Consider the following 43,593-nt stretch of genomic DNA (forward strand, 5'->3'; position numbering starts at 1 on the left):
TATTGGGAGATTGCGACTATACTCGGCATATCCGAGCGAACCGTGCGCTTCTTCATGACCAATGCCCGCCGCAAACTGAATGTGGTGTCCAATACTCAAGCTGTAGCCCATGCTGTTCGACACGCGCTGATTCCCACCGTCTGAGGGGTTGCCGGTCCGGCACAAGCCCGGCACCAGCAGATTCCCCAAAAATCTATTGGGAAAAAATGTAGAAATAAACTGTCACTATAGACAGTTACATGTGTCGTGAGAGCCTGACAGCATCGCTGCATCGCGTAATAACGCATGGAGCGAAAAATGATCAGGATAGTAAACGGAAACGGTCGCAGCCAACATCCCCAGGCCATCGACGAGATGTTCCGGCTGCGTAAGCGCGTGTTCCACGACTTCTTGAAATGGGACGTAAAAACCGAAGGGGATTGGGAAATCGATCACTACGACAAAGCCAATCCGCTCTATGTGATGTCGTACTCGCCGGAAACCGGCAAGATCCGGGGCTCCCTCAGGCTCCTTCCGACACTCGGACCGAATATGCTGGATGACACCTTCCCTATCCTTCTCGGGGACAATCCGGAAATCCGTAGTGCGTCGGTGTGGGAGTCGAGCCGCTTCTGCATCGACCCTGAAATCTCCCAGGACCGGGCATCGAATCAGGTCACGGTGGCCGCCGCCGAGTTGATGTGCGGCGTCGGCGAAATGGGCCTTGCCTCGGGCATCAGCCATATCGTCACCGTCACCGACGTGTTCCTCGAGCGGATGTTCCGCCGCATGGGCTGCCCCGGAGAACGCATCGCCGACCCGCACAGGATCGGCTCCGTCTACGCGGTTGCCATTGCCTGGGAGGTCAGCAGGACCCTGCTCGATACGATGAAGGCGGTAGCGGCCATCGAGGGCACCGTCCTCGAGCAACCGATGTCGCTCGAAACGGCGCGTGCCGCTTAGCGAATTTCCGGGCCGTGCAGTTCGCACGGCCAACAGCTTCATTCAGGGGTCTTGCGCATAGATCGGGTGAGGAATGTTGTGTAACGCAAACGTCCTCTCCCGTTGCACCATCTCGTTAACATCCTATGATGGAGGGGACAGGCGGACATATCGGCAACGCTCCGCCGCAATGCAGGAAGAATTACGTGTCCTCGTCCCTCCAGGTGGCGTTCAATGCCCGGCCAATCGCGGCGGTTCTCGTAACTCTGGCGCTGGCGACAGCCAGCCCGGCCTCCGCATCCGGCGTCTGCGAGCGCCTGGGCGCCCGTCTCGCCGGCCTTCAGACTGAATTCACGACGACCGCCAGCCTGCGCGATTTTACCGGCGCGGTCTCCCGCCAGAATATCGAATTGCGCCGCGCCAAGAACGAACGCCGCCGAATGGACTGCAGCAGCGACAGCGTCATCGTCATCGGCGGCAATGACGAGGCCGCTTGCGGCGACCTCGAAACCACGATCGCGCGGATGGAGGAAAATCTGCGGAACCTCAAGGCGCAGCGGAGGCATCTGATCGGCGGAGGAGGCGACGAAATCCGCCGGCGCATTCTCGCCGCCATGGAACTCAACGGCTGCTCCGGAATGCCGTCCGACGGTTGGAACGGGCAATACGGCGATAGCGGTTTTGCCAACGCGTCCGCGTCGGAGGAGACCGAGGTTCGCCGGAACATTCTCCGGGACCTGCCGCCGGACAGCGATGCCTATCCGCTTCTGCTCGACGGCCCCGGCGAAGACGTTCCGCTCATCGAACACGATTTCGCCGGGAGCCTGAGGACCATGTGCGTAAGAACGTGCGATGGCGCCTTCTTTCCCATCTCCTCGCATGCCACACCGGCAAATTTCGGCCGCGACGCCGATCTATGCCGCGCGCGCTGCCCCGGCGCGGAGACGGAGCTTTACTACCATGTCCTCGAGACGGAAGAAGCCGATCGGATGGTTTCTGCATCGACCGGCCGGCCCTATACGGAGCTTCCAACCGCCTTCGCCTACCGCGCACGTGGCGCCGGTTCACCCGGCATCTGTGGCTGTCAGGTGCCGGACCCCACAGCAACTGCCGTTGATCAAAAGTCCGGCTCCGCCGGCCGGCTCACCGTTGTCAGCCCCTCCGTCGTAACGATCGGCCCCAAAAAGGAAGCGCCGGCAAAGCCGATCGAAGAGAGACCCTACGACCCGGCAAAAAGCAAGGTGCGCGTCGTGGGGCCAACCTTCCTCCCGCAACAGGAGAGTGCGATCGATCTCGAGCATCCGCTTGGGCCGACCTATCAGCCGCTGCAGGAAAATTGAAAGGGAATGCTCTAGAGCAATACCGGGAAAAGTGCGCAGCGGATTTCCGTCCGGAATCGCGTACACGCGAAAGGTCAGAGCAATTTCGCAATTCGGAAAAAAGCTCCCACCGAATCAAAAAGTACTGCTGGCGACACCCCAACCCTCCTCGAAGACAAGATCCTTGAGTGGCAGGCGCTCCCGCCACCCCTTGGCGGCAAGTTCCGGCTCGCGGTAGAGCTTGTCCACAAAGCCCAGGCAGAGCCAGGCGACAATTTGGATATGCTCCGGTATTCCGAGGATCGCCTTGATCTCGCTCTCATGAAAGATGCTGACCCACCCGACCCCCACTCCCTCGGCCCGTGCGGCAAGCCAGAGGTTCTGGACAGCGCAAACCGTCGAGTAGACGTCCATCTGCGGGTTATGGGTGCGGCCCAGGACGACAGCTCCGCCGCGCGTCCGGTCGCAGGTTACGCAAATGCTGAGCGGTGCCTTTCGAATGCCTTCCAGTTTCAGCGAACGATACTTCGCCTGCCTTTCGCCGGAAAACATCTGCGCGGCCTCTTCGTTGGCACGCTGGAAGGCATGCCAGATTTTATCCCGCGCCTCGTCGCGTCGCACGAGCACGAAGTTCCAGGGTTGCATAAATCCGACAGAGGGCGCCTGATGCGCCGCAGCGAGCAGCCGCGCAATCAGTTCTTCCGGCAATGGCGCGGGCAGGAATTCATCACGAACGTCCCGGCGGGTTTCAATGGCGCGATAGACGGCGGCGCGTTCATCCGGCGAAAAAGCTTGGGCTGCCGCAAGGCAGCTGTTCTGGTCAGGCAGCATCGTTCGATCCCCAACAATGCGAAAACCTCCCGCCGTCCGCGCGGGGCCGGTCTATCTCGCCAGGCCGGTCTTCTGACTTCGGATCATCCGCTCCCGCCGCCTTCCCAAATCACTTTAAAATTCAGTGGCAAAGCTCTGAAAAGATTCAGAGCCTGTTTTTGGCGAGAACGTCCCCTTCACAGCGTTGGGCACGTGCCGGAACTGCACCGGCTTCCCGATTCTCCCACATAAAAGCGGGCACCTGACGGCTGTCATATGGCCACAGGTACCAGCGAAACGCAAGGCGGCGGGCAAGGCCTCAGAGCGGCGCTTGCGGATGAGGCGAGGCGTCATAGGCGCCCCAGATCGACTGATCGAAGCAGATGACGGAACCCGTCATGAGTCCGGATTCCGCCGATGAAAGATAGGCGCTTGCGCGTGCGACTTCGGCGGGATCGACGAGGCGACCAAAGGGTTGGCTCGACGCCGCTGCCTCCAGCCAATTCGCCGGCGCACCGTGATATTCGCGCTGGATCCGATCCTCGCCTTCGGATGCCATCCAGCCTATGTTCAGACCGTTGACGCGGATCCGGTTGCGCAGGACCGCGTAGGCCGTGTTTTTGGTCAGGGTTTCCAGCGCACCCTTGGATGCACAATAGGCGGCTATGAAAGGTTGGCCCGCCTTCGCCGACATCGAACCGATGTTGACGATCGTGCCCTCGGTTTTCTCGCGCCGCATTACTTTAACCGCCTCCTGCATGAGGAAGAACGGCGCCCGCACATTGACCGCGAACATCCGGTCGAACAGCTCCGGGCTGGTGTCGAGGATCGTACCCCGATCCGTGATTGCTGCGGCGTTGACCAGCGCATCGACACGGCCGAAGCTGCGATCGCAGGCCGCAACGACGGCACGGGCATCGTCCACTCGCTCGAGATCCGCCGGTACGTAAATGACCTTCGCACCCGTCGAAGCCGCGATCTCGGCAGCTTTCGCCTCGCCCTTCGCCGCGTTACGTCCGCAAATGACGACCCCTTCGGCGCCACGCTCTGCTAAGAGTGCGGCAATCGTGGCACCGAGCCCTTGCGTTCCGCCGGTCACAATTGCGATTTTCCCGTCCAGACGGGCGTGGTCCGTGCTCATGGTAAATCCCTCCTCCCTCTTCAATTCCGGCTTCCGAACGGGCGGCGACACGCCCTTCCCGTAGCTTTGCGTCGTCGCCAACCGTTAGGCAAGAGCGTCCGCTGGACGTTCAGCTTCTGGAAGGCAAACAAGGCTGGTTGCGTCACCGTCGTGCAGCCGCCGTGCTGGCCAGCAAATCCAGGATTTCCTTGTCTCCCGATTCGCGGGCCAGGTCCCGGATTGATGGGCCGCCGGGATCGCGCCGCGCGAGATTTGCCCCTCGCCCCATCAGCAGCTTGACCACATTCTTGCGGCTGCCTGCGACCGCGAAGGCAAGCGGTGTCATCCAGTCGCGCCGCGGGTCAGGGCTGCCGCCACCGCGAAACTCGCCGAACGTCATCTCCAGCTGTTCCGGCTGCGCATCGAGCATTGCCCCCACCCGCTCGGCATTGCCGAAAGCCGCAGCAGCGAAGACATCAAGCGGCTGGGTTATGAGATAGCGCACCATCTCCTCCTTGCCGTTATACTCAGCCCACCCGATAGGCGGCGCCTGATGATACGGGTCACGGAGCGTCGGGTCGGCACCGTTTTCGATCAGGCGCTTCGCCATCGCGAGGTCTCCGTGCAGTGCCGCTTCATGAAGAGGCGTGCGGGACGTCATCCGGTTGACGTTGAATCCAAGCGCCAGCATCAGCGAAACCTGGCCATGCCGACCGTCACCCGCCGCCTCATGCAGCAGTGAGGGATGTGCCTCTTCCACGTGCACTACAAGATCCGGTCTCGCGCACACCAACTCCATGGCCTCATCGTGCCGCTCAGCGCCAATCGCCCGAATCAGCCGATCGATGTAAGACAGCTCCACGCGCCGTGCACCGCGCGACGCAAGGAAGTCGGCGAGAGCATCATCGCCGCCGAGCTTCGCCCATTCATAGGGGCTTCGGCCCCGAACGATCCGGTTCCCATCGGCTCCGTGTTCCACCAGAAGTCGGACACGCTCCGGCATTCTCTTCTCCAGCGCCCAGGCCAGCTGATAGTCAAAGACCCTTTCGCTATTGGCGACGAGGCGACCATCCTCGCGCAGGAGCCAGTTGTTTCGATCACTCGGCTTCAAGCCGTACTCGAGCAGCAGCGAGAGGCAGGTGTTGTCCGGTTCGAACATGCAGTTGTAAAGCGCCTGGCTGTCGTTCGGTTCGGCGCCCGCATCCAGAAGCAGCCGGGCGAAGGCACGGCGGTCGGGATGCTCCGGCTGCCGTTCCTTTCCCGCCTCGCCCTGTCCAAACACCCCTGTCAGCGCAGTGAAGCGGTACTGCCCATCATCGAGCCAGAAAGCGTTCGGATCTGCGCCGCGCCCGATCAGAAGGCGCGCTGCTTCGAACGACGATCTGCCGGGTATTCGGGCATAGGCTGCATAGAGCAATGGCTCCCAATCGTAGGGCCCGCCTTTGTATCCGATCAGCTGCGGTTCGCTGTCGAGCCAACGGCCGACAGCGGCGGCATCGCCGAGAGCCGCAGCGACATGAATGCTCTCATCGGCGATTTCCGGATGCGCATGCAATAGTTCCAGAGCTTCGCCGAAGCGCTCGGGATCGGCCGGAACTTCGCCGAAGTAGGACAGTGTAGCGAGCGAAAGAAACCTTTTGGCCAACCGTTCAGCCGAGTGTTCGCCCCCGCGGGTCCCCGTCAGGTGTGCCCTCAGCTTAGTCCAACCGGAGAAACCGAATTCACGCGCCAGCACAAGCTGAACCTCCTGCAACCCTATGGCATGCGGATCTGCGAAATAGGGTTTGACGCGTTGAAAAGTGGCGCCGTCTCCCGCCTTGAACGCTTTGAGAAGGGCCTTTGCCTGCTTGCGGATCGATTCGAGACTGGCGTTGGCTGGAAGATCACGCGTGATCATGAAAACCTCCTTTCATTCACGTCCGGTATCCGCGCCCACAGACAGAAAGAAGGTGAGAAAATTATCGAGGTAGACAGGTGGGCCTTGCCCTTCCCGCGGATCGGATGCGCCCTGCGAACGTCGAATCCGCTAGCATGGCTCCGCAGCCTTGTCCAGCTGTGCTATCGCTCCGGTTGATAACGCACGAAGGCGAAGGCCTCGCCGGAGGGAGACCAGTTCGGTACGTTCATCGTCCCCTGCCCGCCGAAGAGCTCGAGCAGGATGCGCGCATTGCCGCCGTCCGGATCCATCAGGCGGAGACGCACGTCCAGGTCGCGCGGATGATCGAAGACATCGCCGTCATAAGAGAGCACGAGCAGGTGCCTGCCGTCCGGGGACGGATGCGGAAACCAGTCGCCATAGGGGTTATTGGTGACCCGCTCGACATCGCTGCCATCCGGCCTCACCCGCCAGATCTGCATGCGGCCGCTGCGGCTCGAGTTGAAGTAGATCCATTCTCCGTCCGGAGACCAGTCCGGCCCATCATTGCGGCCCTCGCCCTGCGTGAGCCGTCGCTCATCACCGCCCTCGACCGAGACCGTGTAAATGTCAAAAACCTGGTCCCGGATGCCGCAATAGGTCAGTGTCCGGCCGTCGGGCGACCAGCCGTGCCAGTAGGATGGAAGATTGCTTGTGACGAGCCTTGGTGCGCCGCCGCCAAGGGGGAGCAGGTAAATCGCCGACTTGCCGAATTCCGTCTTGTCGCTGATTGCAAGCGTGCTTCCGTCGGGCGAGATGCCGTGATCATTGTTGCATTCTCGGGCAAAACCCGTGTCAATCGCCACCGGCTCGGAGCCATCGAAGCGCAACCGATAGAGCCTGCCATCTCCGTTGATGATGAGGAACTTGCCGTCCGGCGACCAGTTCGGTGCCTCGACCAGCCGTTCCGTCTGCCAAACGACACGCGCCTCGCCCGTCGCCACGTCGAAGACCTCCACCGAGCTGCGCATGATTATCCCCTGTCGCGGAACCGGTTGGTAATGGGATAGCGCCGATCGCGGCCGAAGTTCTTCCTGGTGATCTTCACACCTGGGGCCGATTGCCGACGCTTGTATTCCGCAATGTAGAGCAGATGCTCGATCCTGTGGACCGTCGCCTCCTCATGTCCCCGTGCGACGACATCCTCCGTGCTCATCTCCTTCTCGACCAGGCATTCGAGAATGTCGTCGAGCACCGGATAAGGCGGCAGCGAGTCCTGGTCCGTCTGGTCGGGGCGGAGTTCGGCTGACGGCGCCTTGTCGATGATGTTCTGCGGGATGACTTCACCCGAAGGCCCCAGCGCTCCCGGCGGCACCGTGCCATTGCGCCAGCGTGCCAGCGCATAAACCTGCATCTTGTACAGATCCTTGATCGGGTTGAAACCGCCGTTCATGTCCCCGTAAAGCGTGGCGTAGCCGACCGACATCTCGGATTTGTTACCCGTCGTCACCACCATGGAGCCGAACTTGTTGGATATCGCCATCAGGATCGTCCCGCGCGTGCGGCTCTGAAGGTTCTCCTCGGTAATGCCCGCTTCGGTACCCTCGAACATATCGGAGAGCGCGCTGAGAAAGCCCTCGACGGGCTCCTCGATAGCAACGATGTCGTAGCGGCAGCCGAGGGCCCTGGCGCATGCCTCGGCATCCTGCAACGACTCGCGCGAGGTGTAGCGGTATGGCAGCATGACAGTGCGGACCCGCTCCTCGCCCAACGCATCCACCGCAAGTGCAGTGCAGATTGCCGAATCGATCCCGCCGGAAAGGCCAAGCACAACATTACGAAAACCGTTCTTGTTGACGTAATCCCGGAAGCCCAGCATGCAGGCGCGATAATCCGCTTCCTCTCCTTCCGGTACGCGTGACTTCAATCCGTTGCCGGAGACCCAGCCATCCGCACCCCTTCTCCATTCGGATACGGCGACGGCCTCCTCGAACTGGCTCATCTGGAAGGCCAGTGACTTGTCCGCGTTGAAGGCAAAGCTCGCGCCGTCGAAAACCAGTTCGTCCTGACCGCCGAGCTGGTTGGCATAGATCATCGGCAGCCCGGTTTCGATCACTTGCCTCAGGACCACCTGATGACGCACGTCCAGCTTGCCGCGATAATAGGGCGAGCCGTTCGGTGAAAGAAGAATCTCTGCGCCACTCTCCGCAAGGGTCTCGCAAACGCCGAGATCGCCCCATATGTCCTCGCATACGGGTATACCGATGCGCACGCCGCGGAAGTTCACCGGCCCGGGCATTTCGCCCGCATCGAAGACGCGTTTCTCGTCAAACTCGCCGTAGTTCGGCAAGTCCACCTTGTCGCGGACGGCGATGATCTTGCCGCCATCGAGCACCGCCACGGAATTGTGCCGGAGGGCGGCCGCCTGTCTCGGGAAGCCGATAACGATGCCCGGCCCACCATCTGCCGTCTCTGCGGCGAGCTTCTCTACGGCCTGTTCGCAAGCGCTCAGGAAGGCGGGCTTCAGAACAAGGTCTTCGGGCGGGTAGCCGGACAGGAAGAGCTCGGTAAAGAGCAGCAGGTCGGCGCCCTCGCGCGCCGCCGCCGCCCGCGCCTCGCGCGCCTTTGTCATATTGCCGGCAATGTCTCCGACTGTTGGATTGAGCTGTGCTACGGCGATCCGTAGCGTTGAGGGAGCGGCTTTCTGTGCAGTCATGAATGGGCCCGTCGTCTCTCGTCAGCGAATGCATGTGTCGTTCGCGTTGTTCTTACCGCATCCCGCGGCAAAAAACCCAGACTCAATCCATTTCAGAAGGAAAAATCCGAAAAGATCCGCGATTTCGGACCCTTACGGAAATCTTTCACGGCTCCGGGAACCCGGCGACGACGGCGCCGTTTCCGCCATTCATCCTCTGTTCAAGATGACACCCGTATGACGGTAGAGTGAAATATTTATGAAATTGGAGACGCCGTTGGCCCGTATCGATTCCGCCGTGAGCAGCTCTGACGTCTACGCCAATGGGCAAGTCTCTTCCGCAAGATACGCCAGAACCCTGTCGAGCGCCCGCAGCGCCCTATTCACGCTTCTGCTCGCGATCTCGGTCGTCTTCACCATCGAACTTATCGTGCGCTGGTCGTGGCCCGACACCGTCGCCTATTTTACCGATCCCATGCGGCCGGCCTGGACCACGGTTGCCGTCTTCTTCCTCGCAATGCTCGGCGTCGATGCCCTGTTCGGCCGGGAACACAAGGCAGCACTGCTCGTTGCGCCGCTTGCCGTGGTACCCGCCTTCATCAGTCAGCAGAAGCAGGTCTTCCTGTCCGATCCACTCTACCCGACCGATTTCCTCTTTGGCCGGCAGATCATGGAACTGATGCCGGTTCTCGTAAAGGATAGGCCCTGGACTGCCGTCGGCGTCGTGGCCGGAATCATAATCGCGATCGTCGTTTCCGTCCTCCTTCTGCGATTTGCCTGGCGGAACTTCCCCAAGCTGACCCGCCGTGAACGTATGGCGCGCATCGCATTTGCCTTGCCGTTGCTGGTAGCGTTCTGGAACATCATGGACTACAACCAGTTCTCCTGGATTCGTGACCGGCTGCGGGTCATCCCCATCATGTGGGACCAGACCGAGAACTATCGCCACAACGGCTTTGCCCTGGCTTTCGCCATCAACCTCCCCATGGCCAATGTAAGCGCGCCGGCTGGCTACATGGCGGATGCGATCGAGCGGATTCCGGTCAAGCCGCTTCCCGCCGGTACGAGCCATCGCGGCAAGCCGGACGTGATCGTGCTCATGAGCGAATCCTTCTGGGACCCCACCCGTCTTCCCAAGGTGAAGCTGACACCCGATCCCATGCCGACGATCCGCGAACTGCAGGGCGGCAACGTATTTTCTCCGGAGTTCGGTGGCATGACAGCCAATGTCGAATTCGAGGCGGTGACGGGTTTTTCCAACGCGTTCCTTCCCTATGGCAGCATTCCCTACCAGCAATATATACGAAATCCGATCCCCTCGCTTGCCACCTTCTTCCGCAGTGAAGGTTACGTCTCACGCGCCATTCATCCTTTTCAGGGATGGTTCTGGAACCGCAATGCCGTCTACAAAGCCTTCGGTTTCGATATGTTCAAGTCGGAGGAGAACATGCCGCCGATGGCCAAGCGTGGCATCTTCGCCTCTGACGAGTCGTTGACGAAGGAGATCATCCGCCAGGCAGACGAGCTGGAAGACCCTTTCTTCTTCTTCGCCGTAACCCTGCAGGGCCATGGTCCCTATGAGGCCAACCGATACGCGAAGAACACGATCAAGGTCGAAGGCGAGCTCTCCGACGCCGATCGTCAGGTACTTGCGACCTATGCTCAAGGCGTGAAGGAAGCCGATGACAGCCTCAAGATGCTGATGGACTGGGCGAAAGAACGGGACCGGGAGACGATCATCGTTCTCTTCGGCGATCACCTGCCGCCGCTGAACACCGTCTATTCCAGCACCGGCTACATGAAGGGAATCACGGCCGAGCGGAAGGGACCGAAGGATCAGATGAAGGCCGAGCACGAAACACCGCTCGTCGTCTGGTCGAACAAGACAGGTCCGAAAAAGAAGATCGGCACGATCAGCCCGGCTTTTCTTTCCTATCAGATTCTGAAGCAGGCCGGATATGAGCACCCCTACTACACCGGTTTCCTTGGAAAGGTTTATGATCACTACCGCGTCCTCGACCGTTACATGCTGATCCGCAAGAACGGCAAGGATGTCGCCGACTGGCTCCGCCAACGGAAGATACCGGCATCGTTGCGTGACTACCGCTTCCTGCAGCACGACATGATGTTCGGCAAGCGCTACAGCACCGAGCGCTTCTTCCAGTCCCACGCCGATCTCTACAGCGCCGGTTTGTAAACGATCCGTCGAATCCGACAGCTTGTTCCGTGTAGATACAAGGAGGGATCTGAGATGGCGCAGCGATATCCTTTCGCCTGTATCTGAGCTCCCGTGCCGGCAAATTGGCGGCTCCGCGCCATCGGCAAACATATGATCGCGATCGATTCCGCTGCAGGCCCGCGGGGCATCGCCTCTGTGAAGATCAGGCTGGCGACTGGGCGAGCCGCCGGTGAAACACCAGTCACCGCCTGATACGGCGGGCACAGCCGTAAGTACGGCGCGAACGCACCTCGCGACCGAAGTGAATATCGATGGTCTCACACGTGTTGATCTCAATTTCGTGTGAAACAAAACCGGGGCCTTGCGCATTGATCAGAACGCGTGAATGGTAAATGTGGGGCCAAGGGACCATTGCGGTGCCCCCAGCGCAGGAGTGGGGGCGCGCGCAGCAGATGCAGCGGGTCGCGGAGAAGAACAGCTCTGAGCAGCAGGTACCGACCGGATTGACGGTAAGCGACTTGCTGCAAAATCCGGATTTCCCACAAGTATTGCAGGCAGGCGCACGAACGCTGATAGCGGTCAATGACCTCTACCCGCGCGTAGCGCGCCTGGTGGCGTCACATCAGAAATGGATGCTGACACAAGCAGCCTATTCACTTCACCACGAGCGGGACGTCAGCAATCCGGAATCGGGGATCACTGCCGCGCGCTTGCTCAAGCTCATGCGCGAGACCGGCGGCGCCAGTCGCAACACGGCTGCTGCCTTCCTTGCGGAGCTGGTCGCCTACAAGCTGCTTCAGCCGGCCTCCGGCGGACGAACCAGGAGAGCACGTCCCCTCGAACCGGCGGAAATCAGCGAGACGGCGATGCGGCTCTGGTTCAAGAGTCAGATGAGCACCCTCGATCTCCTCGACAATGGCAGGAGGGTCGAACGGACGGAAGCGGACGGGTCGATCTTCCAGCGTGCCCAGCCGCTTGCGGCACGGCGCCTACTCTCCGACAGCAGGTGGACGGCCCCGCCGAAGGGTGTCGCCATTTTCGTGTGGTCGGAATCAGGCGGCGTGATCCTCGACGATCTCATGACCCGGGTGTCCGACTTCGCGGCGGTGGAGGGAAAGGTTTGGGTCGATGTCAGCCTGGCGAAGTTTGCCGAACACTACCTGATTTCGAATACCCATGTCCGCCGCATCTTCGCCAAAGCAGAGGCAGCCGGGTTTCTTGGCAAAGCCCCTGACGGCAGACGCGGACGGCTCTGGCTGAGCGCGCAGCTGATCGAAGAGTATCTCTCCTGGCAGGCGGTCAAGATCGAGGCGTTGGCGAGCGCCTTCGATCAGGCCACCGAGCTGTCGCTCTAGGGCCGGATGAGGAAAAGTGTGCGCGGCTTCCCGCCCGCATCCCGCTCTACTTTATTGAATCACGTTCATGACGGCTGCGGCCTCGCCCCCGGGAAGCGCGGCAGGTCGTCGCAAATATCGTAGTAATCCCCCTTGTCCGCACAGTAGATGTGATAGCCGGGCTCCAGAGCTCCCGCCCCATCGAAGGTACCGGCAAGAATGGACGTGTAGTCCAGGCCGTCCGCTTTCCAGAACAGGGCCGAACCGCAATTCCGGCAAAAACCGCGCTTGGCATCGTCGCTGGACCGGTACCAGGTCACCTCGTCGGAGCCGTTCACTTCAATGTCGCTGTCGAGAACATTGGTGGCTGCGTAATAGAGTCCGGTTTGCTTCCGGCACTGCGAGCAGTGGCAGAAGATCACTTCGCGCAGCCTGCCGCGCGTTTTGAACCGCACCGCACCGCAAAGGCAGCCGCCCTCGTTTGTTTTCGTCATCTGCCCTCTCCACTCACCATGCATATGTCTTTCGTTCACGTTTAGGACGAGCCGGCGGCGATCGGTTGTCGACCGCGACATCCAGGCGTCAGCCCGAACGTGAAAAGGCCGGACCAGCTTTCAAGCTGGTCCGGCCTTTGTCAAATTCAGACGATGCGCCGCAGGTTCAGAAATATTGAACGACGGTTCGTTGGAGCGATCAGCCGTTCACCACCATCTTCTTCTCGTCGCGGCCGCCCTTCATGCGCTCGGCGAGCAGGAAGGCAAGCTCGAGTGCCTGATCGGCATTGAGGCGCGGATCGCAATGCGTGTGGTAGCGGTCGGCAAGGTCGTCGCCGGAAAGCGCGCGTGCACCGCCGGTGCATTCCGTCACGTCGTTGCCGGTCATTTCGATATGGATGCCGCCGGGATGCGAGCCCTCGGCGCGATGAATCTGAAAGAAGCTCTCGACTTCCGACAGGATACGCTCGAACGGCCGGGTCTTGTAATTGTTGAGCGTGATCGTGTTGCCGTGCATCGGATCGCAGGACCACACCACCTTCTTGCCCTCCCGCTCGACGGCGCGGATGAGGCGCGGCAGATGCTCGGCGACCTTGTCGTGCCCGAAGCGGCAGATCAGCGTAAGCCGTCCCGCCTCGTTCGCCGGATTGAGGATGTCGATAAGTTCGAGAAGTCCGTCCGCCGTCAGCGACGGACCGCACTTCAGGCCGAGCGGATTCTTGATGCCACGGCAATACTCGATATGCGCATGATCCGGCTGGCGCGTGCGATCTCCGATCCAGATCATATGGCCCGACGTCGCGTACCAGTCGCCTGAGGTGGAATCGACGCGCGTGAGCGCCTGCTCGTACCCAAGCAGCAACGCCTCGTGGCTGGTGAAGAAATCCGTTTCGCGCAGGCTCGGATGGTTTTCGGCGGTAATGCCGATCGCCTTCATGAAATCCATCGTCTCGGAGATCCGGTCGGCAAGCTTGCGATAACGCTCCGCCTGCGGGCTGTCCTTGACGAAACCGAGCATCCATTGATGGACGTTTTCCAGGTTGGCGTAACCACCCATGGCAAAGGCACGAAGCAGGTTGAGCGTAGCCGCGGACTGGCGATAGGCCATGACCTGGCGCTCCGGATTGGGCACGCGTGCCTCCTCCGTGAACTCGATCCCGTTGATGATGTCGCCGCGGTAGCTCGGCAGCGATACGTCACCCTGCTTCTCGATACCCGAGGAGCGCGGCTTGGCGAATTGGCCGGCAATACGGCCGACCTTGACGACCGGTTGCTGCGCCCCGAAGGTCAGGACGACGGCCATCTGCAGGAAGGCGCGGAAGAAGTCCCGGATCGTATCGGCGCCGTGTTCGGCAAAGCTCTCGGCGCAATCGCCCCCCTGCAGCAGAAAACCACGGCCGTCGGCGACATTGGCAAGCGCACTCTTCAGACGGCGCGCCTCTCCTGCAAAGACAAGCGGCGGATATTTGGCAAGACGCGCTTCCACGCTGTCGAGCGCTGCGAGGTCCGGATAATCCGGCACCTGCTGAATGGGTTTTTGCCGCCAGCTGTTCGGAGTCCAAGTCTGTGCCATTTCCATCACCTGTTGTCTGACGCGGATCGGCCCGCGTCCCGCCCCTGCGACTGTCCCGCCGCCCGGCATCCGGATTTGCATGCGTCCGCGCCGCCAGCCCCGCCGATACCTGCAAAATGCCACCACACCCAGCTGGGCCATTGCCGCGGATGCGGGCTTATAAACGTTAACAGGAAGCTTGGAAAGCCATCCTACCAGAAAACGTGGACGGCCACAGCACCGGCGGAAAGACCTTAGACGATCGTCTCTCCGCCCCGCACGCGGTAGCTCGGCCGGTACATCGTGACGAGTTCCTCCGCAGCAGTCGGGTGAACCGCCATGGTGCGGTCGAAATCATCCTTCGTGCAGCCCGCCTTCAGCGAGATTCCCAAAAGCTGGGCCATTTCCCCGGCGTCGTGGCCGAGAATATGGACGCCGACCACCTTGCGGTCCGCGGCATTGACGATCAGCTTCATGATGGTCTTTTCCTTCCGGCCGGAGAGCGTTGCTTTCATCGGCCGGAACTCGGCGCGATAGACCTCGATCTCTTCGAACTTCCGCGCTGCTTCTTCTTCCGAGATGCCGACCGTGCCGATTTCGGGCTGAGAGAACACCGCAGTCGCGATCAGGTCGTGATCCGGCGACGTAGGGTTGTTCCTGTATTCGGTTTCGATGAAGCACATGGCCTCATGGATCGCAACCGGTGTCAGTTGCACGCGATCGGTCACATCGCCGATGGCGTAGATCCCCGGCGTGCTCGTACGCGAGAAGGCATCGACGATGATAGCACCCCGTTCATCGGTCTTGACGCCGGCGGCCTCCAACCCGAGGTCTTTCGTATTCGGCACGCGTCCAAGCGCAAGCATCACCTGGTCCACGACAATATCCCCATGCTTCATCGTCGTCGCCACACGGCGTCCGTCCGAGTTCGCCGACACGGCCTGGATGATGTCCTCGCAGAGGATGCGGATTCCCTTCTCCTCCATTGCGGCGTGAAGACCGCGCCGCATATCCTGATCGAAACGGGAGAGAATTTCCTTTCCGCGGTAGATCAGCGTCGTATTCACACCCAAGCCGTGGAAAATGTTCGCAAATTCCACGGCGATGTAACCGCCGCCGGCAATAAGGATCGCTTCCGGCAGTGCCGCGAGATCGAAGGCTTCGTTCGACGTGATGCACAACTCGTTGCCCGGCAGAGCGTCATGCGGGCTCGGATGCCCCCCGACCGCGACGACGATACGCTCCGCCGTCACCGTCTTGCCGCTTGCAAGCAGCTTCACGGCGTTGGGGCCGACGAGCTCGGCCCGTGTATCGAGGATTTCGGCGCCGGCATTCGCAAGGCCTTTGCGATAAAGGCCCTCCAGTCTGGCGATTTCCTGTTCCTTGGCGGCAACGAGCTTAGCCCAGTCGAAGCGGCTTTCGCCGACGCTCCAGCCGAATCCCGCCGCATCTTCGAAATGCTCCGAAAACTGCGAGGCATAAACATAAAGCTTCTTGGGAACGCAGCCACGGATGACGCATGTCCCTCCATAGCGGAACTCCTCGGCAATCGCCACCTTTTTGCCGAGCGCCGCGGCCAACCGCCCGCTGCGCACACCGCCCGAACCGCCGCCGATCACGAAGAGGTCATAGTCGAAAGCGGTCATGGGAACTCCTGCAAGAAACGAAATGTCGAAGGGGTTGCCGGCGGAGGCCCGCCGGCTCGGAAATGCGAGCGAAGTCGCCTTTCGCCCCTGATATAGTATTGCAACGCAAAAAAAGGAAAGCCCGGATCGCTCCGGGCTCTGCCTTTAGGTCGATGCGGTTCGCGCGGCTAAACCGCTGTTACTGCGCAGGCGCCGTAGTACCGGCATTTGCCGCCGCCGCATTGCCGATCTTCTCATCGAGGGATTTTGTTGCTTCGTTTGTCAGATCGCGCGAAACGCCGGCCGCCCAGATGTCGGCAGCCTTCAACATTTCGCGAGAAGCGATCGGACCATCGTTCAGAAGCTTCTTGCCGGCCGTGGAGTTGTAGAAGTCGGCGATGGCCTTCAGCTCATCGACGGTAAAGGTCTTCGCGTAGATCGCAGCGGCTTCGCGCTCGAGATCCGAGCGTCGTCCGGCGAGGCTGAGCGCCTTCTCGTCCACAGTCGCGGTGATCAGTTCCTGGTGGTTCGGCGACGCCTGAATCAGGGTATTCTTCAGTCGCTCGGCGAGGTTCGGCAGAATATTGTCAAAGCTGTTGGTCACACCGAGCGCCGCGATCGTCGCACGCGCAGCCTTGATCTGATCCTCCGTCACGTCCTGTGCCTGCACCGCCGGAACTGACACCGAAACGAGGATCGCAACGGAAGCGAAAGTGCGGGCAAGACCTGCGAATTTGTTCATATGTATCCATGCTCCTGTGTTGGCACATGTCGCCCGGCCGATAGCCGCCTCCAGGCTGACCTGTGCAAAGTCTGTCTCTCGATTCGCCCCGTGCCGCTCAACCGGAGCGGCTCAAGACGCCTTAAGCGTGCGCGCTCCCTCAGGACCGGCAATGATCGCCATCGACGCCATTTCTATGAAAAGCCCGTGCTCAACGACCCCCGGGATGGCATTCAGCTCTACCGCGAGCGCATCTGCATCAGGAATACGGCCAAAAGATGCATCGAGAATCAGGTGTCCGCCATCGGTCATGAAGGGTCCGTCGCCCGATGCGCGCACGACGATGTCCCCCGTCAAACCCAGACGCGAAGCAACCTTCTCGATTGCGAGCCGCGTGGCGAGCTGGCCGAAAGGATTGACCTCTATCGGCAGCTTGAAGGCGCCAAGGACGTCCACGACCTTTGTTTCGTCGGCGATGACGATCATCCGCGCCGAAGCGCTCGCGACAATCTTCTCCCTCAGCAACGCACCACCGCCGCCCTTGATCAGGCGCAGTTTTCCGTCGACTTCGTCGGCTCCGTCGATGGTCAGGTCCAGTTCCGGCAGTTCGTCGAGCGACTTGAGAGGCACACCGAGCTCGAGGCAGAGGCGCGCCGTCCGCTCGGACGTCGGGACGCCGGAGATCTGAAAGCCGGAGGCCACCTTCTCCGCCAGGACCCTGACAAACTCTTCTGCAGTCGAGCCAGTGCCGATTCCGAGCCGCATACCGTTTTCGACATGTTCAAGCGCCGCTTCGGCAGCCTTGATCTTCATTTGGCGGGCGTCCATGCGCCATTCGCTCCTTCTCGACCACGTCGGGCGGGGCGCCGGCCTCAGCCGTCACCTTCCCATTCCGCTGAGACACTTACACGCCCGCTGCGGCAAACAAAAGTCAAAATACACGGCCTGCATTGGATTCCGGCAGCCCTACGACCTAGGTCGCCATTGCATTCCGCGCCCGGTTCGCCTACCCGAACGGAGATGTTTTTCGCAGAATGAGGTTGCCGGTGTCCTTGCCCCTAGTCGTCTTCGATCTCGACGGTACGCTCGTCGACACAGCGCCCGACCTCGTCGCCAGCTTGAACCATGCCGTGACGCAGGTTGGCCTCGAGCCAGTGACCTACGCGGATCTCACGCATCTGGTCGGCCACGGCGCACGGGCGATGATCGAAAGGACTTTCGCACTCCGCGGCAGGACGATCGCCGAAGACGAACTGACCCGGCAGATGAACGTGTTCGTCGAGTTCTATCATGGATCGATGCCGGGCGAATCCCTGCCCTACCCCGGTCTCGTCGAGGCCCTCGACCGCCTGCAGGATGCGGGCATGAAACTTGCCGTCTGCACCAACAAGCCGGAAATGCTGGCAAAACGCCTTCTGGAGGGGCTTGGACTCCTCGACCGCTTTGCGGCGATATCCGGTGGCGATACCTTCTCCGTTCGCAAACCGCATGCCGACCACCTGTTGTCGACGGTCGCGAATGCCCGTGGCCTGCCCGAGCGGGCGGTGATGGTGGGCGACAGCCTCAACGACATCCTGGTCGCCCGAAATGCCGCAGTTCCTTCGATCGTCGTGCCGTTCGGCTATTCCGACGTGCCGATCGAAAGCCTCCTTCCCGACCGCATCATCGGTCATTTCGACGAACTGACGCCGGATCTGGTCGAGGCAGTGCTCTCGCGCAAGCCGAAATGATACGTGCCCGCAGTTTAGAAGGGCCCGCTTTCCTCACCCTTCCGCGTGCCGCGCCTTGCGCGTCGCCTCGAAGGCGCGGTTCACGTACATGTCGCGCTCGTAAACGTCATTGAAATACTCGACGGTTCCGTCCTTGTTCGGCCAGGCGGTGAAGTAGGAGACATAGACCGGGACCTTGGCGGATACCGGGAGTGCCTTGTTGCGACCGCCGGATATCTCTTCGCCGACCTCGTCGACGCTCACGCCAAGTACGGCCGCCGCCATGCGGCGCGGGTCGGCGAGGCGCACGCAGCCATGGCTGAGAGCCCGCTGATCGCGCTTGAAAAAGCTCTTCGACGGCGTATCGTGCATGTAGATCGCGTGGGCGTTGGGGAATAGAATCTTGAGTTCACCCAATGCATTGTCGCTACTCGGCGGTTGGCGCACCGCGATGGAGTTCGTCGAGCCGTACCAGTTCACAGCGGTCGAAGAAACGACCCGGCCACCGACTTCCACCTGGTAGCCCATGCGGTCAAGGTAACCGGGGTCGCTTCTGAGCTTCGGCAGCATCTCATTGACGATGATCGACTGCGGAACGCCCCAATATGGATTGACTTCGACCGTCTGAATCTCGTCCTGGAAGAAGTAGGTCTGATTGGCCTTGGAGCCGACGACGACACGCATGGAGAACTGCTCGGCGCCCTGCTCCGTATAGGAGGCGGTGAAGGCCGGCTGGTTGATGAAGACATAGCGGTCGCCGAGCCCGTCGGGCAACCAGCGCGCCTGCTCCATCGCGATTTCGATTTTTCTGATCTTCTCCCCGATCGTGTCACCGCCGGTGATAGCGCGTATCGACGCCTGGCCGACAATGCCGTCCGCCTTGAGGCCATGTTCCTTCTGGAAGGCTTCGACGACAGGCACAAGCTCGGGCGTGTAATCCGGCGTCCCGCCATAGGCGGCGAGCACGACTGCATGCTCCGTCTTCAGCGCATCCGAGGCTTTAAGCTTGATCCCGGCGATCACATTGGCGAGTTCCGGATTGCTCTCGCCGGGCTTCAACAGCGTCCCCGGTGCGATCTCGACCCGAGGCGTCGCTTCGACCTGGGTCCGAAGTCGTTCGAGTTCCTGCCTCAATGCCTCGAACTGAGCGCTCTTGGGATTCCGGCTTTCGATGAGCGCGGCAACGTCACCGGATGCCTCGATCTTCTCCAGAAAGGCAAGAAGATCGACGCTCTTCCGTTTGAAGTCGTGATAGCCGGAAATCCGGTTCGGATCGATCCGGCCGCGCACCGTGTCCTGAACATAGGTGAGCATGGCTGCGGACAACGCGATCTCGAACCGCACCAGATCCTTTTCGCGGGCGATCATGTCGCCGCGATCGAAATCCTCCGGCGGGACAGCGACGGCATAATCGCGCGGGTCCAGGCCGACCTTCGCGGCGGCGGACAGGGCAGCAAGCGCCGCCTTGGCGCGGCCGTTGACGCCCACGCCATCGATCCAGAGGAAATCAGTTCGTGTGCCGTAGAAGGTCTCGATCGCTTTTGCGACCTCGCCCGGGGCGCGCACATCGATCTGCGGCAGAAACTGGCGCACCTCGGAAAGCGGCGTACGCACCATCGGCGGCAGCGCTCCGTTGGCCACCGAGCCGGTGACCACGGGATCGAGCAACCGGTCCGTTGCAATCCGGCGGAGCGCATCCGCCTTATAGGTGTAGTACCGAGGACCGGTGATGCGCGGCGGCTTTGCTGCCCTCTGCTCCAATTGTTGCGGAGCAAACATATCCACGCCCGGACGCTGCTGGCGGGGCTGCACCTGTTCCTGCACGTCGCGCTTCTTGCCTCCGCGGATGAAGTCCATGAAGGTGAGCGCGGACGCCGGCTGCACATCCATGGCTGCAACCGCACACCCGCTCATGAGCGCGACAACCGCCGCCGACTTGATAACTCTCATAAATACAAACGTCCCCGTATTGCTTGCCGCCGAATGCAGCCGCCGCCAGATTCTCGCCACGCCCTCGTGCACCGAGAGTTATAGAAAAGGATGGTGAATGAAAAGGAAACGAAACCTCCCGAATCGCCATCCCCTGCGTCGCCGCGTCCCGTTTTCGGCCGGTCCCCTGCGTCTAAAAATCTGATTTGCATCTACTTTGGCCTCTCGAATGCAGCGCAGATGTTTCCTGCGGCACAAGGAGGATTCGCAAGGGAAGATTGTGAATGTGACGGAAAGGTCACATCTTCGGAAGCCGGAAACCCAAAGCAGCCATAGCGAGAGGCCGCTGACCGCGCTGGCAATTCAAACGATTGTAGAGGCATCCAAGCGCCCGCGGCCTCTTTACAAGGCGTCATGGCCGGGGCAGAGAAATTCCCGGCAGCGGGGAGGAAAACCGGCCATGGAACCGGCTCCCCGCCTCGGCTTCATGAACCGCATGATGAAAGCAGGTATCACGATGACATCGACCCGCACGGAAACTGATACGTTCGGCCCCATCGAGGTGGCGAGCGATCGTTATTGGGGCGCCCAGGCTCAGCGATCCCTTGGCAATTTCAAAATCGGCTGGGAGAAACAGCCCCTGGCAGTCGTGCGTGCCCTCGGCATCGTCAAACAGGCGGCTGCTCGCGCCAATATGGCGCTCGGTCGCCTCGATCCAACGATCGGCGACGCTATCGTCAAGGCCGCACAGGAAGTCATCGACGGCAAACTCGACGACCATTTCCCCCTCGTCGTCTGGCAGACGGGCTCCGGCACCCAATCGAACATGAATGCGAACGAGGTCATCTCCAATCGGGCCATTGAGCTGCTCGGCGGGGTCATGGGCTCGAAAAAGCCGGTTCATCCGAACGACCACGTCAATATGAGCCAGTCCTCGAACGACACCTATCCGACGGCTATGCACATCGCCTGCGCGGAGCGCGTGATTCACGATCTGCTGCCCGCCCTCAAGCATCTGCATAAGGCGCTCGAAGAAAAGGTGAAGGCCTTCCAGTCCATCATCAAAATCGGACGTACCCACACGCAGGACGCGACGCCTCTAACGCTCGGGCAGGAGTTTTCCGGCTATGCGGCACAGGTCGCCTCCTCGATCAAGCGGATCGAGATGACGCTTCCCGGCCTTTGCGAACTCGCCCAAGGCGGCACGGCCGTCGGCACAGGGCTTAACGCACCCGTCGGCTTTGCAGAGAAGGTTGCGGAGCAAATCGCCAGCATCACCGGCATCGGCTTCACCTCCGCACCGAACAAGTTCGAAGCGCTGGCCGCTCACGACTCGATGGTCTTCAGCCACGGCGCCATCAATGCCACTGCCGCCGCGCTCTTCAAAATAGCCAACGACATCCGCTTTCTCGGCTCCGGCCCCCGCTCCGGTCTCGGCGAGCTCTCGCTTCCGGAAAACGAGCCGGGTTCGTCGATCATGCCGGGCAAAGTGAACCCCACGCAATGCGAGGCGTTGACGCAGGTCTGCGTCCAGGTCTTCGGTAACCACGCGTCCCTCACCTTCGCCGGCAGCCAGGGCCATTTCGAACTCAACGTCTATAATCCTCTGATGGCCTACAATTATCTGCAATCGGTGCAGCTGCTCGCGGATGCGGCCGTGTCCTTCACCGACAATTGCGTCGTCGGGATCGAGGCGCGCGAAGACAACATCAAGGCGGCACTCGACCGTTCGCTCATGCTGGTGACTGCGCTCGCACCGAAGATCGGCTACGACAACGCGGCCAAGATCGCCAAGACCGCGCACAAGAACGGCACGACATTGCGCCAGGAGGCAGTCGGCGGTGGGTACGTCACGGACGAGGAATTCGATGCCGTGGTGCGTCCGGAAACCATGATCGGACCGGCCTGACAGACCACAGGCGGCCGCGGCTGGGCATATGGCCGCCGCGGCCGCCTACCACATCGTCTTCACCGCGCGGCCGGCCCACTCCCGATCGTAGCTTTCCTTGTCGAAATCCGCCTTGGCAGCCTTCAGCAGCGCGCCCGGCGTCGGAAGCGAAGCGGAGCCGACGAACCGCTCCGCATTCCAGAGCTGCGACCGGATCAGAGCCCGCGCACACTGGAAATAGACCTCTCCGATCGTCACCACGACGACGCTGCGCGGGTGCTTGCCGTCAACCTCGAAAGAATCGGTCAAGGCCTGGTCGATGCTCACGACGGCCGTGCCGTTGATGCGGATGGTCGTATTCGATCCGGGCACGAGAAACAGCAATGCCACCCTCGGATCCCGTACGATATTGGCAAGGGAATCGACCCGATTGTTGCCTCGCCAATCCGGCATCAGCACGGTCTTGTCGTCGGCGACACGGACGACGCATCGGTCATCGCCGCGCGGCGAACAATCCAAACCCTCCGGGCCGACCGTCGCGAGCGCCGCAAAGGGCGACGCTTCGATCATCTGCCGGTATTCGGCCGTCAGCGAATCCGTCACCTTGACGATCGAGGCCTCGCTCGTCCCGCCATAAAGTGCCTGCAATTCCTCGACCGTTGCGATAATCGTCATTTTCATCCCTCCTGCCAATGACGCCGCCGCTACGCCCAAGCGTCATTTCTACGCGCACGTGTCGAGGAATAGCATGACGGTCTGATGACGCCATCAGGCGATTTTTGACATGGGAATCGCTTTCCCCTCCTCCCGGAGAAAATCGGCGACCCTCTCGACAACCGCAGCGGCGGAGACAATGCGGCGATGCCCCAGACCGTTCGCCCAGTGCAGTTCCACGTTGGAGCCTGCGGCCGCATAGCGGCGCGCATGATCGGCAGGAACTTCCTTATCCTCCTCGGCATGGATGACCAGGACCGGCTTGCGGACCGCCGCGAGAATGCGTGCTGCATCAAATCCGTCGATGCGCCGTCCGGAGAGCCGCTCCACCATGCCCTCGAAAGCCGCCTGAGCCTTCGGCTTGAGCCCGAGTGCCCGGCCGAAACCCTTGAAGAGCCAAGTCATTTCGCTCGGAGCGCCGATTAGCACCAGCTTCCCCGAAACGCGCGCAGGCACATCGCAAAGAACCGCCCCTGCCGCGCAGGCAAGGCTTGCGCCGCCGAATGAATGACCGATAGCGGCATCGAAGCCGTCGAAGTGGCGCCAGGCCGCATCGATTGCCCGGACCGCCTGCGGCATGGTCAATGTTCGGCCGGGCGACGCTCCATGGCCGGGCAGGTCGAGCGCGACGACCTCCGCGCCCGAGGAGAGCAGGCGATCGATCAAGGTCGCCAGATATTCGCTTCGCGAACCCCAACCATGCACGAGCAGTATCCGCTGATGGCGGGGACCCGAACGTCGTTCGAAATGGCGAGCGGCGACCCAGCCGCCTCCAAAGGACAAAGTCACCTTCCGCGATCCCTGCATGACGGGCGCTGCCGCCTCGAGCAGAGCCGTCTCCTTGGCGCTTTTCGGCTTACGGCCCGGGGTGCGGCAGAATATCCAGAATGCGGCCTCGCCCGCCTTTTCAGCCGAGACCGCGGCGACGGCCTTTAACGATAGACGGATGACCTTGATCGCAAAGGATGCCATAGTGGGGCCCTCTAATGTTCAACACTGAACATATTTGTACAACGATGAACAAAATGCAAGTGCCCATCGAAAACCACCACTTCCCCTGGGATCATCCGCGTTTTCGCAGTTGGATCGCCGTCGCCCGCGCCTGCCAGCTGATGCAGCAGTCGTTGTCGCGGCGGCTGACGCATCTCGACATCAAGCCGCCTCACCTCGATATTCTGGTCAATCTCTATCGGTTCGACGGCATCACGCAGCAGGAACTTGCGCGCAAGCTGCTTGTCGGCCGCTCCAATATGAGCATGCTGCTGCCGCAGCTCGAAAAGCGTGGCCTCATCGAGCGACGGGGTGATGCCAGGGACAAGCGCGTGCTGCGTCTGTCGCTCACGCCCACGGGAAGGACCTTGACGGAGGAGGCGATGGAGATTCAAACGGCGCTCATCGAAAGTTCGCACGGCGGCACGCCGATCGAGGACTGCGTCAAGGTCGCAGAGGCGATGGAGCAAATCATCGCCACCCTGCTCAAAGAGGACGACTTGCCGGCCGGAGGCTGAACTGGGGCTCCGGACCAGCCGTTCAGCCGGCGTGTGGAAGCGTCAGCGCGGCTTCTCGGCCTTGTCGCGCGACATGCCCTTCTCAGCGAGCTCCTGCTCATAGGCCTTGAAAAGCTCGCCGCCCCTCTCGCCGAGCTCACGCAGATAGGTCCAGGTGAAAATGCCGGTGTCGTGCGTATCGTCAAAGCCTATGCGCACCGCATAGTTCCCCGTTGGTTGGACCGAGATGATCTGGACGTTGCGCTTTCCCGGGACGGTGAGCCGTTGACCAGGACCGTGCCCCTGCACCTCGGCCGAGGGCGAGAGGACGCGCAGGAGTTCCGCGGAAAGGTCGAATGAAGCGCCATCGTCGAAGCTGACGGACAGGCGTTGCCGATCCTTTGATACCCGCAGTTCGGTCGGCCAGAATTCGCTCATCGTTTTGCTCCATATTCGTCACCGCCCAAGTAAAGCAGAATTGAACGGGCGGAAATCGTCAAAGGACATGTTTCCAGATATTTGAAACAGTTTGCGACAGTCTGCGCCTTGACGCGACCCTTTTTGGCCACGACATTAAGAACGCAGGGAGACATGACTTGAACACTGCCGCCATAGACCAGACGAACGCCAGATCCCTCGACAGCACGACGGCTTCGATGGTCGATCCTTTCGGCCGCGCAGTCACTTATCTGCGTGTCTCGGTCACGGATCGCTGCGACTTCCGCTGCACCTATTGCATGGCAGAGCATATGACCTTCCTGCCGAAGAAGGATCTGCTGACGCTGGAAGAGCTCCACCGCCTCTGTTCGGCCTTCATCGCCAAGGGCGTGCGTAAGCTGCGGCTGACCGGTGGCGAGCCGCTGGTGCGCAAGAATATCATGTTCCTCATTCGCGAACTCGGCAAAGAGATCGAAGCTGGCCGGCTGGACGAACTGACACTCACCACCAACGGTTCGCAGCTGTCGAAATTCGCAGCCGAACTGGTCGATTGCGGCGTGCGGCGGATCAATGTCTCGCTCGACACGCTTGATCCCGACAAGTTCCGCCAGATCACCCGCTGGGGCGAACTGACAAAGGTGCTCGAAGGTATAGATGCGGCGCTGGCGGCGGGATTGAAGGTAAAGATCAACGCGGTCGCCCTCAAGGACTTCAACGATGCCGAGATACCGGAACTGATGCGGTGGGCGCACGGTCGAGGCATGGACCTGACGCTCATCGAGACCATGCCGATGGGCGAAGTGGACGAGGACAGAACCGACCATTACCTGCCGCTCTCGGAAATGCGCAAACGGCTTGAAGCCGACTTCACGCTCAAGGACATCCCTTACCGTACCGGCGGCCCTGCCCGCTATGTGGACGTTCTGGAGACCGGCGGCAGGCTTGGGCTCATCACGCCGATGACGCACAACTTCTGCGAAAGCTGCAATCGGGTTCGCCTCACCTGCACCGGCACGCTTTACATGTGTCTCGGCCAGAACGACGCTGCCGATCTACGTTCGGCATTGCGCGCCACCGAAGACGACGCCTATCTCGCACAGGTTATCGACGACGCGATCAGCCGCAAGCCGAAGGGCCATGATTTCATCATCGACCGCGAACACAACCGCCCCGCCGTCGCCCGCCACATGAGCGTCACCGGGGGTTAACGGCGGCAGTTTTTGCCCTCATCCGCCTCCCGGCATCATTTCCCCGCAGGCGGTGCGAGGAACGAGCGGCATGCTGCGCAGCGCGGCATGCGTGTTAATTCGACGCGCAAGGATCGCTGTAGATCTTTGATCTGCTGCATGTTTCTCGTTAAATCAGATAGGATTCAACGACCATGCAATAGAGATTCGCCAACGCCGGGAGGCCCTGCCGCTCGGCCAGAACATCACCAGGAAAAAGAATGGGCTCGTCAGCCAACTTCCGCGGCATCGTCTTCATGTGCCTCGCGATGATCGGGTTCGCCTGCAACGACGCGCTGGTAAAATCGGTCACCGGCGCCATGAACACCGGTCAGATAATGTTCATGCGCGGCTTGCTGACGACGCTGATGGTTGTCGTCATTGCATACCGTCTCGGTGCATTTCGGCCGATACGGACCATCCTCCGGCCAGCTATCCTGCTGCGCATCGCAATGGAGGCGCTGGCATCGGTGACCTATATCTCCGCACTCGGCCAGATTCCGCTCGCCAACGCATCGGCGATCATGCAGGCGCTACCGCTGGCGGTGACGCTCGGTGCCGCGCTGTTTCTCGGCGAGCCCGTCGGCTGGCGTCGGTGGGCGGCGATCGTGGTCGGCTTCGCCGGCGTCCTCATCGTGTTGCGTCCTGGTCCTGAGGGTTTCACCGTGGCGGCCCTTACAGTCGTTGCCTGCGTCTTTTGCACCGCGACGCGCGATCTCTGCACGCGCCGTATCGGCACCGACGTGCCTTCGCTGTACATCACCGTGACGACCTCATTCGTAACGACGCTGGTAGGCGCGGCCCTCATCGTGCCGCTCGGCGGCTGGCAACCAATGTCGGCGACGTCGCTCAGCCATATCGCCGGGGCCAGCGTGCTTCTGATGCTCGGCTATCAGACGATCGTGCTCGCGATGCGCGAAGGCGAGATTTCGGTGATTGCCCCATTTCGCTATATGAGCCTTCTGTGGTCCGTCACGCTCGGGGTCGTCTTCTTCGCAGAGACACCGGACCGCTGGATGCTGGCGGGCGTCGCCATCATCATCGGCTCGGGCCTTTATACTTTCTACCGCGAGAGCAAGCGCGGCCGGCGAGCGGTCGCTCAGCGTGCACTCACCGGCCCTCTGGAATAGTGGAGGACGCTAGATGACAGGCGGCCCTTCTCATGCCTCCTCCCGGCCGCCAGCAGTCATCCTCGCCGGCGGACGGTCTTCGCGCATGGGGCATCCGAAAGCCGAGGTCCTACTCGGGGGCAGGAGCATGCTTATGCGCGTCATCGAACGCCTTCGGCCGCAGGTTGGCGAAACGGCCGTCAACCTGAACTCCGATCCGGCTCTTGTCCCGGCGACGGATCTTGAGATCCTGCCGGACACGTTGCCGGGGTTTCTCGGCCCGCTCGCCGGCGTTCTGGCGGCCTTACGTCACGCGGCGCTCAATTCGCCGGAGGCAAGCCACGTCCTTACGGTGCCCGTCGATACCCCCTTCTTTCCGACCAACCTTGCCGCCCGGTTGACCACCGCCATTCATTCAGCGACTGAAATCGCCGTCGCTTTCTCCGCCGGTGAGATGCATCCGCTTTTTGCGCTCTGGCCCGTTGCGCTCGCGGACGATTTGGAGGCCTGGCTTCAAACCGACGAGAAACGGCGTGCCCGAGGATTCATTGCGCGACACGCGTCCACCTCCGTGAAATTTCCCCTGATCCCTACGGCAGCAGGGCCGCTGGACCCGTTTTTCAACATCAATACCCCCGAAGAGCTTCACCAGGCTGAGGCATGGTTGCACCGAATCGAGGACTGCGGCACATGAACGAACCCCTGCGCCCACCGAAGATTTTCGGCATCGCCGGCTGGAAGAATTCCGGGAAGACCGGCCTCATGGTCCGCCTTGTCAGCGAGATGACCCGGCGCGGCTATATCGTTTCCACGATCAAGCACGCTCACCATGATTTCGACATCGACAAGGTGGGTGCCGACAGCTACCGCCACCGCGAAGCCGGCGCGCATGAGGTGACTATCGTTTCCGCAACGCGATATGCGATCATGCATGAGCTGCGCGGCGCGCCCGAGCCGGCCTTCGAAGAGATCCTGTCGCGGCTCGCACCCTGCGACCTCGTGCTGATAGAGGGCTACAAGCGCGAGCCGGTACCGAAAATCGAGGCCCGCCGCCGGGAATCCGCCAATCGTGAACCGCTCGCGCCGAGCGATCCGCACATCATGGCCATCGCTGCCGATCACCCGGTCACGGACGCCGGTCTCGCGGTGTTCGATCTGGACGACACACAGGCGATCGCCGATTTCATCGAGAAGGTCACCGGGCTGCGGGTCTGAATGCAGAACAATCGCTCCTAGAGCATTTCCGCTTTTCTCCGAATCGCGGAAACTCTCTAACCCATTTTTTTTTGACGCAATTTCCGGACGGAAAACCGCTACGCACTTTTCCTGGAATTGCTCTAGTCTAGCTCATTCCTTGCGCGTGCGATCGAGGTACTGCCGCGCCTCCGGCAGCTGATTTGCCGCCTTCTGCATCCACTCGAACGCGAGCGCATCGTTCCTGGCCACGCCCTCACCCCGTGCATACATCATTGCCAGATTGAACTGAGCCCTGGCATGACCCTGCTGCGCCGCCTTCTGAAACCAATGCACGGCCGCTGCAGAGTCCTTTTCCACGCCCGCACCGCTGATATAGGCGATGCCGAGATTGTGCTGCGCCATTGCCAATCCCTGATGGGCCGCGAGACTCGTCAAGCGAGCCGCCTCTTCTGAATTTTTGGCAACACCGGTGCCGTTCGCGTACATCAGTGCGAGATTGTACTGACCAAGCGCCGATTTCTGTTCGGCCGCGGCGCGAAACCAGCGCACGGATTCATCAAGATCCTTTTGCACACCGATGCCATTCAGATACATCAAGCCCAGATTGTACTGAGCGTTTTCATGCCCGAGCCCGCCCGCGCCCCGGAACAGACGAAACGCTTCTGACGGTTCCTTCGGCACGCCCTGACCCTGCAAATACATGCTTCCGAGATGGAACTGGGCGGAAGGGTTGCCTTGCGCGGCCGCCGCGCGATACCAGCGCGCTGCTTGCACGTGATCCCGTTTCACTCCTTCGCCTTTGAAGTACATGAGACCAAGTCGGTGTTGCGCCTGCGCATCCCCATGCTCGGCCGCCCTTCCGTACCAGCGCGCGGCCTCGGCCGGATCCGGCGCGACACCTCTTCCGTGCTCGTACATCACGCCGAGATTGAGCTCGGCCAAAGCGGCGGCGCCATCCTCGGCCGCCTTGCGAAACCACCGCGCCGCTTCGGCATAATCCTGCGCCACGCCCTCGCCGTCGAAATACAAGCCGCCCAGATTAACTTGCGCCTTGACATGCCCCTGTTCAGCGGCCTTGCGGTACCAGTATGCTGCCATGGCATGGTCGCGCCGTGTCCCGCTGCTGCCCTTGTAGTACATCGAACCGAGAACGAACTGTGCTTGCGGGTCGTCGCGGACCGCCTGCGCCGCCCTCGCGTCAAAAGAGGACGCGGGATCTTGGGCGCCGGCTCGTATCGGCATTGCAGCCATGAGCGAAAGGGCAACAATCAAACTGGTGCCAATTGACTTCATCATCCCTCCAACCGAGCGCAGCATCAGGTTGGATAATTTACACAACTCAAGATTGATTCGTCACGAAAAATAAACGGGGCCGGTTTCCCGACCCCGATTGCAGTGTTCAGGCGCCTGTGGTTATCGCTGCGCGACAGGGCGTACCAGCGGTGTCACGCGGCGGATGGTGACCCGGCGGTTCTCCTGTTCGGGGCCGTCCGTGCGGATCTTTAGGAACCGCTCGCCATAGCCCTGGGTAACGAGGTTTTCGGCTGGGACGCCATAGACCTCCGTCAGGAGTACCGCGACGGATTCGGCACGTTCGTCGGAGAGAACGAGGTTGGACTGATCCGCGCCGACGGCATCGGTGTGCCCCTCGATGAAGAAGGTCTCACCCGGATCCTTCTCCAGGACCTTGTTCATCGCCTCTGCAACCTTGCGCATGGTTTTTGCCTGCGACATCGACACTTCGGCGCTGCCCGTGGCGAAGGTGATGGTGTCGAGATCGATACGGCGAACCTTGTCGCGCAGGCGAGCGGAGTGGCGAACCTCGTCGATCGTGTAGACACGCTCGACCGTTTCGACCGGCGGCTCGGACAGGAATTCGTAATAGTCCCGATCCGGATCGTCGGCGTAGTCGACGATATAGTCGTCGACGGGTATCGTCAGGCGCATAGGCGGCAACTCATAACCGACGTCGATAATAGCGGGCCGGTCATCTTCATACTCAGGCGAATACATCATGATATATTCGTCGCCGCCACGGTCGATACGCGTGCGCGTCAGGACGTCGCCATACTGGTTGTAGATGGTAACGATCCGATAGCCGCCGGGGCGAACGATCGTCTCGCGAACGCGGCCTCTCGGAAGATTCTCATAAAAATTCTCTTCCGAATTCAGTCGCAGACGCGGCCGGTCGTCACCGCGCACGAAGATGCGGTCGCCGACGCCGAGGATGACGCGATCGTCGACCTCTTCGACAACCCGCACTTCCGTCACGTTGTTCTCAGTGGTGTTATTGACGGTCGTGTTGTTGATCTGCGTGTTGTTTATGACCGTGTTGTTGACGATGTTTGTCGTCTGCGGCACGGCGAAGGTCGGAGCCTCTTCAACACGCTCGCCCTCTTCGCTGAGCGCCGCCTCGATCTTCTGAGGAATCTCTTCCCTGGCTTCCGCCGGGATCGCGGCCTGTGCTGCCGCATCGTCGGCCGGAGGTTCTACGCTCTCCTGCGTGGCGCGCAGTTCCTCGCGCTGTTTGCGTCGCGTTTCGCGCCCCTCATTACCCCCGGCAATGTCGGCGTCCTTGTCGCTATCGAGGACGGCTGCGCCCCTCTCAACCGGAAGCACGACGGTATCGTCGGACGCTGAGGGGTCGTCAGCGATCTTCTGCCGTTCCTCCGTCGAGCGTTCGTCCACCACTTCTGGCGCCTGCTGGCCCTCGGGCTCGTCGCCTTGCTGCTCCGCAGTTGCGGGTTGTTCCGTGCCGGGCACCGGCTGCTGCTCGCCCTCGCCCGTCTGCTCGGCTGGCGCCTCAGGGGCAGGCTGCTCCGCGGTCGCATCGCTCTCGGGTTGGGTACCCGGCTGTTCCGCGGCTTTCTGTTCATCCGTTTGCAGCTGCTCTTCGGCCTGCTGCGGAGTGCCCTCCTCGGCCGCGGGCTGTTGTTCTTTAGCCTGCTGCTGGCGCTTCCTGCGCGCGGGTGCCTCTTCTTCGGCCTGCTGCGGTGCACTCTCCTCGGCTGCGGGCTGCTGTTCCTCAGCCTGCTGCTGGCGCTTCTTGCGCGCGGGTGCCTCTTCTTCGGCCTGCTGCGGAGCGCTCTCCTCGGCTGCGGGCTGCTGTTCCTCAGCCTGCTGCTGGCGTTTCTTGCGCCTGGGGGCCTCTTCTTCGGCCTGCTGCGGAGCGCTCTCCTCGGCTGCGGGCTGCTGTTCCTCAGCCTGCTGCTGGCGCTTCTTGCGCCGGGGGGCCTCTTCTTCGGCCTGCTGCGGAGCGCTCTCCTCGGCCGCGGGTTGCTGTTCTTCAGCCTGCTGCTGGCGCTTCTTGCGCCGGGGGGCCTCTTCTTCCGCCTGCTGCGGAGCACTCTCCTCGGCTGCGGGCTGCTGCTCTTCCGCCTGTCCTTGAGATTCTTCTTCGCCCTGGCGCTGCTTGCGCTTCAGTAGCAGCAAATCCTCGGGGGATTGTTGGTCCGCACCTTCCTGAGCCACCTCAAAAGGCGCGCTCAGGCTGTCCGCGAACGCGGGCTGAACCACCAGGGAGGCCGAAAGTACGGGCAAGGCCACTGTTGCGAAAAGTCTGGATCGAATCGACATTAATTTCTTCCTCTTGTTCGGAGGTCCTGACGCCTGGTGTGCACCCGCAACCAATCGCGTTACCCACCATGGCGCCCTCGTCACAGGGCCTGATCCGCGCTCCCGGCCTTCTTTGCGTCAGCCGAAAATGCCGTAGCGGCAACGCCGCAGCCACGGATCGGTTCCGCTGCAAGGCCTATAGAAGCCGACATTAACCGACCGTGAACGGACCGTTCATCTTCACCCACAACCTAAACGAAAGCCGAGGATGGCGACTCGCGTATATTACACGGATGCCGGGTCGATCCACCGGCAAACCATCAAGCATTCCACAAAAGCTGAAGCGACCTGCACGCGCCTGCCGCAAACACGGGGCGTTCAGCGTGGGCAACCGACGCTTTCCTATTGATTTCTGCCGGAAAACCGTACGAATATCGCAGCAACCGGCGGCGCAAGCCCCGGCGCCAATTGGCATCCGCGAAACAAGAAAAACCGGATGCCGAAAGCCAACAGAGAGGACACAATGCTTATTTCCAAACGGCTTGCGGCCACCGCATCGGCTGCCGTTTTCGTGCTTATGACCGGCATCGCCATGGCGGACGGCGAGAAGGTGGTAATCGGCAGCGAAGGCGCTTATCCGCCCTTCAACAATCTCGAATCCGACGGCACGCTGACCGGCTTCGACATCGACATCGCCAAGGCGCTTTGCGAAGAGATGAAAGCGGACTGTACTTTCGTCACACAGGAATGGGACGGAATGATTCCGGCGCTGATCGCCAAGAAATTCGATGCGATCGTCGCGTCGATGTCGATCACGGAAGAGCGCAAGCAACAGGTCGACTTTACCAACAAATACTACAACACGCCGCCGGCAATCGTCGTGCCGAAGGATTCACCGATTACCGAGGCAACCGCGGCCGGCCTTTCCGGCAAGGTGCTGGGCGCGCAAAGCTCCACCACCCATTCCAACTATGCGGAAGCGCATATGAAGGAGTCTGAGCTGAAGCTCTATCCAACCGCGGATGAATACAAGCTCGATCTTGCCAACGGCCGCATCGACGCGGCGATCGACGACGTCGTCGTGCTTTCGGAATGGCTGAAGACCGAGGACGGCGCCTGCTGCAAGCTGCTCGGCACCCTGCCCATCGATCCCGTCATCAATGGCGAGGGCGCCGGCATCGCAGTGCGCAAAGGCGATGACGCGCTGCGCGAAAAGCTCAACAAGGCCATCGAGGCCATCCGCGCGAATGGCAAGTACAAGCAAATCAACGAAAAGTACTTCCCCTTCGACGTCTACGGTAGCTAATCGCAGCGTTCCCGCGGTATTTCGGCTTTGACGGCGGGATAACCTGTTTTGAAGAAGAAAATGCAACGGCGGATGGGCTTGCCCTCCCGCCGTTTTTGTTTGACAAGGAATCTCGAAAATATGCGTCTGCAGTGCCTCTATCAAAGGTCAAAGCACAGGCTGGGCGCCAAAAAACGGGACGGGAAGTTATTGGCATGAGCGGATTGTTTGCCGCCCTTTCCTCCGGTCTTTCCTGGATCGGTGCGATTATCGACCCGCTATGCGGCCCCGCCGGGGTTTTCCGCTGGTTCGCCTCGGAGACGCTTCTTGCCTGCGGCGACGCGGGTTGGGGCGATGAGATCGCCTATGGCTTCCTGGTCACCGCCAGCCTAGCGGTCGCAACCCTTCCGGTCGGGCTGGTCATCGGCTTCTTCATTGCGCTCGCCAAGCAATCCGAGGAGAAATCTCTTCGGCTGGCGGCCAATATCTACACGACGATCTTTCGGGGCTTGCCGGAACTCCTCACGCTCTTCATCGTCTATTACGGTCTGCAGATCCTCGTTCAGCAGTTCCTTGCGACCGTCGGCTACGACGGCGCGGTCGAGATCAATGCCTTCGTAGCAGGGATGATCGCACTCGGAGTTGTCTTTTCGGCCTACTGTTCCGAGGTGCTGTTATCGGCATTCAAAGCCATTCCGCACGGACAGTATGAGGCCGGTGACGCGCTCGGGCTACACCGTGGCAAGACAATGCGCCTCATCATCCTGCCTCAGCTCATCCGCGTCGCGCTTCCCGGGCTTGGCAATCTTTGGATGGCGCTGCTGAAGGATACTGCACTCGTCTCGGTCATCGGCCTACCGGACATTCTTCGGCAAACCGGGATCGCGGCTCGGGTGACCAAGCATGCCTTCGAGTTCTTCGGCGTCGCCTGCGTGCTGTTCCTCGTTCTGGCGATGATTTCCTCCATCGTATTCTCCGCCCTCGAGCGCTCGACCAAACGCGCGGAGACACGCCGGTGAGCATTGCCGAAACCATGATTCCGCCGCAGGCTCCGCCCCCCGCCCCGCCGAGGCCCTACACATTTTCGCGCTTCTTCGGCAGCGTCGCGCTCGGCATCTGGCTTGCGCTCGGCGTCGGCATTTTCCTGACCGTCGTCAATGGCTGGGATCCGGAGAAGTTCTCCCGCTACGCACCGAACTTCCTGTCCGGCCTAGGGGTGACGCTGACGCTCGTGACCGCTTCGATTCTCATGGGCGCCGTCGTTTCGCTGCCGGTCGCGCTCGGGCGCATGTCCAAGAACAGGCTTTGGGGTTGGCTTGCCTATGCCTATGTGTATTTCTTCCGTGGCACGCCGCTGATCACCCAGCTCTTTCTCATCTATTACGGGCTTGGCAGTTTCCGACCGCAGCTCGAAACCGTGGGCCTTTGGTGGTTCTTCCGCGACGCCTGGAACTGCGCGCTTTTCACCTTCACACTCAACACTGCCGCCTATCAGGCCGAAATTCTGCGCGGGGCGATCGAGAGCGTGCCGCGCGGCCAACGGGAAGGGGCGGCCGCGCTCGGCCTGCCGGACCGCATCGCCTTTTTCAAGGTCATTCTGCCCCAGGCGATGATTGTGGCACTGCGCCCGTATGGAAATGAAATCATCCTGATGATCAAGGGATCGGCGATCGTAGCGATCGTGACGGTTTTCGACCTCATGGGAGAGACGCGGCGTGCCTTCTCCCGCACCTTCGATTACCAGATGTATATCTGGGCGGCGATCCTGTACCTGCTGATGGTGGAGTTGCTGCGCAACGTCTGGGGCTGGCTGGAAGCTCGCCTGACACGCCATCTGAAGCGCTGATTGCGCTGTAAGCATGGCGAGCACCAGCCGGAAGCCGGCAGCACTCAAAGGGGTTCGCTGCCAACTATTTGTTTTTGTAGGGGAACTTCTCTTTTGTCGCTTACATTAAGGCTTGATTAAGCAATCAAGCGCTCCATCATAGGGACCACCTTTGTAAAAGTGAGGTCCGTATGACGAACGACATGGAACTGCAGCTCAAGGGTTATGGCCTGACGACGGCTCAGATACTTTATCGGATGCCGGACCATCCGGCTCTCCTGCAGACTTATATCTGGCAACACTACGACATCGCGCCGGATTTTCCGGAAATGCGCAGCTTCCTGAAATTCTGGCAGGAGACGCTGGATGGACCGCTGCACTCGGTACGTTACGTGCACCGCAAATTGATCTCGGCCTCGGAGTGGAGGGCACTCAAGGGCGAGTTTATCGTCCATTAGACTACGGCCGGTACATTTGTGGTCGGAAGTGTCAGACGGATCGGGTGATGCCACCGTCGACCCGGATGTTTTGACCGGTGATGTAACCCCCACGATCGCTGGCGAGCAGCGCAACCAGCTCGGCCACCTCCTCCGTTGTCCCGTAACGCCCTATCGGGATGCGCTGGCGCCGTTCCTCGGTTTCCGGCAGACTGTCGATAAAGCCCGGCAGAACATTGTTCATGCGGATATTGTCGGGGGCATAGCGGTCGGCGAAAAGCTTTGTGAAAGCGGCAAGTCCGGAACGGAAGACCCCCGACGTCGGAAACAGGGGGTCCGGTTCGAAGGTGGCATAGGTGGAAATATTGACGATGCTGCCGGATTTCTGCTCCATCATAATCGGCGTCACCAGCCGGGTCGGCCGCACGACATTGAGGAAATAGACCTCCATGCCTTTGTGCCACTCCTCGTCAGTGAGCTCGAGTACGGGCGCGCGAGGGCCATGTCCTGCCGAATTGATCAGGGCGTCCACACGACCCCAGGCGTCATACGCCGCATCGACGAGCCGCTTCAAATCGTCACTTGACTGGTTCGATCCGGTGACGCCGATACCGCCGAGCTCCCTGGCGAGCGCCTCGCCCTTGCCCGACGATGAGAGGACGGCGACCTTGTAGCCCTCCGCCGCCATCCGCCGTGCCGCGCCGGCCCCCATACCGGAACCGCCGGCCGTAACGATTGCCACCTTCTGTTCGCTCATCTTGTGCTCCTTTTGCTCGCGAGAACGCAGTTGAAGCAGTCCCGCGCGTCGGCATCAAATGAGAATTTCTGAAGACGGCGTTCTAAATAGGGGCGCGGTAGCTGCAAGTGCGTCAGACATGGACCTCGCCGTGGGCGAGTTCACCGGCGCCTGTTGCCCGGTGGAGCGATCCGTAAAGGACAGCCGCATAGAAGATCGCGACGCCGACCGCTACCGCCCAGCCGGGCACGGGACCAAGCGCGGCGTTCTCGGCCACGTCGGCCCAGGAGCGGACATGGCCGAAAGGCTCTCCCGTGCTGGCGATCTTCGGCGATGAAATCTTCAGCGCCCAGGCCAGGAGCAGGATCAGATACATCCAGCAGTAGTTCCGCTGCAGCCGGCGGCAGAGGGCCTCCCTATAGCCCATCAGGAAGGCAGGCTGGCGCAGGCTCTTGGCAATCGACACCGACCATTTGAAGTTCGGCGTTCCCTCAGGGCATAGAATCTGCGCGAAATAGCCGCGCTCCATTTGGCGCACGCGGGCACGATAGACGTCGAAGAACCGGTAACGACGCGCTTCGATCAGCAGCAGCAAGCTGATAAGCAGCATAGCGAAGAGCAGAACCCCGTGATGGGACGAAGGGGTCGAAAGCGAAACCGAAAGCATCGCTGCGACGACAGTGATCGCCCAGTTCGATGTCCGGTCTATCCGGTCCCGCCAGCCCGCCATTCGCCCTATCTCGCCACGATAATAATGGATGATGGCGTTGATCGTCTCCTGTGACGTCTGAGGCAAAGGCGGCGCTTGCCGCTCCGGCATCTCCGTTCCCAACGTTAACGGGCTCAATTCGCCTGACATCGGCATTCCTCCGATTTTTCACTGTTTTAGCAATGATGACTCCTTTTTGGGTAAAGGTGAAATGGCGCTCGCTTCGACAAATCAAAATCTTTGCCGCAGGCGAATGTTCCCTCTCTTCCCCGACTCGCGCGGCAACAGTCCCGCATGAAAAAAGGCGTGCCGCCGCTGCATTGAACACCCTCGCCGCTCCGGTAAAATAGGCCACTTGAGGGGGCGGCAGAGGCCGGTGATTGTCAAAGACCGCCGGGGGTCGTAAGAAGCGTCCATGATGCAGAAGAGCAAGAAGATTGACGAGGAAGCCCTGGCGGAGGCTTACAACCGGGCGCTTACCCTGGAGAAGTCCGGACAGTTCGACGCGGCCGCCGCCGCCTATCGGGAAGTCCTGGAACTCGATCCGGACGACCACGGCGGCGCCGCCGTTCGACTGGCGTCGATGGGACACGGGGAGACACCGCTGAAGGCTTCGGACGCCTATGTGGCAACACTGTTCGACCAACACGCCGATGTTTTCGATAATGTCCTGGTCGACCAGCTCAACTATTGCGTACCGCTCCTCGTCCGCCAGCGCGTTCAGGCCGTCGGGCTCGGTCCCTTCAAAAGGGTACTCGACCTCGGTTGCGGTACCGGGCTGACCGGCGGGGCCCTGCGCGATCTTGCGGAGGACATTACCGGCGTGGACCTGTCGGAGAACATGGTGGAGATCGCCCATGAGAAGGATCTCTACGAGACGCTCTACGTCGCCGAAGCCGTCGATTTTCTCGATGACAACGACGACGAGCCCTTCGAGTTGATCGTCGCTACCGACGTTCTGCCTTATATAGGCGCACTGGAGCCGTTGTTCTTCGGTGCCGTCGACAATCTCGTGCCGGGCGGCCTGCTGATTATCTCCAGCGAGAGTTTGCCCGACGAAGCCATTGGAGAGCACGGCTACGCGGTCGGCCCACACCAGCGCTTCGCTCACTCCGAAGCCTACCTTTGCGCACGTCTTGCGGCGACAGGCTTCGAGATCATCGACATCAGCGACATCACCGTGCGCATGGAAGAAGGCGAGCCGATTGCCGGACAATTGGTGATCGCCCGCTTCAAGCCCTGATACCAGGCGCGCCGCCGAAATTCCGCCAACGCAAACTGGAGTCTCAAGGAAATGGCCAAAGTCGCATTCATCGGTCTCGGCGTAATGGGATACCCGATGGCGGGTCACCTCAAGGCGCGCGGCGGTCATGATGTCACGGTCTACAACCGGACCGCGGCCAAGGCGGAGCAATGGGCCGCGCAATTCGGCGGCCGGACCGCTGCAACGCCGGCCGAAGCGGCCAAGGGCCAGGAGTTCGTCTTCGCCTGCGTCGGCAATGACGACGATCTTCGTTCCGTTACCACGGGTGAAAACGGCGCCTTCGAAACGATCACCCCCGGCACGATCTTCATCGACAATACGACCGCATCGGCCGAGGTTGCGCGCGAGCTCTCTGCGGCGGCGGCTGCGAAAGGCGCGCATTTCATCGACGCACCGGTCTCCGGAGGCCAGGCAGGCGCGGAGAACGGTGTGCTCACCGTCATGTGCGGCGGCGACGTGGAAGCGTTCGAGAAGGCAAAATCCGTTATCGATGCCTATGCGCGGATGGTCGGTTTGATGGGTCCGGCGGGTGCCGGTCAACTCACCAAGATGATCAATCAGATTTGTATCGCGGGCCTCGTTCAGGGGCTCGCAGAGGGAATTCACTTCGGCAAGAAGGCGGGACTCGACATCGAAAAGGTGATCGAGGTGATCTCCAAGGGAGCGGCCGGATCCTGGCAGATGGAAAATCGCCACAAGACCATGAACGAAGGCAAATATGACTTCGGCTTTGCGGTCGACTGGATGCGCAAGGATCTCGACATCGTCCTTGCCGAGGCGCGGCGTAATGGCGCCAAGCTGCCGGTGACCGCCCTGGTTGATCAATTCTACGGTGATATCCAGGCGCTTGGTGGCAATCGCTGGGATACGTCTTCCCTGCTTGCCCGCCTCGAAAAATGATGCCTGCCCCGGAGTCGACGGCGCAGGAAATCATCGAACACCTCCGCGCCCTCGGCTCGGACGAGAACATCGCCGCAATGGCGCGCTTCGGTATTGCGACCGAAAACGCCCTGGGCCTTTCGAATGTGCAGCTTCGTCGCGTCGCCCGTATGGTAAAGACCGACCATGTCCGCGCGATCGACCTTTGGGCCTCCGGCATCCGCGAAGCGCGCCTGCTGGCAGCGTTCACTGCGGACTCAAAGGCGCTGACGCTCGCTGAAGCGCGGCAATGGGCGAATGCCTGCAGCTCCTGGGAAGTGGTCGATGCGATCGCCGACCTTTTCGTCGGAGCCCGCCTCGAGCAAGTGCTCATTCCCGAATTCGCAGCCGATGAGCGAGAGTTCGTCCGCCGCCTGGCCTTCGCAATGATCGCAACAGCCGCCGTTCATCTGAAGAAGGAGCCGGATTCGGCGCTGCTTGCCTGGCTGCCGCTCATCGAAGCGCATGCCGCCGACGAGCGCAATTTCGTGAAGAAGGCGGTCAACTGGGCACTCAGGCAGATCGGCAAGCGCAGCCTCGATTGCCACGGCCCGGCCCTGGCGCTCGCGCAAAGGCTCGCGATGAGCGCGAACAGCGCGGCACGATGGACCGGCAAGGACGCGCTGCGCGAACTGACGAGCAGCAAGGTTCGCCAACGGCTGGACCTTCCGCATTGAAAAACCGGCCGAACAACTGCGCGCCAAAGCGGTTTATCATTGCGATAGATCAGTTTTTTAAAGCGAGGGTAGAGACGGCCTTATCCCTTGTGCTTAATCTTCGCTCGACTTCGCCTGGTCGATAACCATGTAGTCGAGCGGCAACTGCGTCGTATATTTAATCTGCTCCATGGCGAAGGCCGAGGACACATCGCGAATCTCGATCTTGGCGATCAGACGCTTGTAGAAGGCGTCGTAGGCTGCGATGTCTGGCACGACCACGCGCAGCAGATAGTCCACGTCGCCGCTCATGCGATAAAATTCCACCACTTCAGGGAAATCCGCAACGACTTCGGAGAAACGCCGCAGCCATTCCATGGAATGCGAACTGGTGCGCACCGAAACGAATACGGTGACCTTCGTGTTCACCTTCACCGGATCAAGCAGCGCGACACGGCGGCGGATCACGCCTTCCTCTTCCATCTTCTGGATGCGCCGCCAGCAAGGCGTGGTGGAAAGCCCGACCTTCTTGGCGAGGTCGGCTACGGCCAAGGTCGAGTCCTCCTGCAAAAGCCGCAGGATCTTGCGGTCAAGGCGATCCATGGAAAAATCCTCTCGAATTATTTTTCCCTCTATAGCGCGCAATTCGTGAAAATAAAGAAAATTTTTTCAGACTGTCAGCGCCTTCACCTGCTCACGCAGGAAGGGCAGCAACTCGGTTTCGAACCATAGGTTACGCCGGAGCCAGCCGGTATTGCGCCAGCTCGGATGCGGCAGCGGCAATACGGGGGTGCCGGAATTGCTTTTCGCGTAGCGCCGCCAGTTGCGCACAGTCTCCGTCATGGACTTGGGACAGCCCTGTCCGAGATGCCAGCGCTGCGCATAATGGCCGACCGCCAGCACCAGCTCGATCTGCGGCATGGCGTCGATCGCTCTGCGGCGCCACAGCGAAGCGCACTCGCTTCTCGGCGGCAGGTCGCTGCCGTGTCCATCATAGCCTGGAAAACAGAAACCCATCGGCACGATCGCAAAATTTCCCGGATCGTAAAATGCCGTGCGGTCAACAGACAGCCATTGCCTCAGCCGGTCTCCCGATGCGTCGTTGAATGGAAGACCGCTTTCATGTACCCGCAAACCGGGTGCCTGCCCGGCGATCAAAATTCGCGCCGAGGAGGAAAGTACCGCAACCGGCCTCGGCTCGTGCGGCAACCGGTGATCCATGCCACGCGCCGGGTCATCGCGACAGCGGCGACAGAGCGAAATCGCCTCCCGCAACGCCTGCAGGTGCTCTTCAGTCACCGCCGATCCTCGCCATGATCCCACTCGAATATTCCTGAAGCCACCGGATAATGGTCTCAATCCGGTCGCTCGTTCGGTGCGGGGGCTCATCCACCCCGCCGTTCGACCGGCGCCATTCCTGCGGCCTCACAAAATCGCCGCCCCAAAGCCCCGTCCCTGAGCTTCGCGCCCTCTCCTCCTCGTCATGGTAGAGCCCATAGCTGACGGCGTAACCAGAAAGGACCATCTCTCTTCCCAGATCGTTCTCGCGAACCGTGCAGACGCCCAGGTCGCGCCCGTAGCGATCCTGGCCATGGAGCCGACACACGGTCGTGGCTCTCGCGACCAGAGCAGCCAGCCGCCGTCGCGCCTGCGCGCCGCAGTCCCATCGGGTATCCGCGCGTCGGCACATCTGACCGATCTCGGGAGCATCGATACCCTCGATACGTATGCGACGCCCATCGAGCCGCAAACTGTCCCCGTCGCTCGCCGATGCGGAGCCACGCAACTCACCCGTCACGGGCCGTTCGGGCACCGGCAGTTGCGCGGCTACGTAGGCGCCGATTCCGAGGACGAGCAGGAAAATCCAACCACCCGCCATGCCCCCGTTGCCCGACGGCCGCTTGCGCCGCCGAGGAAATCCGGATCGGCCGAAGGCGAAGCGCTTTCCGGGAGAGCCCGGACCCGCGCCACTGCCGATCCGGATATTGCGGTTCTGCGACGTCACTCCAGCGCCTCCACCTCGACCAATGCCCCCGCTCGTCCAACCAGAAAACCGCAATCACGCCACAATGGTTGTCGAATCCTTCATGCGGGCAGCAACTTCTTAAGGATTGCATCCTACAGTGCAAGCTGAACCCAATCCTGATCAGAAGTATGAGCATCGCCGCCAGCACATCGACCGACAAGATCATAGTCGACAGATCGCGGAACCATCGAAACAAAGCTGTTTCGAAGACCGTTCGCGCGACGCGTCAGCGGCTGCAGACCGGCTCCTCGGCACCATCCGGCTTCGAACGCGAAATGCTCCTGCTCCACATCGAGTCCGTACTCCACGGCGCGATGGCCCTGCCCCTCCTCGTGATCATGATCGCCGCCAGCGGCGTGTACCTCTCCGGAGAAGCGAACATTCTCGTCTGGGCGCTGATGGCGCTTTCGGCGCACGCCGTCACCATCTTCCTTGCGCGCAAGGCCAAGCGCGAGGATGTGGTCGCAGAAAAAGTCTCCGTCTGGCGCCGCCGTTTCCTCGCCTGCCAGGTGCTGACGGGCCTCTGTTGGGCGATCTTCACGCTCCCGGACTGCGCGTCCTGCGGCCAGGTCGCTTCCGGTCTTTTCGAAGGAACAGTCCTCTTCATTGCCCTCGCGATCACCGCCATGGGCACTTTCCTGTTGCGCAACGCCCTGTATTACACCTTCCTCCCGGTCCTTTGCGTGCTCTGTTTCTCCGCGCTCGCGACCGGCGACCCGGTGGATATCGGCTTCGCGGGCATTCTGGCCCTCTCGCTGATATTCCTGGCATTTATGACCGGCAGCATGAATCGCGCCAACGTCCATATCCTTTCCGTACAGTCCGAAAAGGACGACCTCATCGCCGAACTCGAGGTGGCCAAGTCCATGTCGGACGAGGCACGCCGCCGCGCGGAAGAAGCGAACCTAGCCAAATCGCGGTTCCTCGCCTCGATGTCGCACGAGCTGCGCACTCCGCTCAATGCCATCCTCGGCTTCTCCGAGGTCATGTCCACCGAGGTGCTCGGCCCCCTCAGCAACCCGACCTACAAGGAATACACGCTCGATATCCATCGCTCCGGCGAACACCTGTTGAATCTCATCAACGAGATCCTCGATCTTTCGCGTATCGAAGCCGGCAAGTACGAGCTCAGCGAGGACGCAGTGAACCTGGCAGAAATCGTAGAGGATTGCATCGGCATGGTTCAGCTGCGCGCCCGAAGCAAGAACATAACGATCGGTCAGCAGTTCGAACAGGCGATGCCATCAGTCTGGGCTGACGAGAAGGCGATGCGTCAGGTGACGCTCAATCTGCTCTCGAACGCTGTCAAGTTCACGCCGTCGGGTGGCGAAGTCAGCGTAAAGGTCGGCTGGACTGCCGGCGGCGGGCAATATCTTTCGATCAGGGACAATGGTCCTGGCATTCCGGAAGAGGAAATCCCGATCGTTCTCTCCGCTTTCGGTCAGGGCTCGATTGCCATCAAGAGCGCCGAGCAAGGTACCGGGCTTGGTCTGCCGATCGTCCAGGCTATTCTTGCCAAACACAATGGCCAGTTCATATTGCGCTCGAAGCTCAGGGTCGGTACTGAGGCGATCGCCATCCTGCCGCCTCGACGTGTGCTGCAGAGCTTGCCGCCGGTCGAGGATGTCCCCTCCCTTACCCGCCGGCGCAGAAGCTTTGCCTGAGTGTCAGCTGCGCCTTTCCCTCGCACATTTGCAAGCGAAAGTTGCCGTAGCGCCCGCCCTTCCGCGCCGCGGACGCGGCGCTGCTGGATTCCTGTGACAAGCACAGGAATCCTGTGTGTCGAAACTGTGCTTATATGGGTGCGGGCGGAAGGCCGTCGGAATCCTGGTCTTTAAAGACCGTGTGCTGGCTCTGGTC

Annotated in this window: 41 protein-coding genes and 1 riboswitch (1 of these 42 running past the window's edge); of the genes, 20 read left to right on the forward strand and 21 right to left on the reverse strand. The window is 61.1% G+C overall.

The window, feature by feature from the left end; translation table 11 throughout:
* The 3 genes from FB009_RS19620 to FB009_RS19630 form a co-directional block, all read left to right on the forward strand.
* Window positions 1–144, forward strand: partial view of a helix-turn-helix transcriptional regulator gene (locus FB009_RS19620; protein WP_011975709.1) — the end only. 597 nt of this gene lie to the left of the window's left edge; 144 of the gene's 741 nt are visible here — the last part of the coding sequence; its start codon lies beyond the left edge, outside the window; it ends in the stop codon at window positions 142–144.
* Window positions 145–297: 153 nt separating this feature from the next.
* A complete protein-coding gene (locus tag FB009_RS19625) occupies window positions 298–942 on the forward strand; it encodes an acyl-homoserine-lactone synthase (RefSeq protein WP_011975710.1) in 645 nt (214 codons plus the stop codon).
* Between the two features lie 185 nt (window positions 943–1,127).
* A complete protein-coding gene (locus tag FB009_RS19630) occupies window positions 1,128–2,261 on the forward strand; it encodes a DUF2865 domain-containing protein (protein ID WP_011975711.1) in 1,134 nt (377 codons plus the stop codon).
* Between the two features lie 114 nt (window positions 2,262–2,375).
* On the opposite strand, the gene bluB is transcribed toward FB009_RS19630, so the two are convergent.
* The 5 genes from bluB to FB009_RS19655 all read right to left on the reverse strand — a co-directional run bounded on the left by bluB (window position 2,376) and on the right by FB009_RS19655 (window position 8,741).
* Window positions 2,376–3,071: a 5,6-dimethylbenzimidazole synthase gene (gene bluB / locus FB009_RS19635; RefSeq protein WP_011975712.1), complete on the reverse strand. Its 696-nt coding sequence runs from the start codon at window positions 3,069–3,071 to the stop codon at window positions 2,376–2,378.
* Between the two features lie 45 nt (window positions 3,072–3,116).
* Window positions 3,117–3,331, reverse strand: a riboswitch (cobalamin riboswitch).
* 38 nt (window positions 3,332–3,369) lie between these two features.
* Window positions 3,370–4,191, reverse strand: a complete 822-nt coding sequence (locus FB009_RS19640; RefSeq protein WP_018012457.1) for an SDR family oxidoreductase — start codon at window positions 4,189–4,191, stop codon at window positions 3,370–3,372.
* A 142-nt stretch (window positions 4,192–4,333) separates the two neighbouring features.
* Entirely contained in the window at window positions 4,334–6,067 is a 1,734-nt protein-coding gene (locus FB009_RS19645; RefSeq protein WP_102045581.1) for an ankyrin repeat domain-containing protein, read from the reverse strand.
* Between the two features lie 161 nt (window positions 6,068–6,228).
* Entirely contained in the window at window positions 6,229–7,056 is an 828-nt protein-coding gene (locus tag FB009_RS19650; protein ID WP_018208299.1) for a TolB family protein, read from the reverse strand.
* A 2-nt stretch (window positions 7,057–7,058) separates the two neighbouring features.
* Complete coding sequence (locus tag FB009_RS19655) at window positions 7,059–8,741, reverse strand: NAD+ synthase (protein WP_011975715.1); 1,683 nt, start codon at window positions 8,739–8,741, stop codon at window positions 7,059–7,061.
* Between the two features lie 256 nt (window positions 8,742–8,997).
* Between FB009_RS19655 and FB009_RS19660 the strand changes: the two genes are divergently transcribed.
* Window positions 8,998–10,917 carry an LTA synthase family protein gene (locus FB009_RS19660; protein ID WP_028054123.1) on the forward strand — a complete coding sequence of 640 codons (1,920 nt, stop codon included), beginning with the start codon at window positions 8,998–9,000 and terminating at the stop codon, window positions 10,915–10,917.
* Between the two features lie 398 nt (window positions 10,918–11,315).
* Entirely contained in the window at window positions 11,316–12,254 is a 939-nt protein-coding gene (locus FB009_RS19665; RefSeq protein ID WP_024324734.1) for a hypothetical protein, read from the forward strand.
* 65 nt (window positions 12,255–12,319) lie between these two features.
* Here FB009_RS19665 and FB009_RS19670 read toward each other — a convergent pair whose 3' ends face one another.
* From FB009_RS19670 to rpiA, 5 genes are all read right to left on the reverse strand, one after another.
* Window positions 12,320–12,727, reverse strand: a complete 408-nt coding sequence (locus FB009_RS19670; RefSeq protein WP_011975718.1) for a GFA family protein — start codon at window positions 12,725–12,727, stop codon at window positions 12,320–12,322.
* Window positions 12,728–12,926: 199 nt separating this feature from the next.
* Window positions 12,927–14,300, reverse strand: a complete 1,374-nt coding sequence (locus FB009_RS19675) for a class II 3-deoxy-7-phosphoheptulonate synthase (RefSeq protein WP_011975719.1) — start codon at window positions 14,298–14,300, stop codon at window positions 12,927–12,929.
* 233 nt (window positions 14,301–14,533) lie between these two features.
* Window positions 14,534–15,925: a glutathione-disulfide reductase gene (gor, locus tag FB009_RS19680; RefSeq protein WP_011975720.1), complete on the reverse strand. Its 1,392-nt coding sequence runs from the start codon at window positions 15,923–15,925 to the stop codon at window positions 14,534–14,536.
* A 178-nt stretch (window positions 15,926–16,103) separates the two neighbouring features.
* On the reverse strand, window positions 16,104–16,646 hold the full coding sequence (locus FB009_RS19685) for a DUF2059 domain-containing protein (RefSeq protein WP_011975721.1): 543 nt from the start codon (window positions 16,644–16,646) through the stop codon (window positions 16,104–16,106).
* Window positions 16,647–16,757: 111 nt separating this feature from the next.
* Window positions 16,758–17,453 carry a ribose-5-phosphate isomerase RpiA gene (rpiA, locus tag FB009_RS19690; protein ID WP_011975722.1) on the reverse strand — a complete coding sequence of 232 codons (696 nt, stop codon included), beginning with the start codon at window positions 17,451–17,453 and terminating at the stop codon, window positions 16,758–16,760.
* Window positions 17,454–17,671: 218 nt separating this feature from the next.
* Here rpiA and FB009_RS19695 point away from each other — a divergent pair, with 218 nt between their 5' ends.
* The gene (locus FB009_RS19695; RefSeq protein WP_011975723.1) at window positions 17,672–18,355 is read left to right on the forward strand and encodes an HAD family hydrolase; all 684 of its coding nucleotides are present in this window, start codon (window positions 17,672–17,674) and stop codon (window positions 18,353–18,355) included.
* Between the two features lie 33 nt (window positions 18,356–18,388).
* On the opposite strand, the gene FB009_RS19700 is transcribed toward FB009_RS19695, so the two are convergent.
* Window positions 18,389–20,284, reverse strand: a complete 1,896-nt coding sequence (locus FB009_RS19700) for a L,D-transpeptidase family protein (protein ID WP_011975724.1) — start codon at window positions 20,282–20,284, stop codon at window positions 18,389–18,391.
* A 439-nt stretch (window positions 20,285–20,723) separates the two neighbouring features.
* Between FB009_RS19700 and fumC the strand changes: the two genes are divergently transcribed.
* A complete protein-coding gene (gene fumC, locus FB009_RS19705; protein ID WP_011975725.1) occupies window positions 20,724–22,172 on the forward strand; it encodes a class II fumarate hydratase in 1,449 nt (482 codons plus the stop codon).
* A gap of 45 nt (window positions 22,173–22,217) precedes the next feature.
* On the opposite strand, the gene FB009_RS19710 is transcribed toward fumC, so the two are convergent.
* Together FB009_RS19710 and FB009_RS19715 are read right to left on the reverse strand one after the other, a co-directional pair.
* Window positions 22,218–22,826: a pyridoxamine 5'-phosphate oxidase family protein gene (locus tag FB009_RS19710; protein ID WP_011975726.1), complete on the reverse strand. Its 609-nt coding sequence runs from the start codon at window positions 22,824–22,826 to the stop codon at window positions 22,218–22,220.
* A gap of 93 nt (window positions 22,827–22,919) precedes the next feature.
* The gene (locus FB009_RS19715; protein ID WP_018012444.1) at window positions 22,920–23,837 is read right to left on the reverse strand and encodes an alpha/beta fold hydrolase; all 918 of its coding nucleotides are present in this window, start codon (window positions 23,835–23,837) and stop codon (window positions 22,920–22,922) included.
* Window positions 23,838–23,881: 44 nt separating this feature from the next.
* On the opposite strand from FB009_RS19715, the gene FB009_RS19720 reads away from it, so the two are divergent.
* The gene (locus FB009_RS19720; RefSeq protein WP_026161061.1) at window positions 23,882–24,373 is read left to right on the forward strand and encodes a MarR family winged helix-turn-helix transcriptional regulator; all 492 of its coding nucleotides are present in this window, start codon (window positions 23,882–23,884) and stop codon (window positions 24,371–24,373) included.
* 42 nt (window positions 24,374–24,415) lie between these two features.
* Here the strand turns inward: FB009_RS19720 and FB009_RS19725 are convergent, their stop codons facing one another.
* Window positions 24,416–24,790, reverse strand: a complete 375-nt coding sequence (locus FB009_RS19725) for a gamma-butyrobetaine hydroxylase-like domain-containing protein (protein ID WP_011975729.1) — start codon at window positions 24,788–24,790, stop codon at window positions 24,416–24,418.
* A 158-nt stretch (window positions 24,791–24,948) separates the two neighbouring features.
* Between FB009_RS19725 and moaA the strand changes: the two genes are divergently transcribed.
* The 4 genes from moaA to mobB all read left to right on the forward strand — a co-directional run bounded on the left by moaA (window position 24,949) and on the right by mobB (window position 28,340).
* The gene (gene moaA / locus FB009_RS19735; protein ID WP_018208292.1) at window positions 24,949–25,998 is read left to right on the forward strand and encodes a GTP 3',8-cyclase MoaA; all 1,050 of its coding nucleotides are present in this window, start codon (window positions 24,949–24,951) and stop codon (window positions 25,996–25,998) included.
* A 239-nt stretch (window positions 25,999–26,237) separates the two neighbouring features.
* On the forward strand, window positions 26,238–27,146 hold the full coding sequence (locus tag FB009_RS19740) for a DMT family transporter (protein ID WP_011975732.1): 909 nt from the start codon (window positions 26,238–26,240) through the stop codon (window positions 27,144–27,146).
* 13 nt (window positions 27,147–27,159) lie between these two features.
* On the forward strand, window positions 27,160–27,819 hold the full coding sequence (gene mobA / locus FB009_RS19745) for a molybdenum cofactor guanylyltransferase MobA (RefSeq protein WP_011975733.1): 660 nt from the start codon (window positions 27,160–27,162) through the stop codon (window positions 27,817–27,819).
* A complete protein-coding gene (gene mobB / locus FB009_RS19750) occupies window positions 27,816–28,340 on the forward strand; it encodes a molybdopterin-guanine dinucleotide biosynthesis protein B (RefSeq protein ID WP_011975734.1) in 525 nt (174 codons plus the stop codon). Before mobA ends, mobB begins: the two co-directional genes overlap by 4 nt.
* 132 nt (window positions 28,341–28,472) lie before the next feature.
* On the opposite strand, the gene FB009_RS19755 is transcribed toward mobB, so the two are convergent.
* Window positions 28,473–29,639, reverse strand: a complete 1,167-nt coding sequence (locus FB009_RS19755; RefSeq protein WP_234705075.1) for an SEL1-like repeat protein — start codon at window positions 29,637–29,639, stop codon at window positions 28,473–28,475.
* 96 nt (window positions 29,640–29,735) lie between these two features.
* Entirely contained in the window at window positions 29,736–31,898 is a 2,163-nt protein-coding gene (locus tag FB009_RS19760; RefSeq protein ID WP_145161908.1) for an OmpA family protein, read from the reverse strand.
* Window positions 31,899–32,400: 502 nt separating this feature from the next.
* Here FB009_RS19760 and FB009_RS19770 point away from each other — a divergent pair.
* The 4 genes from FB009_RS19770 to FB009_RS19785 all read left to right on the forward strand — a co-directional run bounded on the left by FB009_RS19770 (window position 32,401) and on the right by FB009_RS19785 (window position 35,445).
* A complete protein-coding gene (locus FB009_RS19770; RefSeq protein ID WP_011975737.1) occupies window positions 32,401–33,183 on the forward strand; it encodes an ABC transporter substrate-binding protein in 783 nt (260 codons plus the stop codon).
* Window positions 33,184–33,377: 194 nt separating this feature from the next.
* Entirely contained in the window at window positions 33,378–34,181 is an 804-nt protein-coding gene (locus tag FB009_RS19775) for an ABC transporter permease (protein ID WP_011975738.1), read from the forward strand.
* Complete coding sequence (locus tag FB009_RS19780) at window positions 34,178–35,008, forward strand: ABC transporter permease (protein WP_011975739.1); 831 nt, start codon at window positions 34,178–34,180, stop codon at window positions 35,006–35,008. Before FB009_RS19775 ends, FB009_RS19780 begins: the two co-directional genes overlap by 4 nt.
* Window positions 35,009–35,178: 170 nt before the next feature.
* Window positions 35,179–35,445, forward strand: a complete 267-nt coding sequence (locus FB009_RS19785) for an usg protein (RefSeq protein ID WP_011975740.1) — start codon at window positions 35,179–35,181, stop codon at window positions 35,443–35,445.
* Between the two features lie 31 nt (window positions 35,446–35,476).
* On the opposite strand, the gene FB009_RS19790 is transcribed toward FB009_RS19785, so the two are convergent.
* A complete protein-coding gene (locus FB009_RS19790) occupies window positions 35,477–36,181 on the reverse strand; it encodes an SDR family oxidoreductase (RefSeq protein WP_011975741.1) in 705 nt (234 codons plus the stop codon).
* 112 nt (window positions 36,182–36,293) lie between these two features.
* Window positions 36,294–37,019 carry a DUF2270 domain-containing protein gene (locus tag FB009_RS19795; protein ID WP_024311427.1) on the reverse strand — a complete coding sequence of 242 codons (726 nt, stop codon included), beginning with the start codon at window positions 37,017–37,019 and terminating at the stop codon, window positions 36,294–36,296.
* Between the two features lie 265 nt (window positions 37,020–37,284).
* Between FB009_RS19795 and FB009_RS19800 the strand changes: the two genes are divergently transcribed.
* From FB009_RS19800 to FB009_RS19810, 3 genes are read left to right on the forward strand one after another with little or no spacing between them, the layout of a single operon-like run.
* Window positions 37,285–38,112, forward strand: coding sequence for a class I SAM-dependent DNA methyltransferase (locus FB009_RS19800; RefSeq protein ID WP_018009650.1), 828 nt, complete (start codon window positions 37,285–37,287; stop codon window positions 38,110–38,112).
* Between the two features lie 51 nt (window positions 38,113–38,163).
* On the forward strand, window positions 38,164–39,033 hold the full coding sequence (locus FB009_RS19805; RefSeq protein WP_011975744.1) for an NAD(P)-dependent oxidoreductase: 870 nt from the start codon (window positions 38,164–38,166) through the stop codon (window positions 39,031–39,033).
* Window positions 39,030–39,728 carry a DNA alkylation repair protein gene (locus FB009_RS19810; protein WP_011975745.1) on the forward strand — a complete coding sequence of 233 codons (699 nt, stop codon included), beginning with the start codon at window positions 39,030–39,032 and terminating at the stop codon, window positions 39,726–39,728. Before FB009_RS19805 ends, FB009_RS19810 begins: the two co-directional genes overlap by 4 nt.
* A 93-nt stretch (window positions 39,729–39,821) precedes the next feature.
* On the opposite strand, the gene FB009_RS19815 is transcribed toward FB009_RS19810, so the two are convergent.
* From FB009_RS19815 to FB009_RS19825, 3 genes are all read right to left on the reverse strand, one after another.
* Window positions 39,822–40,310, reverse strand: a complete 489-nt coding sequence (locus FB009_RS19815; RefSeq protein WP_011975746.1) for an Lrp/AsnC family transcriptional regulator — start codon at window positions 40,308–40,310, stop codon at window positions 39,822–39,824.
* A 66-nt stretch (window positions 40,311–40,376) separates the two neighbouring features.
* Window positions 40,377–41,006, reverse strand: a complete 630-nt coding sequence (locus FB009_RS19820; RefSeq protein WP_024324728.1) for a uracil-DNA glycosylase family protein — start codon at window positions 41,004–41,006, stop codon at window positions 40,377–40,379.
* On the reverse strand, window positions 40,999–41,712 hold the full coding sequence (locus FB009_RS19825) for a thermonuclease family protein (RefSeq protein WP_024311425.1): 714 nt from the start codon (window positions 41,710–41,712) through the stop codon (window positions 40,999–41,001). Before FB009_RS19825 ends, FB009_RS19820 begins: the two co-directional genes overlap by 8 nt.
* 149 nt (window positions 41,713–41,861) lie before the next feature.
* Here FB009_RS19825 and FB009_RS19830 point away from each other — a divergent pair, with 149 nt between their 5' ends.
* Window positions 41,862–43,397, forward strand: coding sequence for a sensor histidine kinase (locus tag FB009_RS19830; protein ID WP_011975749.1), 1,536 nt, complete (start codon window positions 41,862–41,864; stop codon window positions 43,395–43,397).
* The last annotated feature ends 196 nt before the right edge of the window (window positions 43,398–43,593 follow it).

Source organism: Sinorhizobium medicae, assembly GCF_007827695.1.
GTDB lineage: Bacteria > Pseudomonadota > Alphaproteobacteria > Rhizobiales > Rhizobiaceae > Sinorhizobium > Sinorhizobium medicae.

Coding starts and splice junctions, on each gene's coding strand:
- rpiA (WP_011975722.1), bottom strand. CDS start 17,453: ATGGACGCCCGCCAAATGAAGATCAAGGCTGCCGAAGCGGCGCTTGAA.
- FB009_RS19785 (WP_011975740.1), top strand. CDS start 35,179: ATGACGAACGACATGGAACTGCAGCTCAAGGGTTATGGCCTGACGACG.
- FB009_RS19640 (WP_018012457.1), bottom strand. CDS start 4,191: ATGAGCACGGACCACGCCCGTCTGGACGGGAAAATCGCAATTGTGACC.
- fumC (WP_011975725.1), top strand. CDS start 20,724: ATGGAACCGGCTCCCCGCCTCGGCTTCATGAACCGCATGATGAAAGCA.
- FB009_RS19770 (WP_011975737.1), top strand. CDS start 32,401: ATGCTTATTTCCAAACGGCTTGCGGCCACCGCATCGGCTGCCGTTTTC.
- FB009_RS19805 (WP_011975744.1), top strand. CDS start 38,164: ATGGCCAAAGTCGCATTCATCGGTCTCGGCGTAATGGGATACCCGATG.
- FB009_RS19720 (WP_026161061.1), top strand. CDS start 23,882: ATGAACAAAATGCAAGTGCCCATCGAAAACCACCACTTCCCCTGGGAT.
- FB009_RS19815 (WP_011975746.1), bottom strand. CDS start 40,310: ATGGATCGCCTTGACCGCAAGATCCTGCGGCTTTTGCAGGAGGACTCG.
- FB009_RS19810 (WP_011975745.1), top strand. CDS start 39,030: ATGATGCCTGCCCCGGAGTCGACGGCGCAGGAAATCATCGAACACCTC.
- FB009_RS19700 (WP_011975724.1), bottom strand. CDS start 20,284: ATGAGAGTTATCAAGTCGGCGGCGGTTGTCGCGCTCATGAGCGGGTGT.
- FB009_RS19625 (WP_011975710.1), top strand. CDS start 298: ATGATCAGGATAGTAAACGGAAACGGTCGCAGCCAACATCCCCAGGCC.
- FB009_RS19645 (WP_102045581.1), bottom strand. CDS start 6,067: ATGATCACGCGTGATCTTCCAGCCAACGCCAGTCTCGAATCGATCCGC.
- FB009_RS19715 (WP_018012444.1), bottom strand. CDS start 23,837: ATGGCATCCTTTGCGATCAAGGTCATCCGTCTATCGTTAAAGGCCGTC.
- FB009_RS19740 (WP_011975732.1), top strand. CDS start 26,238: ATGGGCTCGTCAGCCAACTTCCGCGGCATCGTCTTCATGTGCCTCGCG.
- FB009_RS19755 (WP_234705075.1), bottom strand. CDS start 29,639: ATGCTGCGCTCGGTTGGAGGGATGATGAAGTCAATTGGCACCAGTTTG.
- FB009_RS19790 (WP_011975741.1), bottom strand. CDS start 36,181: ATGAGCGAACAGAAGGTGGCAATCGTTACGGCCGGCGGTTCCGGTATG.
- FB009_RS19650 (WP_018208299.1), bottom strand. CDS start 7,056: ATGCGCAGCTCGGTGGAGGTCTTCGACGTGGCGACGGGCGAGGCGCGT.
- gor (WP_011975720.1), bottom strand. CDS start 15,925: ATGACCGCTTTCGACTATGACCTCTTCGTGATCGGCGGCGGTTCGGGC.
- FB009_RS19685 (WP_011975721.1), bottom strand. CDS start 16,646: ATGAACAAATTCGCAGGTCTTGCCCGCACTTTCGCTTCCGTTGCGATC.
- FB009_RS19800 (WP_018009650.1), top strand. CDS start 37,285: ATGATGCAGAAGAGCAAGAAGATTGACGAGGAAGCCCTGGCGGAGGCT.
- FB009_RS19710 (WP_011975726.1), bottom strand. CDS start 22,826: ATGACGATTATCGCAACGGTCGAGGAATTGCAGGCACTTTATGGCGGG.
- FB009_RS19760 (WP_145161908.1), bottom strand. CDS start 31,898: ATGTCGATTCGATCCAGACTTTTCGCAACAGTGGCCTTGCCCGTACTT.
- FB009_RS19675 (WP_011975719.1), bottom strand. CDS start 14,300: ATGGCACAGACTTGGACTCCGAACAGCTGGCGGCAAAAACCCATTCAG.
- FB009_RS19725 (WP_011975729.1), bottom strand. CDS start 24,790: ATGAGCGAATTCTGGCCGACCGAACTGCGGGTATCAAAGGATCGGCAA.
- mobB (WP_011975734.1), top strand. CDS start 27,816: ATGAACGAACCCCTGCGCCCACCGAAGATTTTCGGCATCGCCGGCTGG.
- FB009_RS19775 (WP_011975738.1), top strand. CDS start 33,378: ATGAGCGGATTGTTTGCCGCCCTTTCCTCCGGTCTTTCCTGGATCGGT.
- FB009_RS19655 (WP_011975715.1), bottom strand. CDS start 8,741: ATGACTGCACAGAAAGCCGCTCCCTCAACGCTACGGATCGCCGTAGCA.
- FB009_RS19670 (WP_011975718.1), bottom strand. CDS start 12,727: ATGACGAAAACAAACGAGGGCGGCTGCCTTTGCGGTGCGGTGCGGTTC.
- mobA (WP_011975733.1), top strand. CDS start 27,160: ATGACAGGCGGCCCTTCTCATGCCTCCTCCCGGCCGCCAGCAGTCATC.
- FB009_RS19795 (WP_024311427.1), bottom strand. CDS start 37,019: ATGTCAGGCGAATTGAGCCCGTTAACGTTGGGAACGGAGATGCCGGAG.
- bluB (WP_011975712.1), bottom strand. CDS start 3,071: ATGCTGCCTGACCAGAACAGCTGCCTTGCGGCAGCCCAAGCTTTTTCG.
- FB009_RS19830 (WP_011975749.1), top strand. CDS start 41,862: ATGAGCATCGCCGCCAGCACATCGACCGACAAGATCATAGTCGACAGA.